The 42,541-nt window shown below is 65.1% G+C and carries 40 protein-coding genes and 4 pseudogenes; 17 read left to right on the forward strand and 27 right to left on the reverse strand.

Translation table 11 applies throughout. From position 1 onward, the window contains the following. Positions 1-106: pseudogene (locus ACFQ24_RS08440) on the forward strand (IS5/IS1182 family transposase); the annotation flags it as partial. On the opposite strand, the gene ACFQ24_RS08445 reads toward ACFQ24_RS08440, so the two are convergent. The 3 genes from ACFQ24_RS08445 to ACFQ24_RS08455 are packed head-to-tail and all read right to left on the reverse strand — an operon-like array spanning position 97 to position 1,419. Continuing rightward, positions 97-354 (reverse strand): hypothetical protein, encoded by a 258-nt coding sequence (locus ACFQ24_RS08445; protein WP_380910347.1) that lies wholly within the window; start codon positions 352-354, stop codon positions 97-99. The pseudogene ACFQ24_RS08440 and the gene ACFQ24_RS08445 overlap by 10 nt on opposite strands. 55 nt (positions 355-409) lie before the next feature. Beyond that, positions 410-1,159, reverse strand: coding sequence for a methyltransferase family protein (locus tag ACFQ24_RS08450; RefSeq protein ID WP_021245240.1), 750 nt, complete (start codon positions 1,157-1,159; stop codon positions 410-412). Next, positions 1,156-1,419 (reverse strand): DUF2933 domain-containing protein, encoded by a 264-nt coding sequence (locus ACFQ24_RS08455; protein ID WP_013039078.1) that lies wholly within the window; start codon positions 1,417-1,419, stop codon positions 1,156-1,158. Before ACFQ24_RS08455 ends, ACFQ24_RS08450 begins: the two co-directional genes overlap by 4 nt. 251 nt (positions 1,420-1,670) lie before the next feature. Here ACFQ24_RS08455 and ACFQ24_RS08460 point away from each other — a divergent pair, with 251 nt between their 5' ends. The 5 genes and pseudogenes from ACFQ24_RS08460 to ACFQ24_RS08480 all read left to right on the forward strand — a co-directional run bounded on the left by ACFQ24_RS08460 (position 1,671) and on the right by ACFQ24_RS08480 (position 7,126). Then, the gene (locus ACFQ24_RS08460) at positions 1,671-3,131 is read left to right on the forward strand and encodes an MBL fold metallo-hydrolase RNA specificity domain-containing protein (protein ID WP_177179228.1); all 1,461 of its coding nucleotides are present in this window, start codon (positions 1,671-1,673) and stop codon (positions 3,129-3,131) included. After that, positions 3,128-4,666 carry a thymidine phosphorylase family protein gene (locus ACFQ24_RS08465; protein ID WP_030541610.1) on the forward strand — a complete coding sequence of 513 codons (1,539 nt, stop codon included), beginning with the start codon at positions 3,128-3,130 and terminating at the stop codon, positions 4,664-4,666. Before ACFQ24_RS08460 ends, ACFQ24_RS08465 begins: the two co-directional genes overlap by 4 nt. After that, a complete protein-coding gene (locus ACFQ24_RS08470) occupies positions 4,663-5,547 on the forward strand; it encodes a ribose-phosphate pyrophosphokinase (protein ID WP_030541611.1) in 885 nt (294 codons plus the stop codon). Before ACFQ24_RS08465 ends, ACFQ24_RS08470 begins: the two co-directional genes overlap by 4 nt. A 169-nt stretch (positions 5,548-5,716) precedes the next feature. Then, positions 5,717-5,912, forward strand: a pseudogene (locus ACFQ24_RS08475) (hypothetical protein); the annotation flags it as partial. A 593-nt stretch (positions 5,913-6,505) separates the two neighbouring features. Then, positions 6,506-7,126 carry a response regulator transcription factor gene (locus ACFQ24_RS08480; RefSeq protein WP_380910350.1) on the forward strand — a complete coding sequence of 207 codons (621 nt, stop codon included), beginning with the start codon at positions 6,506-6,508 and terminating at the stop codon, positions 7,124-7,126. Positions 7,127-7,269: 143 nt separating this feature from the next. Here the strand turns inward: ACFQ24_RS08480 and ACFQ24_RS08485 are convergent, their stop codons facing one another. The 10 genes from ACFQ24_RS08485 to atpD form a co-directional block, all read right to left on the reverse strand. Then, positions 7,270-9,036, reverse strand: a complete 1,767-nt coding sequence (locus ACFQ24_RS08485) for an oleate hydratase (RefSeq protein ID WP_093068277.1) — start codon at positions 9,034-9,036, stop codon at positions 7,270-7,272. Positions 9,037-9,115: 79 nt separating this feature from the next. Next, the gene (locus tag ACFQ24_RS08490; protein WP_046408699.1) at positions 9,116-9,964 is read right to left on the reverse strand and encodes a F0F1 ATP synthase subunit gamma; all 849 of its coding nucleotides are present in this window, start codon (positions 9,962-9,964) and stop codon (positions 9,116-9,118) included. Then, complete coding sequence (locus ACFQ24_RS08495) at positions 9,961-11,481, reverse strand: F0F1 ATP synthase subunit alpha (protein ID WP_030541615.1); 1,521 nt, start codon at positions 11,479-11,481, stop codon at positions 9,961-9,963. Before ACFQ24_RS08495 ends, ACFQ24_RS08490 begins: the two co-directional genes overlap by 4 nt. Next, positions 11,465-12,214 carry a F0F1 ATP synthase subunit B family protein gene (locus tag ACFQ24_RS08500; protein WP_030541616.1) on the reverse strand — a complete coding sequence of 250 codons (750 nt, stop codon included), beginning with the start codon at positions 12,212-12,214 and terminating at the stop codon, positions 11,465-11,467. Before ACFQ24_RS08500 ends, ACFQ24_RS08495 begins: the two co-directional genes overlap by 17 nt. A gap of 1 nt (position 12,215) precedes the next feature. Further along, a complete protein-coding gene (locus ACFQ24_RS08505; protein WP_046408697.1) occupies positions 12,216-12,458 on the reverse strand; it encodes a F0F1 ATP synthase subunit C in 243 nt (80 codons plus the stop codon). After that, positions 12,455-13,126 (reverse strand): F0F1 ATP synthase subunit A, encoded by a 672-nt coding sequence (locus ACFQ24_RS08510; protein WP_231621894.1) that lies wholly within the window; start codon positions 13,124-13,126, stop codon positions 12,455-12,457. Before ACFQ24_RS08510 ends, ACFQ24_RS08505 begins: the two co-directional genes overlap by 4 nt. A 26-nt stretch (positions 13,127-13,152) precedes the next feature. After that, on the reverse strand, positions 13,153-13,419 hold the full coding sequence (locus ACFQ24_RS08515) for an ATP synthase subunit I (protein WP_017501319.1): 267 nt from the start codon (positions 13,417-13,419) through the stop codon (positions 13,153-13,155). Then, on the reverse strand, positions 13,416-13,691 hold the full coding sequence (locus tag ACFQ24_RS08520) for an AtpZ/AtpI family protein (protein ID WP_030541619.1): 276 nt from the start codon (positions 13,689-13,691) through the stop codon (positions 13,416-13,418). Before ACFQ24_RS08520 ends, ACFQ24_RS08515 begins: the two co-directional genes overlap by 4 nt. Then, entirely contained in the window at positions 13,688-14,098 is a 411-nt protein-coding gene (locus ACFQ24_RS08525) for a F0F1 ATP synthase subunit epsilon (protein WP_030541620.1), read from the reverse strand. Before ACFQ24_RS08525 ends, ACFQ24_RS08520 begins: the two co-directional genes overlap by 4 nt. Next, the gene (gene atpD, locus ACFQ24_RS08530) at positions 14,095-15,507 is read right to left on the reverse strand and encodes a F0F1 ATP synthase subunit beta (RefSeq protein ID WP_046408695.1); all 1,413 of its coding nucleotides are present in this window, start codon (positions 15,505-15,507) and stop codon (positions 14,095-14,097) included. Before atpD ends, ACFQ24_RS08525 begins: the two co-directional genes overlap by 4 nt. Positions 15,508-15,782: 275 nt before the next feature. On the opposite strand from atpD, the gene ACFQ24_RS08535 reads away from it, so the two are divergent. Beyond that, entirely contained in the window at positions 15,783-16,202 is a 420-nt protein-coding gene (locus ACFQ24_RS08535) for a hypothetical protein (RefSeq protein WP_017501314.1), read from the forward strand. Between the two features lie 27 nt (positions 16,203-16,229). Here the strand turns inward: ACFQ24_RS08535 and fabI are convergent. The 10 genes and pseudogenes from fabI to copC (ACFQ24_RS08585) all read right to left on the reverse strand — a co-directional run bounded on the left by fabI (position 16,230) and on the right by copC (ACFQ24_RS08585) (position 26,648). Further along, a pseudogene (gene fabI, locus ACFQ24_RS08540) lies at positions 16,230-17,003 on the reverse strand (enoyl-ACP reductase FabI). Then, complete coding sequence (locus ACFQ24_RS08545) at positions 17,000-18,190, reverse strand: acetate/propionate family kinase (protein ID WP_380910355.1); 1,191 nt, start codon at positions 18,188-18,190, stop codon at positions 17,000-17,002. Before ACFQ24_RS08545 ends, fabI begins: the two are co-directional and overlap by 4 nt. Further along, complete coding sequence (locus ACFQ24_RS08550; RefSeq protein ID WP_030541622.1) at positions 18,183-19,610, reverse strand: bifunctional enoyl-CoA hydratase/phosphate acetyltransferase; 1,428 nt, start codon at positions 19,608-19,610, stop codon at positions 18,183-18,185. Before ACFQ24_RS08550 ends, ACFQ24_RS08545 begins: the two co-directional genes overlap by 8 nt. Before the next feature lie 3 nt (positions 19,611-19,613). Then, entirely contained in the window at positions 19,614-21,335 is a 1,722-nt protein-coding gene (locus ACFQ24_RS08555; protein WP_380910367.1) for a PHA/PHB synthase family protein, read from the reverse strand. A 188-nt stretch (positions 21,336-21,523) separates the two neighbouring features. Next, positions 21,524-21,697 (reverse strand): hypothetical protein, encoded by a 174-nt coding sequence (locus tag ACFQ24_RS08560; RefSeq protein WP_021245222.1) that lies wholly within the window; start codon positions 21,695-21,697, stop codon positions 21,524-21,526. Positions 21,698-21,738: 41 nt separating this feature from the next. Then, entirely contained in the window at positions 21,739-22,137 is a 399-nt protein-coding gene (cueR, locus tag ACFQ24_RS08565; RefSeq protein WP_007406402.1) for a Cu(I)-responsive transcriptional regulator, read from the reverse strand. Beyond that, complete coding sequence (locus ACFQ24_RS08570) at positions 22,134-24,491, reverse strand: heavy metal translocating P-type ATPase (RefSeq protein ID WP_004206948.1); 2,358 nt, start codon at positions 24,489-24,491, stop codon at positions 22,134-22,136. Before ACFQ24_RS08570 ends, cueR begins: the two co-directional genes overlap by 4 nt. A 107-nt stretch (positions 24,492-24,598) precedes the next feature. Next, the gene (locus tag ACFQ24_RS08575; protein WP_007406390.1) at positions 24,599-25,285 is read right to left on the reverse strand and encodes a class I SAM-dependent methyltransferase; all 687 of its coding nucleotides are present in this window, start codon (positions 25,283-25,285) and stop codon (positions 24,599-24,601) included. Positions 25,286-25,321: 36 nt separating this feature from the next. After that, a complete protein-coding gene (gene copD, locus ACFQ24_RS08580; RefSeq protein ID WP_007406374.1) occupies positions 25,322-26,266 on the reverse strand; it encodes a copper homeostasis membrane protein CopD in 945 nt (314 codons plus the stop codon). Between the two features lie 4 nt (positions 26,267-26,270). After that, complete coding sequence (copC, locus tag ACFQ24_RS08585) at positions 26,271-26,648, reverse strand: copper homeostasis periplasmic binding protein CopC (RefSeq protein WP_007406420.1); 378 nt, start codon at positions 26,646-26,648, stop codon at positions 26,271-26,273. 113 nt (positions 26,649-26,761) lie between these two features. Between copC (ACFQ24_RS08585) and ACFQ24_RS08590 the strand changes: the two genes are divergently transcribed. The 6 genes from ACFQ24_RS08590 to ACFQ24_RS08615 all read left to right on the forward strand — a co-directional run bounded on the left by ACFQ24_RS08590 (position 26,762) and on the right by ACFQ24_RS08615 (position 32,525). Then, complete coding sequence (locus ACFQ24_RS08590; protein WP_051585722.1) at positions 26,762-27,274, forward strand: RNA polymerase sigma factor; 513 nt, start codon at positions 26,762-26,764, stop codon at positions 27,272-27,274. Positions 27,275-27,368: 94 nt separating this feature from the next. Beyond that, the gene (locus ACFQ24_RS08595; protein WP_030541566.1) at positions 27,369-29,375 is read left to right on the forward strand and encodes a copper resistance system multicopper oxidase; all 2,007 of its coding nucleotides are present in this window, start codon (positions 27,369-27,371) and stop codon (positions 29,373-29,375) included. Continuing rightward, complete coding sequence (locus ACFQ24_RS08600; protein ID WP_007407010.1) at positions 29,365-30,678, forward strand: copper resistance protein B; 1,314 nt, start codon at positions 29,365-29,367, stop codon at positions 30,676-30,678. The genes ACFQ24_RS08595 and ACFQ24_RS08600 overlap by 11 nt, the downstream gene beginning before the upstream one ends. Positions 30,679-30,725: 47 nt before the next feature. Further along, the gene (locus tag ACFQ24_RS08605) at positions 30,726-31,109 is read left to right on the forward strand and encodes a DUF305 domain-containing protein (RefSeq protein ID WP_004212949.1); all 384 of its coding nucleotides are present in this window, start codon (positions 30,726-30,728) and stop codon (positions 31,107-31,109) included. Positions 31,110-31,170: 61 nt separating this feature from the next. Further along, entirely contained in the window at positions 31,171-31,620 is a 450-nt protein-coding gene (locus tag ACFQ24_RS08610; RefSeq protein WP_004212951.1) for a DUF411 domain-containing protein, read from the forward strand. Positions 31,621-31,988: 368 nt separating this feature from the next. Then, on the forward strand, positions 31,989-32,525 hold the full coding sequence (locus ACFQ24_RS08615; protein ID WP_380910360.1) for a DUF2231 domain-containing protein: 537 nt from the start codon (positions 31,989-31,991) through the stop codon (positions 32,523-32,525). 212 nt (positions 32,526-32,737) lie between these two features. Here ACFQ24_RS08615 and ACFQ24_RS08620 read toward each other — a convergent pair. After that, positions 32,738-32,863, reverse strand: a pseudogene (locus ACFQ24_RS08620) (DUF305 domain-containing protein); the annotation flags it as partial. A gap of 24 nt (positions 32,864-32,887) precedes the next feature. Then, entirely contained in the window at positions 32,888-33,871 is a 984-nt protein-coding gene (locus ACFQ24_RS08625; RefSeq protein ID WP_380910362.1) for an NAD(P)/FAD-dependent oxidoreductase, read from the reverse strand. A 223-nt stretch (positions 33,872-34,094) separates the two neighbouring features. Here ACFQ24_RS08625 and copC (ACFQ24_RS08630) point away from each other — a divergent pair, with 223 nt between their 5' ends. From copC (ACFQ24_RS08630) to ACFQ24_RS08645, 4 genes are all read left to right on the forward strand, one after another. Further along, positions 34,095-34,463, forward strand: a complete 369-nt coding sequence (gene copC / locus ACFQ24_RS08630; RefSeq protein ID WP_380910364.1) for a copper homeostasis periplasmic binding protein CopC — start codon at positions 34,095-34,097, stop codon at positions 34,461-34,463. 4 nt (positions 34,464-34,467) lie between these two features. After that, positions 34,468-35,394: a copper homeostasis membrane protein CopD gene (gene copD, locus ACFQ24_RS08635; protein ID WP_004212957.1), complete on the forward strand. Its 927-nt coding sequence runs from the start codon at positions 34,468-34,470 to the stop codon at positions 35,392-35,394. Positions 35,395-35,643: 249 nt separating this feature from the next. After that, positions 35,644-38,328, forward strand: a complete 2,685-nt coding sequence (locus tag ACFQ24_RS08640) for a vitamin K epoxide reductase family protein (RefSeq protein ID WP_037471820.1) — start codon at positions 35,644-35,646, stop codon at positions 38,326-38,328. Positions 38,329-38,592: 264 nt separating this feature from the next. Further along, entirely contained in the window at positions 38,593-40,527 is a 1,935-nt protein-coding gene (locus ACFQ24_RS08645) for a cytochrome c/FTR1 family iron permease (protein ID WP_058818219.1), read from the forward strand. A 126-nt stretch (positions 40,528-40,653) separates the two neighbouring features. Here the strand turns inward: ACFQ24_RS08645 and ACFQ24_RS08650 are convergent, their stop codons facing one another. Together ACFQ24_RS08650 and ACFQ24_RS08655 are read right to left on the reverse strand one after the other, a co-directional pair. Beyond that, the gene (locus ACFQ24_RS08650; RefSeq protein ID WP_231735705.1) at positions 40,654-40,989 is read right to left on the reverse strand and encodes a four-helix bundle copper-binding protein; all 336 of its coding nucleotides are present in this window, start codon (positions 40,987-40,989) and stop codon (positions 40,654-40,656) included. A 69-nt stretch (positions 40,990-41,058) separates the two neighbouring features. Beyond that, positions 41,059-42,372, reverse strand: coding sequence for a type II restriction endonuclease (locus ACFQ24_RS08655; protein ID WP_126053396.1), 1,314 nt, complete (start codon positions 42,370-42,372; stop codon positions 41,059-41,061). Positions 42,373-42,541 lie beyond the last annotated feature (169 nt).

Below are 42,541 nucleotides of genomic sequence, written 5' to 3' on the forward strand. Positions count from 1 at the left end.
CCTCGCAAAGGACTGGGAAGCGACCATCGCCTCTTCAACCGCCTGGGCTATGATCGCTTCTATCCGCATGCTCATCCGCAGAACCGCAAGGTATTGCTACGCCTGAGAAACTTTTGAATCGGGCTCTGATATGTCGGCGTCGATGATCGCGTACAGGTCTTTATCTTCCTCGCGAAAGAACATGCGCGCCTTCGCTTCGTCTTCGGCAGGGGGAAGCATCGCTCCCAGGCGCTCCGGCCATTTCGTGTCTATGAATCTCATGAGCCGCTTCCAGGCCGCGGATCGGGTCTGATGGAGGCTCAGGACGGGAACGCCGTTTACTACAATCGCAAGGATCGTCACCTGCATGGTCACATACGCCCCCTCGATTTCGTCATGTTCGTGATGATCTTGCGGAGGAGGACAACGTCTAACCTCCTGGCAGCATGTTGTCGTGTTCTCGAGAACCCTCGCTAACCGGCCCGTCCGTCTGATGGCCTGCCATTCGAGCATTTCCTGTGAAGGCCAGTCCTGCAATCTCCCGCTTCCAACGCAAGCTGGGGAAGAAGGCGGGAACATGGGCCATGTACTGGCGGTAGCTATCGCCGTAGGTCGCGAGCGCGTATCTCTCCTCATGCTTAGCCAAACGAATGTACATCACCACCAGCACCGGAAACATGGCAAGCGTCAGAAGCGTCGGCCATTGTAGCAAGAAACCGAGCATGACGAGGATGAACCCTACGTATTGAGGGTGCCGCACCCGGGCGTAGACCCCCGTCATTGCCAATTCGTGTTTGCGCTGACTCGTGTGAAGCGCCGTCCACGCGATCGAGATTAGCCAAAAGCCTACACCAATCAGCACAAAGCTGGCGATGTGGAACGGGCCGAAATGCGGATTGATGCGCCAGCCGAACATCATTTCCAGGATGTGGCCAGCATCGTGGCTCCACCAGTCGACGCCGGGGAAATGCGACTGGAGCCACCCCGACAGCAGGAAGATGGTGAGCGGGAAGCCATACATTTCGGCGAAGAGCGCGACGATGAACGCACTGAACGCGCCGAAGCTGCGCCAGTCGCGCCGCGTTGCCGGCTTGAAGAAGCTGAACGCAAAGAGGATGAAAACGGCGGCATTGACCAGCGCGAGCCCCCACAGACCATAGCCATAGTCGGCGTGCGTCATCGCGACTCTCCTTCGATGCGGCCGTTGGGATTGGCCGGCAAGCCGGCGGGTGCCTGGCCGGGCTCATGGCCATGCTGATGCCCACCTTGGCCGTGGTGCATGAACAGGTGCATGAGCGGGCAGGCGAGCAGGATGAGATAGGGCAGCACACCCAGGAAGTGCGCGGTATGCTCGGTAATGAGGAAGAAGCTGGCGACGAGCAGGAAGCCGATCAGAACGATCTTGCCGCGCTTGCGCATGCGATGGTCATGTTCGCCCATATGCCGTTCTCTTCTAGTCAACGTCCAGCCTGCATAGGCTCGAGTCCAAGGAGCAAGGTATAAGTAGAGAGCGAAGTCCGAAGGGCATCGCGCAAGCATGGGTAAGGTGATCGATCGGATCGGCCACCGGTGTTCGCGCGACGCAACTGTCGGGAGCAGCAGTCGTGCTGCGGCTTTTGCGTATAGGCGTGCGGCGTCCGCGAATCAAAGCTGCGCTCACGAACATAATCGTGAGAGGCAGGCCCGCGTCCATGCACAAGAGAAAGAAACGGCACCATTCCCGCAACCAGTCCGGCGTGACCGTCCTCGAGCGCGAAGCAAGGATCGATCTGGCTAAGCGCCCGGCCGATGGTTTCGGCGTCGCCTTTCTCGGCGCATCGGGAACGGTCACAGGGTCGCGTTATCTGGTGGACGATGGTGAAACTCAGATCGTTGTCGATTCCGGCCTGTTTCAAGGACCCAGGGATCTGCGCCGCCTTAATTGGGCGCCAATTCCACCCGAAGTCGCCGATGTCGGCCAAGTCCTGCTGACCCACGCTCATCTCGATCACTCGGGCGCGCTACCGCGCATGGCGCGCCTGGGCTGGGACGGTACCGTCCTTGCCACCCGGGCGACCGCGGCCCTGTGCGAGCTCCTTCTTCCCGACAGCGGTCATCTGCAGGAAAAGGATGCGGAGTTCGCCAACCGGCACGGCTTCTCCAGGCACCAGCCGGCGCTGCCGCTCTACACCCAGGCTGACGCGCGTCTGGCATTGCAGCTCTTCCGGCCGATCGAGTTCGGAGCGTGGCATGCAGTCACGGACGGCATCAGGGTGCGCTATCATCGCGCCGGCCACATCCTCGGCGCGGCGTCGATCGAGATCGACTGGAAGGGGCGGACAATCCTCTTCTCAGGCGACATCGGCCGTTACGGCGATTCGGTGATGAAAGATCCCGAGCCGCCCGCGCGCGCCGACTATGTCCTGGTGGAATCGACCTATGGCGATCGGCGCCACGAGCAGGTCGATCCGACAAAGACGCTTGGAGATCATGTCGAACGATGCGTCGAGAGAGGAGGGACGGTGGTGATCCCGGCCTTCGCCGTGGGACGGGTCCAGTCGCTTCTCTATCATTTCTCGCGTCTGCGCGCGCAGGGACGCCTCCGCGACATCCCGATCTTCCTCGACAGCCCGATGGCGATCAACGCGAGCGGGCTGATGTGCGATTTCATGGACGAGCATCGCCTGGCCCGCGCCGAGTGCGAAGCGGCGTGCAGCGTCGCGCACTATGTGCGCGAAGTGGAGGAATCCAAGGAACTCACCGCCAACCCCGCCCCAAAGGTCATCATCTCGGCCAGCGGAATGGCAACGGGCGGCCGCGTGCTCCACCATCTCAAGCGCTTCGCGCCGGATGGGAAGAACCTCATCCTCTTCTCGGGCTTCCAGGCGGCGGGCACCCGCGGCGCCGCCATGATCGGCGGCGCCCGGACGATCAAGATCCACGGCGAGTATATCCCGGTCGAAGCCGAGGTCGCCAACCTGACGATGCTCTCGGCGCATGCCGACAGCGACGAGCTCATGCGCTGGCTCGGCTCGCTGCACGAGGCCCCGCGCCACGTCTATGTCACCCATGGCGAGCCGACCGGCGCCCACGTCCTGGCGAAGCGTGTCTCGGAGGAACTGGGCTGGGCATGCAGCGTACCGGCGCTGGGTAGCTGGGGCATGCTCGCGTGAAGCCCGGGATCATCGAGAACGCCGAAGCAGAGTCTGTCGCGACGACGCTGCGGGCACGCCGCATCGGCCTGTCGGGTGCCGGTAGCGATCTGATTGCGGTCATGCGCCACGACTGTCCCGTCTGCCGCTCGGAAGGTCTTGCGTCCCGCGCGCAGGTCGCGCTGCGCGCCGGCGGGCGGGAAATCGTCGTCTCGCTGCTGCACAGTTCCGCGGAGGCTCCAGCGCCCGGCGAGATCGGCCTCTCGGAATCCGCATGGCAGCGGCTCGGCGTCAGCGAGGGCGATCCGGTCGAGATCGCGCACGCCCAGCCTCTCGCCTCGCTCGCCGAAGTGCGTCGGCGTATCTATGGCAATCGTCTCAGTGACGGGGCTTTTTCAGCGATCATCACCGACATCGCCGAGCGACGCTATAGCGATGTCCATCTCTCGGCATTCGTCACGGCCTGCTCGGCGGTCCCGCTCGATACGGACGAAACGATCAGCCTGACCAGGGCGATGGTCGATGTCGGCGAGCGATTGCAGTGGCCCGGAACGGTCATCGTCGACAAGCATAGCGTCGGTGGATTGCCGGGCAATCGCACCACGCCGATCATCGTCTCGATCATGGCCGCGGAGGGCCTGATCATGCCCAAGACATCGTCGCGGGCGATCACCTCGCCGGCCGGCACGGCGGACACGATGGAGGTGCTGGCACCTGTCGACCTCGACGTTTCCGCAATCCGCAAGGTGGTCGAGCGCGAAGGCGGCTGCATCGCCTGGGGCGGCGCCGTCAATCTCAGCCCTGCCGACGACGTGATCATCGGCGTGGAGCGCGTGCTCGATATCGATGCCGTCGGGCAGATGGTCGCCTCGGTGCTGTCCAAGAAAGTCGCGGCCGGTGCGACCCATCTGGTCATCGACATCCCGGTCGGGCCGACCGCCAAGGTCCGCGGAGCCGCTGCCGCCGACACCCTCGAGCGCGCGCTGAGCTCGGTCGCCCAAGCCTTCGGGCTTCGCACGCGCGTGATGCGCGGCCCCGGCGCGGAGCCGATCGGACGGGGCATCGGTCCGGCGCTCGAGGCGCAGGATATCCTTGCCGTGCTCCAGGGGCAGCCTGGCGCCGAGGATCTCGCCCACCGGGCCTGCGAGCTGGCGGGAGGACTGCTTGAGCTCGCGGACGCGGCCCCGGCCGGCGAAGGCTATGCGCGTGCGCGGGCGTGCCTCGAAAGCGGCCGGGCCTGGGCCAAGTTCCAACGTATCTGCGAAGCGCAGGGCGGCATGCGGGCTCCACCGGTCGCCCGGTTCCAACAGGATATGATCGCTCCCTATAGCGGCCGCCTGGTGAGTATCGACAATCGCAAGCTCGCGACGGTCGCGAAGCTTGCCGGCGCGCCGATGGCCAAGGCCGCCGGCGTCGCGCTGCAGTGTCGGCTGAACCAGATGGTGGATGCCGGGGCTCCCTTGAGCACCATTCATGCCGAGAGCCCGGGCGAGCTCGATTATGCGGCGGCCTATGCGGTGAGCGACGGGCCGATCTTCGGGATTGAAGCGCTATGAACCGTCCCGTGCTGTTCGCGCTGTCTGGCAGCGAGGCCCTGGCACAGCCGCTATCCGCCGCACTCGATGCAGAGGTCGGCACGATCGAGCATCGTCAGTTTCCCGACGGGGAAACCTATCTCAGGGTCGTAAGCGACATCAGCGACCGCGACGTCATCCTGCTGTGCAGTCTCGATCATCCGGACGCCAAGCTGTTGCCGCTGCTGTTCGCAGCCGACACCGCGCGCGATCTGGGCGCTCGCAGGATCGGGCTCGTCGCCCCCTACCTCGCTTACATGCGCCAGGACATTCGCTTCCATGCCGGCGAGGCGGTGACGTCGCGAACCTTTGCCGCGATCCTGTCCCGCCATCTCGACTGGCTGGTGACGGTCGATCCGCATCTCCACCGCTATCATGCGTTGTCGGAAATCTACCGCATCCCGACCCAGGTTGTTCATGCTGCGCGGCTTCTGGCCTCGTGGATCAAGCGCAATGTCGCTCGTCCGCTGATCATCGGTCCGGACCTGGAAAGCGAACAGTGGGTCTCGCAGGTGGCGGCCGATGCCGATGCTCCGTTTCTCGTGTGCGAGAAAATCCGGTCCGGCGACCGTGACGTCACCATCTCGATTCCGAATGCCCCAGCGTTTCTCGATCGCCAGCCGGTGCTGGTCGACGATATCGCCTCATCCGGCCGGACCCTCGCCGAGGCGGCGCGCCAGCTGGTCGGCATGGGGTTCGCGCGACCGGATTGCGTGGTCGTGCATCCGCTTTTCGCCGGCGATGCAGCGCAAGTCCTGGGTGGGCTCGTCGAGAGGATCGTGAGCACGAACGCTGTTGCGCATACCTCTAATGATATCGACGTGATGCCGGCGATTGCGGAGGCCGTTCGTCACGGAATTTGAACGGTGCGCTGCGCGTCAGTTCTTCAGTACTCAATGCTCAATGCACGATGAAAACGAACGCCCGGCAAACGCCGGGCGCATTCCCATCCATTGACCCTACACGAGCCCGAACCAATCTTCCGGGAACTTCGCTTTCGGAGAAAGTCGCGGCAGGAAAGGAGGATATGTCATGTCGCACACACGCTCTTTCCTTGATCCCTTCATCGTTGCTCGGACCCGCAGCTTGAGCCCGAAGTGAAGCCCGCCATCCTTGCATCCTGGGCGTCCGATCGCTCCGCCGTCGAGGGCCAACCGGCCCTCCGTCGCTCGCCAGCATCCCGGTGCCGGTCGACGATGTGATGGCAGCGCTGCGCTGGCTCGATCGCGCTGAGCGCGGCGCGGGCCTGGCATCCTTGGTTCGTCAGGAACAACCCGGTATCGGTGCCATCCTCGCCGGGAATATCGAAACTGCGACACGGAAGGCGGGCGATCTCTGCGATGATCAGCCTTCGATCTCAAAACCCTATGATCACCGGTTCGTGCTGAATCGGATTCGCCGTGCCGTAGCGGCGCGCGAGCGGAGCTGCGATCCGCCCCGGACATCGGCGTTACGGCGCGCTGCTGACACAGAATAGCGATTATCAGCTTCTTGCCATGACAACATGACGCGTCGAGCTTAGGAGCAACCAGCGCGCTCATCCCCCAAGAGGCGTGCCCACTCCCGGCGGCAGCGTCTTGCGGCGCCTTGCCGCCGGGAGACCAGAGGGAGCGCCGCCCCGTTCGCAAGAGCGGTCATCTCGCAAAGTTCGGCACATGATGCCGGGTCGCTTACCCCCCTCTCGCCGAGCACCTGCCTTGCCTGTTGTGATGCGGCGGTATTTCGGCCTTGACCTTGGACCATGGTCCTACCCGTAGAAGGTCTCCCCTTTGAAGCTGTGCCCGCTGGGGTGCGCAGCAATGCCAACACGTCCGGGGGGCCATGGAGAGCAAGCGCGTCGTTCATGTCATTGATGACGAAGAAACAATCAGGAAAGCTGTAGGATTCACATTAAGGACAGCGGGATTTGCCGTCGAGACCTATGGCTCGGGAGTCGACTTTCTGAAAATTGCAGATGAAGCTGAAAGAGGTAGCATCGTTCTCGACATGCACATGCCGGACATGAACGGTCTACAGGTTCAGGCAGCGCTGACGCAGATGGATATAAGCATGCCAGTCGTGATGCTGACCGGCAACGGAGACATTGCGCTTGCTGTCCAAGCGATGAAGGCGGGTGCTGTCGATTTCCTGGCCAAACCTATCGAACGGGCGCTGCTGCTCGATGCGATAGACCGAGCGTTCGCGCGCATCGACACGGCGGAGGGGCGCGCTCTCGAAGAAGCCGAGGCATGCCGACAGGTCGATCTACTGACACCGCGCGAACGGGATGTTCTCGAAGGCCTTGCGCAAGGCCTTCCGAACAAGACCATCGCCTATGATCTGGGCATTTCTTCACGGACGGTCGAAGTCCATCGCGCGAGCATCATGTCCAAGCTTGGAGTCCGTACCCTTTCCGAAACCTTGCGGATCGCCTTTGCGGCTGGAATGGGAAGGCCGCTGTAGGTAAAGGCGGCCAGGGCTGCTGCGGTTGAATCTCTGCGTGTCACCTGATGGCGCGGACATAGTGCCTGCCGGGATGCATCGACGTTGTTCATCAGCTTTTGGCGGAATTTTCGTGAGCCCAGGCGAAGGGTCGCGCTTGATTGCTATCGCGAAAGGAGATGAAACTCTTCCAACAGCTGGGCGATCTCTGTGCCTTCAAGCTTCTTCATCAACAGCTTGCGCAGGAAGGACGGGCCGGGAATGTCGATCCCTTTGCCATCCCTGAGCGGCCCGATTGTGGCCAGAAGCGTGCGGATATCATAGGTTGAGTTGAACACTTCCGGCACGCCGCGTTCGACCTTCATCAGCGTGTAGACGGCCTCCATCGGCGTGCGCACCGAATATTCCGTCGTGAAGATACAATCACGCTGCTTCGACTCGGCAAACTGGCCGACAAAGGCGAAGTTGACCGCGCCCTCGGGCACCACGTCCGGCCGGTCGCCGGCCTGGCGCGGCATGAAGAAGGCGGTGATGTAGGGCATCATCACCGGCACGGTCGTCGCCCCCGTCGCGGCGAGCCCAGGAATATCCTCGACCGGCACGCCGAGATGATAGAGCCATTCTTGCGTGATCTCCTCGCCCGTACAGTCCTGCATCGGCTTCTTCACATAGTCGCCGGGTCGGTCGACGAACAAGGCATAGAACCAGGCGACGATCTGGTCCTTCGGCTGCTTCCTGAAGTGGGGTTGCCGGCTCACCGTCCAGCTCAGCAGCCAGCTCGAGTCCTTGACCGTGATGATGCCGCCGGTCACCACCGTGCCGCTGAACGGATCGCGCCTGGCGATCTTGCGAATGTACGCCGGAATGCGCGCGTCGAGCGTGGTGATGGTCGCCGACGCCCATTTGGTTTCCGGGATATGGGATCCAAACACGTCGGGACGACCAAAGGCCGGGTCCTTGGCAGCGATCCGGCGCCACAGGTCCCAGGCCGGCGCCGGCCCCTCATTCAGCCTGGCCGGTGTATGATGATCGCCATTGTCGGAATTCTCGGTCAGCGATCCGATGGTGATGAAGACGAGGTCGTCGGCGCCGAGATCGACGCCGCCTTCGACCCCGTTTTCGATCCAGGCAATCCGGGTCGCCTGTTTGCGGCCGGGCCGGATGTCGAAATCGACGTCGGTGACCTCGACGCCGTAGCGAAACCTGACGCCGCGATCCTGCAGCCAGTTGACCAGCGGCAGGACCATCGATTCATATTGATTGTAGCGGTTGAACTTGAGTGAGGAGAAATCCGCCAGACTGCCGATATGGTGGATGAAGCGATGGAGATAGAGCTTCATCTCAAGCGCGGAATGCCACTCCTCGAAGGCGAACATGGTGCGCCAGTAGAGCCAGAAGTTGCTCCTGAGGAAATCATCGCCGAAGACTTCGTTGATCCGCTTGTTCTCCATCTCCTCCCGCGTCGCGAGGAAGACGGAGATCAGATCTCTTCGCGCGCGATCGCTGAGTGTCAGCAAAGCCTTGTCAGGCACATCCTGGCCCTGTTTCTGCGTGACGCGCTGCAGCGAAAAATTCGGATCGTCCTTGTTGAGCCGGTAGAATTCGTCGAGCACACTCGCATCCTCGATCTCCAGCGAAGGGATCGAGCGATAGAGATCCCAGAGGCATTCGAAATGCTCCTCCATCTCGCGCCCTCCGCGGATGACGAACCCCTTTTCGGGGACGTCGAGGCCGTCGAGCGCGCCGCCGGGAACATGCAGCTCCTCAAGGATGGTAATACGCTCGCCGGCGACGCCGCCGTCGCGGATCAGGAACGCCGCGCCCGCTAGTCCCGCAAGACCCGAGCCGACGAACCAGGCCGTCTTCCTGTCAGCGCCCTCAGGTTTGCGGGGGCGCACGAAAGCTTCGTAGTTTCCGCTACTATAGTGCATGGCGAACTCCCTCTTCGATCCCGACGACAATGGCGGTTCTGCGGTTTCTTGCTGAACAGCAGAAGTGCCTGCCCTGCATTCATTCTCGCCGATGTCGCCCGCCGCTCAGTTCGACGACTTCACTGGTGATCTGATCCTGACGCGTGAGGCGCTCCTCGAGGCGCAGGGCCTCGCCCTTGCGATCGATGTGGCTGCGGGCGGTCGCCATGGTGCGCAGCCGTGCCTCATTCTCGGCGACGAACGTCTCGACCGCAGCCGCGCAGATCTGGGCGAAGACATATTCCGCGGTCAGGTCGCCGATAAGGTCCGCCGCGTTGATATTGACGAGCGGCGGCAAATCCGCCGTGGACGCGGGGAAAGTGTCGAGGTCGAGCGGCAGGAGGCTCGCGCGCACGATCGAGACGCCCTTGCCGCTGCTCCAGACCGGATAAGCCATGGTGATGGGCACCGCGCCGGTCTCGTCCAGATAGTCGTACAGCGCGTCGATGATGCTTGTCGCGAGTGCGGGCAGCGCATCGGCCTTGCTCGGCATGCTCGCGCTCCATGCGATGCGCAGACCGCGCTCGGTCGCAAGCGTGGCCGTGCGCGCGCCAATCAGAAGAATATGCCTGTCCTGCATGTCGGCCGCGGCGCCGTCGAGCAGCTGCTCCGGAAAGGCCCCGGCAAAGCCTTGCTCCGCACCGAACAGGATAAGGCCGCCTCTCGCACCACCGACCGCCCGCGCCGGAAAACGCGCCAGTGGCTCGTCAAGGCGGCGCGCCTGGCCAATGGCGGTGCGGGCGGTCTCCGCATAGCGTCGCACCGCGGGCAGCAGCGCGCGCGCCTGCTGCGCCCGCTGCGCGGCGATGCCCTGCATGGCGTTGACCACCGCACCGAGCTGGCGGACGGTCTCGATCCGGTGGCCGATCTCGGCGAGGCGATCGCTCATGATGCAGAACCGGCCGGCTGGCTTTCGATCAGCGCTTTCACCGTCGTTATCAGAGCGGACCGCTGCGCGGTGTCGATCTGTCCAGTCCGCTCGATCTGCGCGCATAGATCGGGGACGTGATCGTCGATCCAGGCGGGCAGCCGCGCGCGGAGCGACGGTATCTCCGAGACCACCATGCCATCGAGCAACCCTTCGCCGAGCGCCACGGCCAGCGCCACCTGGTCGACGACCCGTAGGGGACTCGACAGCGGTTGCACGAGCAAGGCGCGCAAGCGCTTGCCCCGTTCGATCTGGGCGCGGACACGCGGCTCGGGCTGCTCGCCGAAGCGGGTGAACATCTCGAGCTCGAGGAACTGCGCATAGTCGAGGCGCATGGTCCCGCTCGCGTCGCGCAGGACGCGAAGCTGCGTCTTGCCGCCGACCCGGCTCACGCTCGTGCCCACGTCGATGGCGGGCTTGTGCCCCTGCGCGAACAGCTTCGCGTCGAGAATGATCTGACCGTCGGTGATCGAGATCAGATTGGTCGGAATATAGGCGCTGACGTTGCCGGCATCGGTCTCCGCGATCGGCAGAGCCGTGAGCGAACCGCCCCCCTTCTCCGTCGAGAGACGCGCCGCACGTTCGAGCAGGCGGGAATGGAGGAAGAAGACGTCGCCTGGATAGGCCTCGCGCCCGGGCGGCTGTCCGATCAGCAGGGCGATCTCGCGATGGGTCGCGGCATGCTTGGTGAGATCGTCGAGCACCACCACCGCATGGCCGCCACCATCCCGAAAATACTCGGCCATCGTGAAGCCCGCGAACGGCGCGATCCATTGCAGCCCCGGCGCCGCGGCGGGGCTCGCCACGACGAAGATGGTGCGATCCGGCGCGCCATGCCGCCGCACCTGATCGACCACGCGCGCGACCGCCGAGCTTTTCTGGCCGATCGCGACATAGACGCAGATCATGTCGCTGGTGCGCTGGTTGATGATCGTGTCGACCGCGAGCGCCGTCTTGCCGGTGGCGCGGTCACCGAGAATGAGTTCGCGCTGCCCCCGGCCGATGGCGAACATCGCATCGATTGCGAGCGTGCCGGTCTGCACCGGCTGGACGACGAGGTCGCGTTCGATGATCGCCGGCGCCGGCCGTTCGACAGGATCGAAGCGCCTGGCCCGGATCGGCGCGCCCCCATCGAGCGGACGGCCGAGCGGATCGACGACTCGGCCAAGCAATGCCTCGCCAACCGGCACGCGCACCACCTCGCCCGAGCCGGTTACGGTGTCTCCTGCCTCCACCTGTGCGGCATCGTCGAGCAGCACGCAGCCAATCCGGTCCCGGTCGAGCGTGTGGACGAATCCGGTCTGGCCCCGGGCGAGATAGAGCAATTCGTCGAGGCGCGAGTCCGGAAGGCCCGAGACCATGGCAACGCCGTCGCCGATCGATTCCACCCGGCCAATTGCATCGACACGCGGCCCGAGATTGGCGCGCGCGATGCAGCTCTGGGCCTGCGTCAGCCAGTCTTCAGGCGATCCGGGCATGATTGTCCTCATTGAGGCTCTCCACCATGGCGTCGAGATCGGCGCGCCAGCTGTTGCGCACGACGGCGTGGGGCGTGCGAAGCTCCGCGCCGGCGATGAGATCTGGATCGACCGCGAAGATCGGGGTCGCGGTATCCGGCAGGATTTCGCCAAGCGCGCGCGCTACCTGCGTCTGCAGATCGGCCGTCAGCGGCGCGGGCGTCGCGACGGTGACGGGCCCGGCGGCCGCCAGGCTGAGGCGATCCGCCTCGGAAAGGTCCCCGAGCCGCGCCTTGAGCGCGTCGACCATGGCCTGCACCGTCTGCTCGGGCGGGAGACGAGCGAGCAACGTGCCTGCCATCGAGGCGGCGAGGCTCGCTGCCTTTTCCCGCCACTGCGCCGCCACCCGCCCGCGTTCGGCATCGATCGCCGCATGGCCTTGCTCGACGACGGCGTCCGCCTCGAGCCTGGCCTGCGCGAGGAGGCGCTGGCGCTCCGCTTCGGCCTCGGTCCGGATCTCGGCGCGGCGAGCCGCCGCATCCGCGACGAAGCCGTCATTCTGCGTCTTGAGCGCCTGCGCTTCGGCCTGTGCCCGGTCCTTTGCCTCCCGCGCTTCGTCGAGCAGCGCCTGGGCCGATGCCTGGCGGGCAGCGATGGCATCCATCACCGGACGGAACAGGAAGCGTCCGAGCAGCCACACGAGGATGAGGACATTGACCGCCTGCAGCGCGAGCGTCCACCAGTCGATCCGCATGTCAGGCGAACGGGTTGGCGAAGAGCAGCAGCAGCGCGATCACGAGGCAGTAGATCGCCATCGTCTCGATCATCGCGAGGCCCACGAACAGCGTGCGCGAGATGGTGTTGGCGGCTTCGGGCTGGCGCGCGATCGCGTCCATCGCGGCGGCGACGGCCCTGCCCTGCCCGAGCGCCGGGGCGATTGCGCCGATCGAGATCGCGAAAGCGGCGCCGAGGATGCTGGCGAGATGGATCCAGTTCATGCGGGGGACTCCTGTTTGGATGGCGGGCGGGCGCCGTTCTCGCTGATAGCGCTGCCGATAAAGACCATGGCGAGCGCGCCGAAAATGTAGGCCTGGACCGCGCCGGTCAGCATTTCGAGCGCCATCAGCGGGATCGGGACGAGCAGCCCGGCCAGGCTCAGCACGACGCCGATCATGAAGACACCGCTCATGACGTTGCCGAACAGGCGCACCATCAGCGAGAAGCTGCGGGTGAAGAGCTCGACGATATTGAGCGGGGCGAGCAGGATCGAGGGGCGCGCGAAGGTCGCGAGATAGGCCCTGGGCCCGAGCGCGCGGACGCCGAACCAGAGCGTCGCGCCGAAGACGATCAGCGCCAGCGCCGCGTCGGTTTCGAGGGTCGCGGTCGGCGGCTCGACGCCGGGGATCAGCGACGACCAGTTGGCGACCAGCAGGAACAGGAACAGCGTGCCGATCAGCGGCAAATAACGCCGCGGCTCCGCCTCCATCGTCTCGCGGATCTGGCCGGCGACGGTCTCGACGACCAGCTCGAGCGCCGCTTGGGCTCGGGTTGGGCGTAACGCAAGGCGGCGGGTCAGCAGCCAGCTTCCGATTGTAAGGACGGCCATGATGCCCCAGGTCGTGGCGACCGGCTGGCTGATCGGCACCGGACCGATCGCGAACAGCACATGGCTTTCAAGTGGTGACGCGAATATCATCGGGCGCCTCCGAGCCGGTGGAGCATGATCTGGCGCCCGCCCATGAAGCCGGTTGTTGCGGCAAGAAGCGCCGGCCACCCTTGCCGGCTGGCGATGACAAGAACCAGAATAGTGACGGCGAGGCGCCCGAGCCTGAGCAGGATCGCGCGCGATGCCGGGCCGCCATGGGTGACGAGGTCGGCTTCTCTGGCGATGGCCGCGAAATGGGCGAGGCCGACCGCAAATCCGAGGGCCAGGAACAGGATGGGGGAGAGCTGGCTCATTGCCGGTGCATCCAGCGCCAGCCCGACCAGCAGCCGAGGGCGAGCCCGACGAGCAGGAGCGGCGCGGTCCAGAAGATGCCGCTATCCAGCCGGTGGTCGAGCCAGCGGCCGATCGCGAGACCGACCAGCGCGGGCAGGACGATCTGCCAGCCGAGCACGCCGATCTGGCCGAGATTGCGGGCGACGGAAGGAAGCCGCTGCGCAAGCCGCCGCCGTTCCGCGCGGGTCCGGATGGCTTCGACGATCGGCTGCTCGGGCTTGTCCGTGCTCACAGGCCGATCTCCCGGCCACCACCCTGCAGGGCCTCGACCATATGGCGGATCGCCTGCATCCTGAGCTTCGCCGACGCGGTCCGTTCGGATCGTTCGCCCTCGTCGCGCTCGCGGTAGCGCGCGAGCACGTCATGCTCGAGCGTTCCAAGGTCATCGCCGACATGGCCTTCGCGCGTCGCGACCGCGACCTCCGTGCCGTGGCTCACGGTCAGAATGCCGTTGCGCACCGCGCAATAGCCGGGAGCGCCATCGGGGCCGCGCCAGGAGACGATCGAGACGCCAAGCGCGGTCAGGAAATCGGCATGGCCCGACAGGATGCCGAAACTGCCGCTGGCATCCTCGGCGCGAACCGACGCGACATCGGCGTCGACGAGGATCGCGGTCGGATCGGTGATGCGCAGCTTCATGCGCCCTGCCCCACGCGAGAGCGTGCCTCTTCAATATCGCCCACCATGTAGAAGGCGCTTTCGGGCCAGTCGTCGGTCTCGCCCGACAGGATGGCCGCGACGCCCTTCAGGGTATCAGCCAGCGCCACCGAGCGGCCGGCCTGTCCGGTGAAGGCCTGGGTCACCATGAAAGGCTGGGTCAGGAAGCGCTGGAGCCGCCGCGCCCTGCCGACGATCAGCCGGTCTTCGCGGCCCAGTTCCTCGATGCCGAGCAGCGAGATGATGTCCTGGAGCTCGCGATAATGCGCGATCGTCTCGCGGGCCTGCTGGGCGAGCGCGTAATGATGATCGCCCACGACCTGCGGATCGAGCAGGATCGACGAGGACCCCAAGGGATCCACCGCGGGATAGATGCCTTCGGCCGCCATGGCGCGCGAGAGCAGAATGGAACTGTCGAGATGGGCGGAGATGGCGGTGACTGCCGGGTCGGTGAAATCGTCGGCGGGCACATAGACCGCCTCGATCGCGGTCACCGCAGCCCCATGCACAGAGGCGATGCGCTCCTGCAGCGCGGCCACCTCGCTGGCCAGCGTCGGTTGATAGCCGACGCGCGAAGGCATGCGTCCAAGCAGGCCCGACACCTCGCTGCCGGCCTGGACGAAGCGGAACACATTATCCATGAGCAGCAGGACGTTGCGCTTCTGCTCGTCGCGGAAATGTTCGGCGATGGTGAGCGCGGTCAGCCCGACCCGCCAGCGCGCGCCCGGCGGCTCGTTCATCTGCCCGAAAACGAGCACGGTCTTGTCGATCACACCCGAGCCGCGCATGTCGGTGAGCAGCTCATGGCCCTCGCGCGATCGCTCGCCGATGCCCGCGAACACTGAGACACCCTCGTAGCGGGCGACCATCGCGTTGATGAGTTCCATCACCAGCACGGTCTTGCCCACCCCCGCGCCCCCGAACATGGCGGCCTTGCCGCCCTGGGCAAGCGGTGCGAGCAGATCGATGACCTTGATGCCGGTCTCGAACATCGCCGTCGCCGCGCTCTGCTCGTCGAGCGGTGGGGGTGCGCGATGGATCGGCCTCAATGGCACATCCGGTCCGAGCGGCGCGCCGCCGTCCCCCACCTGCCCGGTCGGCGTAAGGAGCCGCCCAAGAACCTTGTCTCCGACCGGAACCGCGATGGGTGCGCCCAAGGCCACCACGCCGACATTGCGCGCCAGACCGGAGGTCGGCTGAAGCGCGACGGCGCGGACGGTCCGATCATCAATATGGCTCTGCACTTCCGCGACCAGCGGGCCTGACGCCGCATCGATGCGCAGTGCTTCATTGACTGCGGGCAGCGGCCCTTCGTCGAACTCGACATCGAGGACGGGACCGCGGAGCGCCGCAATCCGGCCGAGCCTGGCTATGGACGGTATCACGCCCATGCCGGTTGCCGGGTCAGACCATAATCATGCTCGACCGTGCCGCGATCATGACGGGACGGGTAGAAGTCGCTGCCCGCGGGCACGACATGGACGACAAGCCAAAAGTGCATTGGCTGAGCGTCGCAGGCAAGCCGCAGATTCGGCATACGTAGAGTTACCGATTCTCTCTGATTCAGCCTCGCCGAATATCGGCGGCGCGACGCGATGAGCCTCAGGCCAGGGCTGCATGCCCGATACGCTGGAGCTTAGACGCGAAGAGAAAGGTTCATCGTCCCATGCCCTATCCGGTCGATCAACTTGCCGCGCTCGCCAAAGCGAATGTCGGCCTGATGCTGAAGCTCGCCGAAGTCGCCCGGAAAGGTGGCGAAGAGTCGCTCGAGGTCGGCAACCGCGCCGCCGGCCGCTTCGCCGAAGAGGCGCGTGCCTCGATTGCGGGCGCGACGGACAAGACGTCGGACGCCGGCGCGGTCAGCCCGGCCGGACCGCGGGCACTGTTCGAGGACATGGCCACGGTCCGCGAGCATATGATTGCCGGCACAAGATCGGCGTTCGAGGAATGGCAGCAGGCCTGGCAGGCCGTCGCGAGCGCTCCGACGGCTCCCGGGGCGCTGGATGCCTTTGCTGCCATTGTCGGACCATGGTTCGGGCAGAAAAGCCCGGGCGACGGCGAGAAGCAGGCCACCAGCGACAAATAGGATAGCCCCCGATCGCGGCGAGCCGCCCTAGCCGAGCAGGTGCTGACCGCCATCGACCGGAATGATCGTACCGGTGATATGGCGGCCGGCATCGCTCACCAGGAAGGCGGCGAGCCCTCCGACATCCTCGATGGTCACGAGCTGGTGCTGCGGGACCGTCGCCGCGGCCCGTTCGAGCAGCTCGTCGAAGCGGTCGATGCCGCTGGCAGCGCGGGTCGCGATCGGGCCTGGCGAGATCGCATGGGCGCGAATGCCCTTGGGGCCAAGCTCAGCCGCGACATAGCGGGTCGCGCTTTCGAGGGCCGCTTTGACCGGCCCCATCAGGTTGTAGTGCTCGACCACCCGCTCCGACCCGTAGAAGGTGACGCACAGCAGGCAGCCGCCATCCGACATCAGCGGCTCGGCGAGACGCGCCATGCGCAGGAAGCTGTGGCACGAGACGTCCATCGCCAGCGCGAGGCCTTCGGCCGAGCTGTCGACGACGCGGCCGTGCAAATCCTCGTTCGGCGCGAAAGCGATCGAATGAAGCAGGAAATCGAGGCCGCCTTATTCGGACTTCACCCGCTCGAACAGGGCCTCCAGTTCGCCCGGCACCCGGACATCGCACGCGGCGAGCCATTCGACTCCCAGGGTCTCCGCGACGGGCGCCACGAGCGGCTCGGCCTTTCCGTTGAGATAGGTCGCCGCCAGTCTCGCGCCACAGTCGTGGAAGGCCTGGGCGCAGCCCGCCGCGATGCTCTGCGCGTTGGCGATGCCGATCACCAGGCCGCGCTTGCCAGTAAGATCGACGAGAGGTTTCATGGTTTCGGCTCCTCACGCAGAAGATCGGCGGTGTGGATGGCGATCATCCACTCCTCGTCGGTCGGGATGATGCGCACCGTGACACGGCTGAACGGCGCGCTGATGACTGACGCTCCGCGGAGATTCGCGTCCGTGTCGAGCGCCACGCCGAGCCAGCGGAGCCGATCGGCGACGCGGGCGCGGATTTCAGGCGCATTCTCGCCGATCCCGGCGGTAAACACGAAGCTATCGAGCCCCCCGAGCGAGGATGCGAGGGCGCCAGCATGGCGCGCGATCTGCCAGACGAAGAGGTCGATCGCTTCCCCAGCGGCGGGCGTTTCGCTGCCGAGAAGCGCGCGCATGTCGCTCGATGTGCCGGACACGCCCAAAAGGCCGGACTCACTGTAGAGGAGATGCTCGACTTCGCGCGCCGTCATGCCCCTCTGCTGGAGAAGATAGAGCACCGCGCCCGGGTCGAGCGCTCCGCACCGCGTGCCCATCACCAATCCGTCGAGTGCGGTGAACCCCATCGTCGTGTCGATGCTGCGCCCCCCGTCCATCGCACAGAGGCTGGCCCCGTTGCCGAGATGCGCGGCGATCGTGCGGCCACCGCCTGTATCGGGATCGATCAAACGCAGCTGCCGCGCGATATATTCGTAGGAGATGCCGTGAAAGCCGTAGCGCCGCATGCCCTCTTCGCCAAGCGCGCGCGGCAGCGCGAGGCGCGTCGCAACCGGGGGCTGGCCATGATGGAAGCCGGTGTCGAAGCAGGCGACTTGCAGCAGAGCGGGGCGCAGCCTGGAGACGGCGCGGACCGCGGCGAGATTATGGGGCTGATGCAATGGCGCCAGTGGGCAAAGCGCCTCGAGTGCGGCGAGGAGTGGCGCGTCGACCCGCGCCGGCGCTGAATAGTCGGCGCCCCCATGAACGATCCGATGTCCTACCGCGATCAGATCCTCGCCGACCGAAGCTTCGATCTCCCGCAGCAAATCCTTGAGCAGCGTCTCATGCGTGATCGTGACGTCTTTCGTCCAGCGCCGGTCGGCAAGGACATCCCCCTTCGCATCGCGCGCGATCAGGTGCGGCTCAAGGCCGATATTCTCGATCTTGCCGCTCGCCAGCAAAGAGGGCTCATCAGTGCCCGGCTCGGCGTAGAGCGCGAACTTAAGGCTCGACGAACCGGCGTTGAGGCACAGGATTTCAGCCATCGCGGCGCTGTCCCGCAACGCCGGGAGACGCCTTGGTTGCAGCCCGCGCCAGCAGCACCGCGAGCGCGCAGGAGGCGAGGCGCGTGCGCACGCTGTCTGCCCGGCTGGTGAGGATGATCGGAACGCGCCCGCCGAGCACCACGCCTGCGGCATCGGCGCCGCCCAGGAAGGTCAGCTGCTTTGCGAGCATGTTGCCGGCCTCCAGATTGGGCACCAGCAGGATGTCCGCCCGGCCGGCGACCGGCGAGACGATACTTTTGTCGCGCACGGCCGCCTCGCTGATCGCATTATCGAGGGCGAGCGGTCCATCGAGCAGCGCGCCTTCGATCTGGCCCCGGTCCGCCATCTTGCAGAGCGCCGCGGCATCCAATGTGGTGCGCATCCTTGGATTGACCGTCTCGACGGCGGCGAGGATCGCGACCCTGGGTTGTTCGATCCCGATCACATGGGCAAGGTCGATCGCGTTGCGCGCGATGTCGGCCTTGTCCTCAAGCGTCGGCTCGATGTTAATCGCGGCGTCGGTGATGATGAGCGGGCGCGGATAGCCGGGCACATCCATCACATAGGCGTGGCTGATCCTGCGTTCGGTCCGAAGGCCCATGTCGGACGATACGACCGCGCCCATGAGCTCGTCGGTATGAAGCGAACCCTTCATCAGCAGCGCGGCTTCGCCGGCCCGTACGCGCGCGACGGCTTCGGCGGCGGCGGCGTGGCTGTGCGGGACCCCGATCACCCGGAAGGCGGCAATATCGACACCGGCGTCCTTCGCCGCATTCGTCATACGCGCCGCAGGTCCGATGAGAATTGGAACGACGATGCCGGCGTCGGCGGCCTCAGCCACCGCGCGCATGGCGTCGGCGCTGCACGGATGGACCACGGCCGTGACGCACGCGGATCCGTCCTTGGCGCGCTCCATCAACTGGCGGAAGCGGTCGTGGCTGGCGATCCGCACGTCGGGAAGCGGCATGCGGGGCCGGCTGACTTTCTCGGTGGGCGCCTTGACCTCGGCCTGGCCGCTGATGACGGTCTCGCCCTTTTGGTTCACGCAGGCGCAGTCGAGAACGATGACATGATGCTCGGCGCGCTTCTGCGCGACGGTGACGCAGGCCGTGATGGTGTCGCCGACGCCCACCGGGCGGGTGAAGCGAAGCGATTGGCCGAGATAGATCGCACCGGGCCCTGGCAGCTCGGTTCCCAGGATCGCCGAGATGAGCCCCGCGCCCCACATGCCATGAGCGATGACCCTGTGGAACATGTCCGTTTCGGCATAGACAGGGTCGAGATGCGCCGGATTCACGTCGCCTGACACCGCCGCGAAGAGCTGGATGTCGTCGGCGGTCAGCGTGCGGGTGAGGCTGGCCGTGTCGCCGACGGCGATCTCGTCGAACGTGCGGTTCTCGATGAGGTTGGCGGTGGCCATGGCTCAGCGCTCCAGCACGTAGCGCCCGGGGGCATCACCGAGCGGCGGATAGTTCCGTTCGGGCGCGCCCATCGACGGTGGGGCGGCCGCCTTGCCCGAGTGCGATCCAAGCCATGAACTCCATTCCGGCCACCACGACCCTTCGCGCAGCTCGGCCCGCTCCAGCCAGGTATCGGGACCTGGCGCCGGGCCATCCTGCATCCGTGTCGCGACGCGAAAGTGGCGATGAGGATGCCCGGGCTCGGAGACGATCCCGGCATTGTGGCCACCGCTCGTCAGCACGAAGCGGATCTCCGCGCCCGTCAGCATGTGGAGCTTGTGGGTCGAGCGCCACGGCGCGACGTGGTCGGTTTCCGTGCCCACCATGAAGATCGGCATGCGCAGCCCCGAGAGCGAGACCGGGTGGCCGCCGGCCTCGTAGCGCCCTTCGGCCAAGTCATTGTCGAGGAACAAGCGCCGCAGATATTGCGCGTGCATGGCATAGGGCATGCGGGTGCCGTCGGCATTCCATGCAATGAGGTCGGTCATCGGCTCGCGCTCGCCCATGAGATAAGTCGAGAGGATGCGCGACCAGACCAGATCGTTGGATCGCAGCATCTGGAAGGCGCCGCCCATCTGACTGCTGTCGAGAAAGCCGCGCGCCCACATCATCGCATCGATCAGGTTGATTTCCGCCTCGTCGATGAACAGGCTAAGTTCGCCCGGCTCGCTAAACTCGGTCTGGGCGGCGAACAGCGTGACGCTCGCCAGACGCTTATCTTCATCGCGCGCCATCGCGGCCGCGGTGATGGCGAGCAGCGTGCCGCCGATACAATAGCCGGCCGCGTGGATCTTCTCGGTGCCGGTAATCGCCTGGATGACATCCACGGCGGCCATCGGCCCAAGCAGGCGATAATCCTCCATGTCGAGATCGCGGTCGGCGCTGTCGGGATTGTGCCAGGAGATGCAGAACACGGTGTAGCCCTGCCCTACCAGCCAGCGGATGAGCGAATTTTCCGGGGAGAGGTCGAGGATGTAATATTTCATGATCCATGCCGGCACGATCAGTATCGGCTCCGGACGCACCGTCTCGGTTGCGGGCGCATATTGGATCAGTTCCATGACCCTGTTGCGAAACACGACCTTGCCAGCCGTGGCTGCGACCTTCTCGCCGACCCGATAGGCCTCCGTGCCCGCTGCGGGCTCCCCGCGTACCAGGCGTTCCAGGTCGTCGCAAAAAAATCGCGCACCCTCGACAAGGCATTGTCCTCCGGTTTCGAGGATGCGCTGCTGGAGCACGGGGTTGGTCGGGATGAAATTGGTCGGGGACACCATGTCGAGCATCTGGCGGGTCGCGAACTCGACGATCGCTTCGTGGTGCCCGGTGACGCCGCTCACGCCGGTCGTCGCGGCATGCCACCATTGCTGCTGGAGCAGGAAGGCCTGCTCGATCAGGTCGAACGGATGGCGCTTCCAGGCTGCGTCGGCGAAGCGCCGATCCTGGGGCAGCGGATCGATCGCCGGCTCGGGATCGCTGCCGGATGCGCTGCGCATGGCATAGTCGGCGAGCCGCATCAGCTTGCGCCCGCCCTTGGCGGCGAGCTGCAGCTGCCTGCCTGGCGAGCAGAGAATGTGCGTCCACCAGTCGGAAAAAGACTGCGCCAAAGTGGCGGGCGACTGGCCTGAAGTCAGCTGCGCGATGGCGGCGAAGCTCGACCGATCCAGCGTCGTGGCCAGACCGTCCAACGGGTCAGGGATATTGCTTCGACTCTGCACATTTTCGCTCCTGCTGCGGTGCAACAAGCCCTGAAGCGCAGGAAGCCTCTGCGCACTCCGTAGTCCTACGGAGGGATTGCCTCGCATATGCCAGCCCCAGAAGTCAGAGCTCAGCACGACATTGCTGTATGAAAAGCGGCCAAATACGATCAGGAGGCTCAGTGCGGTCGCACGGGCGAGCCAGCTATCCCGCCGAACCAGTCCCGCAATACCGGCGAAAGGGTCTGCGGGTTGCCGCCGATATGGCGAAGATCCTCCGCCAGCAGTGGCGGGCGGACTGCGAGGAAATATATCGCGAGGCCCGTCGTGAGAATGCCAAGTGCGATCAGCACCCCGGCCGCCAGAGCGGGTCTGGCCCGAGAGGCGGCCGGCGCTAACATTTTCTGTCGAGACTCAGTTCGGCGATGATGGGACAATCTGGCCGCTCGTCGCCATGACAGCGCTCGGCGAGATCGACGAGGGTCTCGCGCAGTGTCGTCAGCGCTTCGGCCTTGCGCTGCAATTCCTCCGCCCGCGCCAACGCGACCCGCTTTACATCGGCGCTGCTGCGGCCCGTGTCGGCCCACAGGCCGAGCAGGGTCCGGATCTCCTCGATCGGAAAACCGAGATCGCGGGCATTGGCGATGAACCGCAGGCGATGGAGGTCACTCTCGCCATAGTCGCGATAACCCGCTCCCCGGCGCGGCGGCGCCGGGATGAGGCCGATCTTCTCATAATGGCGGATCATCCGCTCCGAGACCCCGCTTTGCTTCGACGCCTCCCCGATGTTCACAGCGCTTTCCGGTTGAGGCGCAGCGCGTTGGTGACCACGCTGACCGAGGAGAGCGCCATGGCGGCGGCCGCGATGATCGGCGAGAGCAGGATGCCGAACAGCGGATAGAGCGCGCCCGCCGCCACCGGCACCCCGGCGACATTGTAGATGAAGGCGAAGACCAGGTTCTGGCGGATGTTGGACATGGTCGCCTGGCTCAGCCGCCGTGCCCGCACGATGCCCATGAGATCGCCCTTGAGCAGCGTCACGCCCGCGCTCTCGATCGCGACGTCGGTGCCCGAGCCCATGGCAATACCGACATCGGCGGCAGCCAGTGCGGGGGCGTCGTTGACCCCGTCGCCGGCCATCGCCACCACGCGCCCCTCGCTTTTCAACCGCGCGACGACGGCACTCTTCTGGTCGGGCAGTACCTCGGCTTCGACATCGTCAATGCCGAGCCGCCTTGCCACCGCCTCTGCTGTGGTGCGGTTGTCGCCGGTCAACATCACCACGCGAATGCCTTCGGCCTTGAGTGCGGCCAGGGCCTCCGGCGTCGTCTGCTTCACGGGATCGGCGATTGCAAAGGCGCCGCCGACGGTGCCGTCGACGCCGATGAAGATCGCGGTGGCGCCATCCCGGCGCAGGGCGTCGGCCTGCTCCGCCAGCGCGTCGGTTGCTATGCCCTCTTCCGAGAGGAACCGCGCATTACCGAGCACGATCCGGCGGCCGTCGACGGTGCCGAGCGCGCCGCGTCCGGTGGGGGAATCGAAGTCGGTGACGTCGCTCGTGGGGATGCCGCGATCCTTGGCGGCCTCGACGATCGCCAGCGCGAGCGGATGCTCGGAGGCCCGCTCGACCGAGGCGGCAAGCCGCAGCAGTTCGGCTTCGTCGAAGCCGGGCGCCGGCACGATCTGGGTGACGGCAGGCCGGCCTTCGGTCAGCGTGCCGGTCTTGTCGACGACGAGCGTGTCGACTTTTTCCATATGCTCGAGCGCTTCGGCATTCTTGATGAGGACGCCGAGCCCGGCGCCGCGGCCAACCCCGACCATGATCGACATCGGCGTGGCGAGACCCAGTGCGCAGGGACAGGCGATGATCAGCACGGCGACCGCCGCAACCAGCCCGTAGGCGAAGCGCGGCTCGGGGCCCCAGATGCCCCAGGCGATGAACGCGACCACCGCGACCGCGATGACCACGGGCACGAACCAGCCCGACACCTGATCGGCCATGCGCTGGATCGGCGCGCGCGAGCGCTGCGCCTCGGCGACCATCTGGACGATGCGCGCCAGCATGGTGTCCCGGCCAACCTTGTCGGCGACGATAACGAGCGCGCCGGTCTGGTTGAGCGTGCCGCCGATCACCGTGTCGGCCTTGGCCTTGGTGACGGGCATGGACTCACCGGTGACCATCGACTCGTCGAGCGAGGAACGGCCGTCCTCGACCACGCCATCGACCGGCACCTTCTCGCCGGGACGCACACGCAGGCGGTCGCCGACCGCAACGAGATCGAGGCTGATTTCCTCTTCACTGCCATCGGAACCGATCCGGCGCGCGGTCTTTGGCGCAAGGTTAAGCAGCGCCTTGATCGCGCCCGAGGTCCGCTCGCGCGCGCGCAGTTCGAGCATCTGGCCGAGCAGCACGAGGACAGTGATCACCGCGGCCGCCTCGAAATAGACGGCAACCATGCCGTCCTCTCCGCGGAAGGCGGGCGGGAACAGCTGGGGCGCGAGCGTCGCGACGACGCTGTAGATCCAGGCGACCCCGGTCCCCATCGCGATCAGGGTGAACATGTTGAGGTTGCGGGTCTTGAGCGAGGCCCAGCCACGCTCGAAGAAGGGCCAGCCCGCCCAGAGCACGACGGGTGTCGCCAGCACGAACTGGATCCATACCGAGATCGACATCGGCACGAGGCGATGGATCGCGGGAAAGAGATGCGCGCCCATCTCGAGGATCAGCACCGGGAGGGCCAGCATCAGGCCGACCCGGAAGCGCCGTGTGAAATCGACCAGCTCATGGCTGGGGCCGCTGTCGGCAGTCACGGTCGCGGGCTCGAGCGCCATGCCGCAGATCGGACAGGATCCGGGATGGTCCTGCCGGATCTCTGGATGCATCGGGCAGGTCCAGATCGTGCCTTCGGGCGCCGCGACCGGCGGCGCTGGCGGGCCGAGATAGCGCTCGGGATCGGCGATGAATTTGGTCCGGCAGCCCGCGCTACAGAAATGATAGCGTTCACCGCCATGCTCGGCTTGATGCGCCGTGGTCGCCGGGTCGACGGTCATGCCGCAGACCGGGTCCTTGACGCCGGTCGCCGCTTTCGCGGCGCTGTGGCCGCCGCAGCAACCGCCGCCATGCGCCGCTCCATGTGTCTCGTTCATCGCCTTGCTCCTTTCGACGCCTGACGATCTAGGGTCTGACACCGTGTCAGGGTCAATACGTAATCGCCTAAGCGGACAAATCGGCGGGCCCGTTCGCCTGGCCGCCATCAGCCAAGGTCATTGGCAACCGTAAGGCCGTGGTCCTGCGCCGGTCGATGCGCCGTAAACAAGTCGATCGCGCCGGTGATGGTCAAAAGCCGAAACGTCTCGGCCACATGCCTGAAGCCGGCCGCCGCGATCAGGCCGGGGAGCACGCCGTCGGCATTGGGCCGGGTATCATCGATGCCATCGAGCCGCTGCACGGTCAGGCGGAAGGCAAGCCGCATGAAACCCTGCTGGCGGCCATAATCGGCGATCACCAGGCGCCCACCCGGGCGCAGCATGGCGAACATGGCGCGCAGGATGGCGCGCAGGGTTGCCGCCTTCTCCCTGACCGGCATCTGATGCAGCACGAGACTCGACACGACAGCGTCGGCGGTACCCGGGGCCACGTCCCTGGCAAATCCCTGACGCCAGTCGATATCGGCCCGCCGCACAGCGGCCTTGTGCCGCGCGATGTCGAGCGCCTCGGCATCGGGATCGAGACCGATCACCTGCGTCCTGGGCTCGGCTTGCTTGAGCATCAGCGCGAAGCTGCCGGTGCCACAGCCGACGTCGACGACCGTCTCACCGGCTTTGGGCGCCAGGGCGGCGAGCATGGCGGCACGCCACCGCTTCTCCCGCGTCCACAGGCGGATCGCGCGATCATAGTCTTTCGTCGATCCGGTCCCGAGCGGCGGGGTGTAGGATTGCATTGGCTTCTCCCAACGCGAGGCGTCCGAAACGATAAGCTACATCGACATGGGCGGCGATAGTGTCCCCAGCCAGGCGACGAGCCCGAGAATGACGATCGCAAGACCGCCTTCGACGACGAGGCTCGCGCGCAGCAGCGCCTGCGCCCGTGGCGCGTCCTCTTCCTCGATCGCCTGCGCAAGTGCCGGGGTCAGGCGATAACGGTTGAGCGCGGCCAGGCCCAGCATGCCGGCGAACAGCAGCAGCTTGGCGATGAGCAGCAGGCCGTAGGTCGACTGCCCGAGCGAGGCGATGTTGCCCGGACCGACGAGGAACCAGCCGTTCACCGTCCCGGTCAGGATCAGCAGGGCGACGATGATCGTGCCGACGAGGGAGAAGCCCCGCAACGCTTCCTCGGCGAGCGTGACCCGGTCCATGTCTTGAGCGGCGAGATCGTCGGTTGCGAGCCTGGGAAGTACCAGCGCGAGGAATGCGGCAAGCGCGCCGACCCAGGCGCCGGCGGCGAGCAGATGGATGAGATCGGCCCCCAGTTGCAGCCAGCCCGCCTCGCCTTCGCCAGCCGCGCCATGCCCACTCCAGGCGAGGGTCGCGAGTGCGACCGCGCCTGCCAGAGTGGAGGCGATGAAGGCAGGACGGGATTGCCGGCGATAGAAGGGGATGGAGAGCAGAAGAACGAGGAGCGCGACGAGGCGCGCCTTCAGCGCCGTTCCCATGGACGTGCCGTTGAACAGCTCTGCGACCATGGAAAGATCAGGCTGGGTGAGCGGCAGCCCGGTCATGGCCGCTGCCTGCAACGCGAACCCCAGCGCCGACAGCAGGAGGGCGAGACAGGCGAGACCGGCCACCATTGCTACCATCGGCAGATGCCGCTGTACCATCCGGCCGCCGCCGGGCGCATAGAGCGCGAACAGCGGCAGGCCGAACAACAGGCCGAGATCGACGTAGAGCGCCCAGCGGACGGCGACGAGTGCCACGTCGTTCATGGCGTCACTTGACGGTAAAGGCGAGATTGCCCTGGATGCGGTGCGTGTCGGTCGAGACGACGTGCCAGGCGACCTGATAGCTGCCCGCCATGAGCGGCTTGGCGAGCGTCAGCACGAGCGTCTTGTCGCCTTCGACGGACGTCTTGAAGCCGGTTACCGCCATGCGGTGGTTGGGCATGCCGGGCATGCCGGTCATCACGATCTCGGCGCCCGACAGCTTCGGCATCAGACCTTCACTGAAGGTGAGCGTTATACGCGACGGCGCCGGGACGCTGGCGTTGGCGGCGGGCGTCGAGGACACGAGCTTGGGATGGGCGTAGGCCGGAGCCGAAACACTCAGGCCGACGGCGGCGATGGCTGCGAGCGGCGAAAAGAAGCGCATTTGGACATTCTCCTGTCAGTGACATGAGAGAATACGCAGCCGCGACCTGCACCCCTCGCACTTTTCTTTTTGTTCCCGGACAAGGGTTGCCGGACCATCCTGCTTATTGAGAAGTGAAGACGGAGAAACATCATGGACCACCTCGACGACATGCTCAGCCGGTTGCGGGAAGCCGCTCGCATATCGGCGACGCCGAAGAGGCGCTTGACCTCACTCAGGAATGCTTCGTGGCCGCCTTTCAGAACTTGCGAAAGTATGACGGAGATCGGCCGCTCGCTGCGTGGCTGACCCGCGTGGCGATCAACAAGAGCCGCGACTGGCACAGGCGGCGGCGCATACGCCAGATACTATCGTTCGCCTCTTCGCTGCCGCCCGACACCATGGAGAGTGAGCGGGACGAGGCGCCGGGTGCCGACGCCATCACCTTCGATCGCGCAGAGCTTGCGCGGCTTTCGCGCGCGGTGTCCGAGCTGCCGGCCACGCTCAAGGAGACGCTTTTGCTGCGGACCGTGGAGGGCTTGTCCCAGGCGGAAACCGCCGCCGCGCTGGGGATCAGCGGAAAGGCCGTGGAGACGCGGCTCCGGCGTGCGCGTGAAAGATTATCGAAAATTCTCGACTTCGCGTGAGGGGATGAGCCTATTTGCGCGTAATGAAAGATAAGGTCGGCGCCCCCCCCCCCCGCCGCCGGCCGCAAGCATTGAACTGGAGCGAAGGAAAGGCATGAGCCGCAATCTAAACCGGCGCGACGTAATGCGCGGAACCGCCATGCTTGGCGGCACGCTGGCCATGTCGGCCTACCTGCCGGCTTGGGCGCAACCTGTGTCGCGCGGCATCGCCAGGCCCCTGCCGACCGTGTCGGGCACAAACATCGCGCTGACGATCGACAGGATGAAGCTCGTCATGGACGGGATCACGACGCCGGCAATCGGCGTCAACGGCACCGTGCCCGCACCGCTCGTCCGCCTCCAGGAGGGCCAGAACGTCCGTCTCGCAGTGACCAACAATCTCGACGAGGATAGCTCGATTCACTGGCACGGGCTCATTCTGCCGTTCCAAATGGACGGCGTGCCCGGCATCAGCTTCCCTGGCATCAAGGCGCGTTCGACCTTCGTATACGAATTCCCGATCTTGCAGTCGGGCACCTACTGGTATCACAGCCATTCGGGCGAACAGGAGCAGGCAGGGCTCTACGGACCCATCGTGATTGATCCGGCCGGTGCCGACCCGATCGCGTTCGACCGCGAGCATGTGATCGTCCTCTCCGACCATAGCGAAATGACGGGCGAGGAAATTTTCCGCAAGCTCAAGCAGATGGGCGGCGCCTATTTCAACTATCAGCGCCCGACGCTGAGCGGGCTGCTCGCCGGCCGCGAGATGCGCCTCAAGGATCGGATGGAATGGGGCAAGATGCGCATGGACCCGGCCGATATTGCGGATGTTACGGGGTCGACCTACACCTTCCTCGTCAATGGCTTTGGCCCTTACGACAACTGGACGGGCCTCTTCCGACCGGGCGAGCGGGTTCGGCTGCGCATCGTCAATGCTGCGGCGCAAACCAACTTCAACGTGCGCATCCCTGACTTGCCGATGACGGTGGTGCAGGCCGACGGCCAGAACGTCCGGCCGGTAACCGTGGACGAATTCCAGATCGGCGTCGCGGAAACCTTCGACGTGATCGTGACGCCCGAGGACCGCGCCTACAGCTTCGTTTCCGAGGCGATCGACCGATCCGGCATGGGGCGCGCGACACTGGCCCCGCGCGAGGGCATGATCGCCCCGGTCCCGCCGCTCCGCCCGCGCACGTTGCTGACCATGACCGACATGGGCATGGACATGAGCGGGATGGAGGGGATGTCCGGTATGGCGGACGAGAACCCGGTCGCAAAGCGCGGGCCGGATCCCACGTTGATGCAGAATGCCTCGCGCAACCTGTGGAAGCTCACCGGGTGGAAAGAGCCCACCGATCACGGAACGAAGGCGGTAGGCGCTGCGATGGCCGGCATGGCTGGGATGGGGGGCGACCAGATGAGCGGCGCTATGCCAGGGATGGACCATAGCCAAATGGCGGCGGGCGCTGCCGGGATGGCGGGCATGGACCATGGTCAGATGAGCAGCGGCGGCATGGCCGGGATGGATCATGGGTCAGGCGGCAGCATGGACATGAACATGCGCAACCCCAAGAACGCGCCCGGCGTCAAGATGGGGCCGGGAGTGCAGACCATCTCGCCGATGCCGAAGGACCGCACGGGCGAGCCGCCGCAGGGGCTGGAGGACGCGGATCATCGCGTGCTCACTTATCGCGATCTTGTCGCGCTCGACCGCAACCCGGACGTTCGCGCCCCGTCGCGTCAGTTGGAGATCCACCTGACGGGCAATATGGAGCGCTACATGTGGGGCTTTGACGGCCAGAAGATGAGCGACCCTGCCGACCCCATCCCGTTCCGCAAGGACGAGCGCGCGCGCGTCACCCTGGTCAATGACACGATGATGCCGCACCCAATTCATTTGCACGGCCACTTCTTCGAGCTGGTGACCGGACATGGCGACTTCGCGCCTCGCAAGCACACGGTGAATGTGGCGCCCGGCGGTAAGATGACATTCGACGTAACGGCCGATGCGCCCGGCGACTGGGCGTTCCACTGCCACAATCTTTATCACATGACCGCGGGGATGATGCGTGTCGTGACGGTTCGCCCGATGGGCGAGGAGAACCGCGATGCAGCCTAAGTTCCTCTTGATCGCTGGCGGCGCGGCACTTGGCCTCGCAAGTCCGGTGGCCGCGCAGATGGACCATTCCAATATGCCGGGCATGAAGATGCCGCCGTCAAATACGCCAGCGGTGAAAAAGCCGGCCGCTAAAAAGCCGGCCGCCAAGAAGCCCGCAGCGACCAAGCCCGTCGCGCGCAAAGCGTCCCCAAAGCCCGCCGCTAGATCGACACCGCCCGCGAAAACGGGATCGGGGGCCAAGCCCGCTGCGAATCAGCCCGCCAAGCCTCCGGCCCCTGCAACGATCGTTGCCGATCCTCACGCCGGTCATGACATGACGACCATGCCGGGCATGAATACGCCTGGAGCCAACCCCAACCCCAATACCGCGCACGACATGTCGGCCATGCCAAGTGCCTCCGGCGGTGCCGCCTCCGGCCAGCCAAGCACCAGGCAAGGCATGGACCATGGATCGATGCCGGGAATGGGCCAGAGTTCGGGCGCGATGCAAGGCATGCCGGGACACGACATGGGAAGCATGCCCTCAGGCACGGGCGCGGCGATGATCGGCACCAACCTGCAGGCCGGCACCGCTCCGCCGCCCCCCATTCCGACGGATCGTGCCGCGGACCAGGTCTACTCTGCCGCTGCCATGGCGCATTCGCAGCAGCATCTGCGGTCGATGCACGGCGGGCAGAATTTCTCGCAGGTCATATTCAACCTGGCTGAAGTCCAGATCCGGGATGGTCGCGATGCTTATCGTTGGGATGGCAGCGCCTGGTACGGTGGCGACGTTAATCGTCTGGTTCTTAAAACCGAGGGCGAAGGGAACTTTGGGAGAAGCTTGGAAAGGGCGGAGCTGCAGGCGCTCTACGCACGGGCAATCGGACCCTATACCGATTTTCAGGCAGGGATCCGGTACGACTTCAAGCCTAATCCCTCGCGTGTTTACGCGACAGTCGGTTTTGAGAGCCTGGCTCCGGGTTTCTTCGATGTCGAGGGCGCACTGTTCTTGTCTAGCAAGGGAGACGTGCTGGGCCGCGTTGAAGGCTATTACGATCAGCGCATCACCCAGCGGCTGATTCTCCAGCCTCGTGTCGAAGCTGAGTTTGCGGCGCAGGACGTTCCGGCAGACCGGATCGGTTCGGGCTTGTCGGATATCGAGCTTGGCTTGCGGCTGCGCTACGAGGTGAAGCGAGAGTTCGCCCCCTATATAGGTGTTTCGTACGAGCGCAGAGTGGGCCGTTCTGCTCGTTTTGCACGCGAGGATGGCGAGGATGCGATATCCACCAGCCTCGTTCTGGGCATTCGCACATGGTTTTGAGACCAACGAGTCTTGTTGCGTTGGCCGAGGCCAAGAAGGAGAAAACGATGTTCAAGGCAGTAACACTTCTGGCTCTGGCCGCGATGTCGGCGAGCCCCGCTTTGGCTCAGCAGCAGATGCAGGGCATGGACCACTCGAAAATGCAAGGCATGAACCACGACAACATGCCTGGCATGAACACGCCTTTCATGCCCGCCGAAATGGCGATGCATGAAAAGATGATGAAGGCCAAGGGCGCTAATGCGAGCGAGACGTGGGTCCGCAAGATGATCGAGCATCACCGCGGTGCGATCGCCATGTCGCAGATCGTTCTCCGCCAGGCGCCAGATGCGAAGACCCGGCAAATGGCTCAGAAATCGATTGCCGAGCAGAACAACAGCATCGGTGAGCTCCAGGCGATGCTTCGATCGATGGGCAAGCGTCCTCAGTAATAAGCCTCGTTCCTCCCGCCCCTAGCGAAGAGTCGGGAGGAGCGACCAAGGAGATTTTCCCATGAAGTCAGCGTTGCGATTTGCGCTTACTGCCGCAGCCTTGTTGGTTCCGGTTGCCGCCAGCGCGGCTACCCCGATCGTTATGCACCGCGACCCCGGCTGCGGCTGTTGCGCCAAGTGGGCGGCGCAGGTGCAGCAGCAGCTCGGCCGTCAGGTGCGCGTCGTCGATGATTCTAACCGCCCGGCGCTGCAGAAGCGCGCGGGCGTTCCCGCGGACCTCTCGTCCTGCCACACCGCGATCGCCGATGGCATGGCTTTCGAGGGCCACGTGCCGATCGCCGACATGAAGCGGGCTCTCGCGACCCGGCCCAAGGGCGTGCGGGGCCTCGCGGTCGGCGGTATGCCGCTCGGCTCGCCGGGAATGGAAGTGCCGGGCGTCAAGGCGCAGGCCTATGACGTGGTCGCCTTCGGCACCGGCGGACGCCGCTTGTTCGCCCGCCACGGCAGCTGATCGGCGATTTTTCTGGTAGGTGCCGGCAGGACGCGCCTGCCGCTGCCAGCGTGACTCCTTCGTCCAGTTCGCCTTGAAGCAGACGAAAAGTTTCACGGAAAGAGCTAATCGGCGGGTGAGGGGAGAAGGCCGGGCGTGCGTAAATGGGGATGGATGAACATGGCTTAAGGGGTCAGATGATGGGCGGTAAACGAGGCGGGGCTTTCGCTCTACTCCTTGCGGTTGCAATCTCAGTAAGCACGTCGGCATCGGCGCACGAAGATCACGATGCGCTCGGGGCCGGTCCCGGGCCGGCCGCTAGCAGCGCAGCCGAGACGCAGAAAGCAGATGGGGCGGACGCTGGCGACGGCCACATGGGCATGGGCTCTATGTCGACCGTGGACATGAACATGGGCGGCCGCGACATCGCCGGCGACGACATGGACATGGGCGGCATGCACGAGGAGACCGCCAACAAGAACAAGACTTTCGGCGAACGGCTTGTGAGCTGGCTGGGGCGGGTGCATGCCATGGTCATTCATTTTCCCATCGCCCTGTTCATCGGTGCGTTCGGGGTGGAGCTGTTCGGGTTGTGGCGCCGCAACCGGGATTATCAGCATGTCGCACACATAATGCTGGTCGTCGGCGCGCTGGGAGCGATCGTGGCGGCGTTCCTGGGCTGGTTCGCAGGCGGGTTCTACCTGACCGACCGCAACCCTATCCTGATGACGCATCGCTGGCTCGGGACATCGATCGCGGTCTTCGGCGTCGCGCTGGCTTGGATGGCAGCGCGCCACCGCAAGGGTCCCGAGCGGTCGCGGTCGTTGTACTGGGCGGTGCTTGGCCTGATGACACTCGCGATCTCAATCCAGGGGTTCCTCGGCGGAACCTTCATGCACGGCGGAATAAACCACTTGGCGTTCTGAGGGGCCCCGACGCTTAGTAGCCGGTCGCGTGTTGGCGCGCTGCGAAGGAGAATGCGACGAAATGCGGCAGCGCCGACCTTCGTGCCGTAGGCCTTTTCAAGCATAGCGTCGGATGCCGCCGGCGAGCCCGGCCCCGCTAGGGCGTGTCGAGCAACCCCCGACGCTGGTAATAGCACACTGTCTCGATGCACTCCCGCGCAAGCCTCGGGATCGTGGTGCGGGATCATCGAACGGAGGAAGGCCGTGTCGCCGATCGTCGTGTGGATACGAATAAGCGCGAAGCAGCCGAAGAAGATGACAAGCGAGCCGGCGATCAGCGCTTTGTTGGCGGCTTTCGCTCGGTGCACCGCCAGTGGCTCCCACTACGTCGGCGGTACGCTCCGAGCGGGATACAGCCCGGCGATGGCAGATGACAATCCGCTGTCGCGGTCGCGCAACAGATTATGGATTGCAGTCGCAGCGATTGCCGCTTGCCCGGCTGCGACGCTGATCTGATCGAGCCCTTCTACTACGTCGCCGACTGCGTACACGCCATCAACCGAGGTTTGTTGGTGGGCATCGGTCAGCACGCACCCTAATTTGCTGAGCTTCGCGCCCAGCAAAGTGGCAAGCCGCGTCCGAGGCGACGAGCCGAGCGCAGGGTAAAGCGTGTCGAATTGCAGCTCCAGGCCATTGGCCAACCGCACCTCGACACAGTCGCCAAGACGCAGCTGCTCGACAGGCGAGGGGGCGACATCGATGCCCTGCTGGTTCAGCTTGGCAAGTTCGGTCGGCCCGAGATCGAGCGAGCGCTCAGCCAGAAGCGTGACCTTGGCCCCATAAGCCCTCAGGAATTCAGCTTCTTCAGCGCCATGACCACTGCCGCCGAGCACCGCCACGTTCATCCGCCGGGCCTCATAACCATCGCAGATCGGACAATAGCGGAGAAGCCCACGCGCCACGCCGATGTCATGCATCGCATCGGGCATCTCGGGACGCCGGTTGAGGACACCGGTCGCGAGGACAACGGTCCGCGCGCGCAAGATGTTCAGTTCGCAGGTTGCCGAGAAGTGGTCGCCTAAGGCGACAATTGCGTCGATCTCACCGCTCTGGACCGTACCGCCATATTCGCGCAGCTGAGCCTGCAATCGCGCAAGAAACGCGACGCCGGAAATGCCTCCGGGAAATCCTGGCAGGTTGCGCGAGTGCGGGATGGAGGCGACGCGCCCTGCCGCCGCGTCATAGACGACGCAGCTCCTGAGAAACCGCGACAGATAGATCGCGGTCATGAGGCCCGCTGGACCGCCGCCCACAATCAGACAGTCGATGACCTCCTCGGGGTCGCCCGTCCAGCCTTGATCGATCAATCGCAACCTCATCATTACCCCGCGCATGCGCCCGTCCAGGCCCGCGGCCACAGTTCGTCTCGAGAGGAGACGCGGTGAAAAGCGCCCCATGCTCCCTTCTGAATACGCGCCGCCACCGCCGGCCCCTCATCGAGAGCGGTGCGTCGGCACGAAAAAGATCGTGAGGGGTGACCCGCCCGGCTGCGTAATACAGGTGAACCCAATCGAAATGGAGATTACCCTGATGCGTCGCTTGTTCATCACGACTGCCGCCGCGGCCTTATTCTTCGCAGGCGGCGTGGCGAACGCGCACCCGAAGCTGGTGTCCTCCAGCCCCGCCGCCAACGCGGCCGTCGCGACCCCCGAGAAGATCAGCCTTCAGTTCAGCGAGAAACTCGTGCCGGCTTTCTCCAAGGCCGACCTTACCATGGCAGCGATACCGGGCATGGCGGCCATGAAAATGCCCAGCAGCGCCGCAGTCGGCGCCGATGGCCGGACGCTCACCATCACCCCGAAGCAGCGCCTCCCGCGTGGGCGCTACAGCGTCGGCTGGCAGGTCGTCTCTAGCGATACACACAAAATCACCGGCAGCTACAACTTCACGGTGAAGTGAGCGAATGCTCGACTGGCCGACCGTCGCCATCCGCTTGGCGTTATACCTGGTCCTGGCGGCGCTGTTCGGCCTGTCGGCCTTCAGCCTCTATGGTCTTCGTCTTGGCGAGCGCGATGATGCCATCGCGCTGCGGCCTTGGCTCACGGCAAGCGCAGCGCTCGGGTTGCTGCTCTCAGCCGTTGGCCTGATCCTTATGGCCTCGGCGATGGCCGGTTCTGCATTCTGGCCGATCGACCAGGCAGCGGTGGCCGCGCTGCTCGGGGGGCCACCGGTTGGCACCGCCTGGAAGGTGCGTATGGTGGCGCTGGTCATCGCCGTCGGTGCAGCCCTGCTGGCGCGAGGCAGAGCATCGTGGCTGGCTATCGCCATGATTGCCGCCGCCGCGGCATTGGCGACACTCGCGTGGAACGGGCACGGCGCCATGGACGAGGGAAGCACCGGATGGCTTCACCTCGGTGCGGACATCCTCCACCTCTTGGGAGGCGGTATATGGGTCGGCGCGCTGTTCGGATTGCTTCTCCTGTTGACGCGTCGCACCGAGGAGATCGATGCCGCGCACCTTCGGCTGACCCATCGCGCCCTGCATGGGTTCGGCGCCGTCGGCACGCTCGTGGTTGTTACCCTGGTGGTCACCGGCTTGATCAACAGCTGGCTGCTCGTCGGCCCAGCCAATTTCGCGGCCTTGGGGACGACGCTCTACGGCCTGCTGCTGCTCGCCAAGCTGGTTTTGTTCGCAGCGATGCTGGGGCTCGCTTCGCTCAATCGGTTCCGCCTCACGCCGGCCTTCGAGCGCTCGATTGCCATGAACGACCATGGCGGGGCGCTTACGGCGCTGCGGGTCAGCCTTGCGGTCGAGACAGCCTGCGTGATCGGCATCCTGGCGCTCGTGGCATGGCTAGGCACCCTCGCGCCACCCGCGTCGGGCATGTAAGCGCTATGGACCAACCGTCCACGCAAGCGCCGCTCAGGCCTTCCACCTTCTTTTACCCACTTACGCGGCTTAACCCTCGCCTCCCAAGACACCCCCCGCTTGGACTGAGCTTACGTGTCCGACGCCCTAAGTCGCCCACAGGCGCTTGCGGGAAGGCCGCGTCGCGCTGCAAAGCTGGGCGTGCGAGAGGGTTGGTCCGGGTGGGCCTGTCAGTGTTTTCAGAGATGAATGAACAAGGGTGGCAAAGTCATGACCGATGGCAAACGCAGTGAAGCCGGCAGCGGCCAGGGTGGCGAAGTCGTCCTCATCACGGGTGCGAGCGGTTTTATCGCCGCAGCGCTGATTGCCCAGCTCGGCGAGCGCTACACGGTCGTCGGCCTTGATCGCGCCGGCCCTCCCGACCCACCGCCGCCCGCGGCGGCGATCGACATAGACCTCGGGTCAGACGAAGCGGTCCGAGTTGCGCTTGACGAGGTGCGCGCACGGTACGGCAACCGCATCGCCTCGGTGATCCACCTCGCCGCCTATTATGATATCACGGGTGACCCCAATCCGCTCTACGACAAGGTCACCGTGCAGGGCACCCGCCGGCTGATTGACGGGCTGCAATCGTTCGAAGTCGGACAATTCGTCTTCGCCAGCACGATGCTCGTTCATAAGCCGACCCCCACACCCGACGAGCGCATCAACGAGGACTCGCCGATCGGCGCGTCCTGGGCCTATCCGCAGTCCAAGGTCGACGCCGAGACATTGCTGCATGAGCGCCACGGAAACATCCCCGTCGTTTATATGCGCGCCGCCGGAGTTTACGACGACGACGGACGCTCGGCTTTTCTCGCGCAGCAGATATCGCAGATTTACGAGCACCGCCTGATTTCGCATTTTTATCCCGGCATGCTGTGTGCGGCGCAGTCATCGGTGCACCGCGACGACTTGGCTGACGCCGTGCTGCGTCTGGTCGATCGGCGGCACGAACTGCCGTCAGAACTGCCGCTGCTCATCGGCGAGCCCGACGCACCCGGCTATGCCGAGATCCAGGACATCGTCGGCGAGGCGCTCCACGGCGAGGGCTGGAAGACGATCCGGATTCCGCAGCCGCTCGCGAAAGCCGGGATCATCCTGCAGAACGAAGCGCTCGGCAGCGACGACTTCATCCAGCCCTGGATGATCGACAGCAGCAACGACCACTATATCCTCGATATTTCACGCGCCCGCTTGCTGCTCGGTTGGGAACCGAAGCATCGCCTCCGGGACACGCTGCCGACGATCGTCGCCGCGCTGAAGCGCCACCCGCGGGCCTGGTATCGGAACAACAAGCTTAACGAGAATCTGGTTGCCTGGCACGATAAGCTAAAGGCCGAACCTGTAGCGCCGGGCCAACAACCCGCAGCGGCAGGCGGTGGAATGGCCGACATGGATCACGGGGCTGCGGACCATAGCAGCATGGACCATGCTGCCATGGGGCACCGACCTGGCGCGGCGGACATGGCGATGACCGGTCACGGTGCACACGGCGATCACATGGCCATAATGGACCGCGACGAGCGCCGTGCGCGCTGGGCTCTTTACGCAAACATCGGTCTTGGGCTGTGGCTCGCCTCCAGCCCGCTTATCTACGACTCCGTGACCACTCACAGTGTCGGCGAGGCGGCGCGCTTCGTAACTATTGATCGCGGGCTGCCGTCGATCGAGTGGCGGGCGAACGCGCTGGCCATCAGCGATGTCGTCAGCGGCCTCGCCATCGTGCTGTTCGGCGCGCTGTCGCTCGTTCCGCGCACCAAGACATGGGCGCAGTGGGCGGTCGCGTTCGTCGGCATCTGGCTGTTCTTCGCCCCGCTGATCTTCTGGAGCCCGAGCGCCGCTCAGTACAACAACAACCTGCTCATCGGCTCGGCCGTGATCGCCCTGTCGGTGCTCGTGCCGATGATGCCGGGCATGAGCATGGCGGGCATGATGGACCCCAAGAACATCCCGCCCGGCTGGACCTATTCGCCATCCACCGACGCACAGCGGCTGCCGATCGTCGCCATGGGTCTGATCGGCCTTCTCACCTCGCGCATCCTCACCGCCTACCAACTGGGGCATATTGACGGCGTTTGGGAGCCGTTTTTCGCCGGCTCCCTGAGCGATCCACGCAACGGCACCGAGGAGATCATCACCTCGGACATGTCCAAGGCCTGGCCGATTCCCGATGGTGGGCTCGGCACGGTCAGCTATGTCCTCGAGATCCTGATGGCGGTAATGGGCACCCGCGACCGCTGGCGGACCATGCCGTGGATGGTGACCTTCTTCGGCATCCTTGTCATCCCGCTCGGCGTCATCAGCATCTATTTCATCATCAGTCAGCCCATCGTCATCGGCACATGGAGCACGCTGGCGCTGATCGCCGCGCTCGCCATGCTGATCATGATCCCCTTCGCGCTCGACGAGGTGATTGCGATGGGTCAGTTCCTTCTCTGGGCGCGCCGGCAAGGCAAACCGCTGATCCGCACCTTCTTCCAGGGTGACGCGATAGAGGCGGGAGCGGTGGACGCGTCGGACGCGATGGCCTCGCCAAGCACCTTCTGGGCGGACGCAAAGAAGGGACTGACCCTGCCATGGACGCTGACTGCGAGCATCGTCATCGGCGTCCTGCTGATGCTGACCCGAATACTGTTCGGCACGGAAGGCGGTATGGCGAACAGCGATCACGTTGTGGGTGCGCTGGTCATCACGGTCGCGATCATCGCCACCGCAGAAGTTGCCCGCGCGCTGCGGCTGATCAACGTCGCGTTCGGAGCCTGGCTTGTGGCCGCGCCTTTCCTCCTCGACGGCGTTGGTCACCTTGGGGCCGTGGCCTCGGTCGTAGCCGGCATTGCGCTCGTCGGCCTCAGCTTTCCAAGGGGAAAGCGCAGCGCCGAGCATTATGCAAGCTGGGACAAGTACGTGATCTGAAAGTATCTTCAATCACTGCTTAGCCTCATCGAAAACCTTGATCGTGCATCGCACACCGTCACGCGCCTTCGCTGCCGCTTTTCTACCCCCCCGATCGTCTCCGGGTTCGCGGTCACGATCTTGTCGCCGGAGACGATCGCCCGCCAGCTCTCCGGCGGCGATGTTCATCATCCTGCCATTGGTGGTCGCGCACGCTGCCCAATACTGCTAATGAGAGTTGTTCGCATAGTCCGCGACGAGTGAAGCTTGGAATCGATCACCCATATGCCGTCACCTCTGGTCGCGCTGGTCGCGTCGCTTATGCTGCTGTTGATCCCCGCTGCGGCGATGGCCGATACCCGCGATGTTCAAACTGCTTGGCGTCTGCTCGACTATATGGCGGTCGATTATGGCGGTGCGGTCGCCAACGGCGCGGTCATAAGCGCGTCCGAATACGCGGAGATGACGGAGTTCGCCGCTGGGGTGTCGACGCGCCTCCGCGCACTTCCCGCGACGCCTGAGCGGCAATCTCTAATCCAAAGCGCTTCGCAGCTCGAAGCCGTGATCGGCCGCAAGGGATCGTCCCGAGAGGTCGCGACACTCGCGCATGGCCTCGCCGCCGATCTGCTCAAGGCCTATCCGGTGCCGCTCGCTCCCGCCAAGGCACCCGACCCCGCCATGGGAACAAGGCTATACGTCCAAAGCTGCTCGTCCTGCCACGGCCTCACCGGCGACGGACATGGGCCTGACGCTGCCAGACTCGACCCGCCGCCGATCGCGTTCACCGACGCCGAACGGGCGCGCCAGCGCAGCGTGTTCGCGCTCTATCAGGTGATAAGCCAAGGCATCGACGGGACCGCGATGCAGAGCTTCGCCGATCTGCCGAACGATCAACGCTGGGCGCTGGCGTTCCGCGCTGGCAGCTTCGCCCTGACCGACGCGCAAGCGGTCGAAGGCGAACGGCTGTGGAAGTCCCAGCCGAGCTTGCGGGCGCGGATCCCCGATTTGAAAACCCTGGTCGCGCTCACCCCCGCCGCGCTTGCGGGCAGCATCGGGCAGGCGAAAGCCGACGCGGTGCTCGCCTATCTGCGGCGCCACCCCGATCAGGTGATGCAACAAGCCCCGGGCTCGCTCGCGGTCGCTCGCTCCAAGCTTGCGCAAAGCCTCGCCGCGTTCCGGCGCGGCGACCGGCGCGGCGCAAAGGAACTGGCGCTGTCCGCCTATCTCGACGGGTTCGAGCCGATCGAACCGACGCTCTCGGCGCGCGACCCGACGCTCATGTCCAGGATCGAAGGCGCGATGGGAGAATATCGCGCCGCTGTGGAGAGCAGCACGTCGGCCGATGATGTGGCCGAACGAGTGGCAGTGCTGGGCGGCCTGTTCGATGATGCCGAGGCGGCGCTCGCGCCCGACGCCGCGACGCAGGCGTCCACCTTCTTGGGGGCCTTTACGATCCTGCTGCGTGAGGGGCTGGAAGCTCTTTTGATCGTGGTCGCCATGATCGCGTTCCTCCGCAAAGCGGAACGGCCAGAAGCCTTGCGCTATGTGCATGGCGGGTGGATCGGGGCGCTCATCGCGGGCGGGCTTACCTGGGCCGTCGCCACCTATGCGATCGGGATCAGCGGCGCGAGCCGGGAGCTGACCGAAGGGTTCGGCTCGCTGTTCGCCGCGATCGTGCTGCTCTCGGTCGGAATCTGGATGCACGGCAAGGCCCAAGCCGATCAGTGGCAACGCTATATCCGGGAGAAAATGTCACGGGCGCTATCGAGCGGGTCGGGATGGTTCCTGTTCGGGCTCGCATTCCTGGTGGTCTATCGGGAGGTCTTTGAAACGATCCTTTTCTACGCCGCGCTCTCGACACAGGGTAACACCGCGATGCTGCTGGCCGGCGCCGGCGCAGCGATCAGCCTTCTCGCCGTCATCGCCTGGGCCATGCTCCGCTACAGCCGGACGCTGCCGATTACGCAGTTCTTCCGCTACAGCTCGTGGCTGATGGCCGCTCTGACGGTCGTGCTGGCCGGTAAGGGAGTCGCTGCCCTCCAAGAGGCGGGGATCATCGACATAGCGCCGCTCGCCAGCGTGCCACGTATCTCGATGTTGGGCCTGTTCCCGACATTTCAGTCGGTGCTGGCACAACTCCTGATGCTTGCCGTGATCGTGATCGGGTTTGCCTGGAACCGCCGCGCCAAGCCGCGGGCGGGCGGGCCGCTAGCCTACTAGCGGCAGGGCAGACAACGCCCCTCTCTAAAGCGTTGCCGCAACCCTGACCGTGCATCGCACCGTCTCACGCGCCTTGGCTCGCAATGTAACGGGAGGGCGGCGGGGAAAGCGCCGCCCTCGGGCCATTTACGCGGCCATCTTGTCGCAAGCCTCGGCGCACTTGCGACACGCGGCGACGCAATCCTCCATGCCGTCCAGCCCTTCGCAGCTCGACGCGCACGCCCGGCAAATCTCGGCGCACTCGCGGCAGATATGCCGGTGATGCTCAGATTTCCGCGCCATGAAGTCGATCGCGACCGCGCAAATCTGCGCACAATCGGCCATGATCTTCATGTGCTGCGGCTCGGCATGTCGGCCTCCCGCCTCAAGGCAATGGTTCATCGCCATGTGGAGGCAGGTGACATGGCATTCGTGGCAGGCGTCCATGCACGCCTTCATCTCGGGATCGATCTGATGCATCATTCATCTCCAGCTGAGCCCCCGCCCATTTGAAAATACGCGGCGCGCGCGCGTACCCCTTACCTCTCTCGATCAAGCCAGCTTGCTGGAGATGGCTTTGATCGCTTTAAGCCCCGATCCGAACCTGGCGATTGCCTCGCGGTTTCTCTCCAGCTCGCCGTAGGGAAGATACGATATGTCGAGATCGGCGACGCGGCTGAACGCGGGACGCTGTAACTGCGCGCGGACATCCGCCTCGCGGGCGTCGGGTGCGACCAGAAACAGCCCTGCGGTCGCGTGGAGGGCGCTGCCGCTCAGCGCCAAGTCGAGCATGCGCACAATGCCCGAGTAGATCGACGTCGAATGCTCGACCTCGAACGCTGCCGCGACGTGATCGCCGCCGCGCTCAAGCCACAGCACGTCGATTAGACGGATGGAATCGGCCCCCTTCGAGGTTGCGATGGAGGCGGGCAGGTGCTCAAGGCACCCATGTCCCAACGGCGATCCATTGAAGGCACGGCTGCGGTCGTTCGATGCGATCCACACGTCATAGCCGAGCGCGAGTCCTAGATCGCGAAGCCATGCTTGGATTTCAGTATGGGTGCGCTCGTTCTCGCCTTCGCGTAGCGCCGCCTTGCTGAGCGTGCGCGCCTCCTCGCGCGCCGTCTCAAGCCGTTGTCCCCAACTTGCCAGCGCCTCGCCGCTAACATCGAGAGGAGGGGCCGGGTAGCGATCGAAGCCGATGTCGAACAGCAAGCCGCCAATCGCACCCAGGTCGTTCGATAGCAGGTCGCGGTGGCGATCGTTCAAGTCGAGTACACCCGACCGCATCGCCAGAAAATGCTCCCAGCTCCCGAGCTTCACCTTCGAGCCGGTCAGCGCGTTGTAGCCTTTGACGATCGCGGTGTTGAAGGGCGGCACCAGCGTCGGGTGAAGAAAATAGAGCAGGTTGGCGACCGCGGGCCCGAGCCCCTTGATCTTCAAGCGATCGATCGTGTGGATATGGCCAATAATTTCCTCGGCCGTGTCGCAACACGAACAGGCGTCGAGCAAGCGACCGAACGCCCGCTGGTTCTCCGGGTTTTCGTAGATATCGGGTATGCGGAGCTTCGGCTTCCAGAGAAAGGCATGGTCAGCGCCTTTGAAAATTTGACGCTGCTCGGCGACGGAATGAACGACCGTTTCGAGCGACGATCCCCGGTAGGCGACGCCGAACGTGCCGCGCTCGATCTCACCAACGACCTGGCCAATACCACGCCGGATCGAGCGGAAGTTTTTCAACCGTTCGTCCCACAGAAACCAGCTTCGGTAGGTTGCGCCAGGATCGTCACGCCAACGGGCAATAAAACGACGAACGAGGCCACCGTGATCCTCTCCGGTAGTAATTTGGTCGGGTTGCGTGGCCATATTGTCGGTGTGATCCCCATTCGCTGAACCAAGACCTAAGCCCCTTGTCGCGCGACATTCAGGTTGAGAAAGCGCGACAAACAAGATGAGAATCCTGCGTTCCGGGATTGGCGAAGGGCGTAGCCCGTAGCCGATGCCGGAACGCAGGAGGCGCCTTTTGAAGGGTGCC

The organism is Sphingobium olei, assembly GCF_042678845.1.
GTDB lineage: Bacteria > Pseudomonadota > Alphaproteobacteria > Sphingomonadales > Sphingomonadaceae > Sphingobium > Sphingobium olei.

Excerpts from the sequence above, each read along its gene's own strand:
- ACFQ24_RS08505 (WP_046408697.1), bottom strand. The coding sequence starts at position 12,458 with ATGAACTGGATCCATCTCGCCAGCATCCTCGGCGCCGCTTTCGCGATC.
- copC (WP_380910364.1), top strand. The coding sequence starts at position 34,095 with ATGCGTCGCTTGTTCATCACGACTGCCGCCGCGGCCTTATTCTTCGCA.
- ACFQ24_RS08615 (WP_380910360.1), top strand. The coding sequence starts at position 31,989 with ATGTCGACCGTGGACATGAACATGGGCGGCCGCGACATCGCCGGCGAC.
- ACFQ24_RS08640 (WP_037471820.1), top strand. The coding sequence starts at position 35,644 with ATGACCGATGGCAAACGCAGTGAAGCCGGCAGCGGCCAGGGTGGCGAA.
- ACFQ24_RS08450 (WP_021245240.1), bottom strand. The coding sequence starts at position 1,159 with ATGACGCACGCCGACTATGGCTATGGTCTGTGGGGGCTCGCGCTGGTC.
- ACFQ24_RS08650 (WP_231735705.1), bottom strand. The coding sequence starts at position 40,989 with ATGATGCATCAGATCGATCCCGAGATGAAGGCGTGCATGGACGCCTGC.
- ACFQ24_RS08455 (WP_013039078.1), bottom strand. The coding sequence starts at position 1,419 with ATGGGCGAACATGACCATCGCATGCGCAAGCGCGGCAAGATCGTTCTG.
- ACFQ24_RS08605 (WP_004212949.1), top strand. The coding sequence starts at position 30,726 with ATGTTCAAGGCAGTAACACTTCTGGCTCTGGCCGCGATGTCGGCGAGC.
- atpD (WP_046408695.1), bottom strand. The coding sequence starts at position 15,507 with ATGGGCGTGATACCGTCCATAGCCAGGCTCGGCCGGATTGCGGCGCTC.
- copD (WP_004212957.1), top strand. The coding sequence starts at position 34,468 with ATGCTCGACTGGCCGACCGTCGCCATCCGCTTGGCGTTATACCTGGTC.
- ACFQ24_RS08610 (WP_004212951.1), top strand. The coding sequence starts at position 31,171 with ATGAAGTCAGCGTTGCGATTTGCGCTTACTGCCGCAGCCTTGTTGGTT.
- ACFQ24_RS08600 (WP_007407010.1), top strand. The coding sequence starts at position 29,365 with ATGCAGCCTAAGTTCCTCTTGATCGCTGGCGGCGCGGCACTTGGCCTC.
- ACFQ24_RS08480 (WP_380910350.1), top strand. The coding sequence starts at position 6,506 with ATGGAGAGCAAGCGCGTCGTTCATGTCATTGATGACGAAGAAACAATC.
- ACFQ24_RS08595 (WP_030541566.1), top strand. The coding sequence starts at position 27,369 with ATGAGCCGCAATCTAAACCGGCGCGACGTAATGCGCGGAACCGCCATG.
- ACFQ24_RS08550 (WP_030541622.1), bottom strand. The coding sequence starts at position 19,610 with ATGGCCACCGCCAACCTCATCGAGAACCGCACGTTCGACGAGATCGCC.
- ACFQ24_RS08535 (WP_017501314.1), top strand. The coding sequence starts at position 15,783 with ATGCCCTATCCGGTCGATCAACTTGCCGCGCTCGCCAAAGCGAATGTC.
- ACFQ24_RS08495 (WP_030541615.1), bottom strand. The coding sequence starts at position 11,481 with ATGCCCGGATCGCCTGAAGACTGGCTGACGCAGGCCCAGAGCTGCATC.
- ACFQ24_RS08500 (WP_030541616.1), bottom strand. The coding sequence starts at position 12,214 with ATGCGGATCGACTGGTGGACGCTCGCGCTGCAGGCGGTCAATGTCCTC.
- ACFQ24_RS08575 (WP_007406390.1), bottom strand. The coding sequence starts at position 25,285 with ATGCAATCCTACACCCCGCCGCTCGGGACCGGATCGACGAAAGACTAT.
- ACFQ24_RS08490 (WP_046408699.1), bottom strand. The coding sequence starts at position 9,964 with ATGAGCGATCGCCTCGCCGAGATCGGCCACCGGATCGAGACCGTCCGC.
- ACFQ24_RS08515 (WP_017501319.1), bottom strand. The coding sequence starts at position 13,419 with ATGAGCCAGCTCTCCCCCATCCTGTTCCTGGCCCTCGGATTTGCGGTC.
- ACFQ24_RS08545 (WP_380910355.1), bottom strand. The coding sequence starts at position 18,190 with ATGGCTGAAATCCTGTGCCTCAACGCCGGTTCGTCGAGCCTTAAGTTC.
- ACFQ24_RS08470 (WP_030541611.1), top strand. The coding sequence starts at position 4,663 with ATGAACCGTCCCGTGCTGTTCGCGCTGTCTGGCAGCGAGGCCCTGGCA.
- ACFQ24_RS08460 (WP_177179228.1), top strand. The coding sequence starts at position 1,671 with ATGCACAAGAGAAAGAAACGGCACCATTCCCGCAACCAGTCCGGCGTG.
- copC (WP_007406420.1), bottom strand. The coding sequence starts at position 26,648 with ATGCGCTTCTTTTCGCCGCTCGCAGCCATCGCCGCCGTCGGCCTGAGT.
- ACFQ24_RS08525 (WP_030541620.1), bottom strand. The coding sequence starts at position 14,098 with ATGAAGCTGCGCATCACCGATCCGACCGCGATCCTCGTCGACGCCGAT.
- ACFQ24_RS08485 (WP_093068277.1), bottom strand. The coding sequence starts at position 9,036 with ATGCACTATAGTAGCGGAAACTACGAAGCTTTCGTGCGCCCCCGCAAA.
- ACFQ24_RS08570 (WP_004206948.1), bottom strand. The coding sequence starts at position 24,491 with ATGAACGAGACACATGGAGCGGCGCATGGCGGCGGTTGCTGCGGCGGC.
- ACFQ24_RS08645 (WP_058818219.1), top strand. The coding sequence starts at position 38,593 with ATGCCGTCACCTCTGGTCGCGCTGGTCGCGTCGCTTATGCTGCTGTTG.
- ACFQ24_RS08655 (WP_126053396.1), bottom strand. The coding sequence starts at position 42,372 with ATGGCCACGCAACCCGACCAAATTACTACCGGAGAGGATCACGGTGGC.
- copD (WP_007406374.1), bottom strand. The coding sequence starts at position 26,266 with ATGAACGACGTGGCACTCGTCGCCGTCCGCTGGGCGCTCTACGTCGAT.